A 57,671-nucleotide genomic window follows, 5' to 3' on the forward strand; every position below is an offset into this window, starting at 1 on the left:
TATCGGGGCGACCCTCCGCCTTGCGATCGCACGCACCAGACGCCGCCGGGCCTGCCCTTCGGGCAGACGACGCTACTTTCGAAACACGCCCTAGCGGCTTGCTTCCGGCCGGGTGGCGGACGCGGCGGCAACGGCCGTGGCCAGTGGATCGCGGGCCGGGCGGCCGAGAAGATCCGTGAGGTCGGAGGCTGTGCCGTCCAGGAAGCCGTGCCGGACGGCCGTGGCGATCGAAGCGAGCATGGGCGGCTGGAACGGCAGGAGCCCCGGCGTCTCCTCGAGGAGCCTGCGCCGGTACTCGCCTAGCCCGATGGCGCGGTGCGGGACCCCGAGCCGGTCGGCCACCTGCCCCGCCGTGATCGGCGTACCGACAAGGTCGTGGACCCGCCCACCGTGTCGGGCCGGATCCGCCGCGACGGCCGCCGCGGCATCGGCGAGGTCCCCCCGCGCGACCGCCGACAGGGCACCGTCCCCGAAAGCGGATTCCACACCGTCGTCGGTCCACATCAGCAAGCCGCCGAAGAGTTCGGCGTACAGGCCGTTGCGCAGGATCGTCCACGGCAGTCCGCTCGCCCGCACCAGGCGCTCGGTGGCACGGTGCGCGAGCGCGAAGCCGAGATGGTCGCCGGCGGTGGTCAGGCTCGTGTAGACGACGTGGCCGACGCCGTCGCGCACGGCGGCCTCCAGAACCGCCGCGTGCCGCCCGACGACCCGGTCGTCCTCCGCGTAACCGGCGGAGACCAGCACCAGGGTCGACACCCCGGTGAGGACGAGGCTCGCGTGGTCGTCGAAGTCGAGGTGCCGCATCCCCTCGCCCGGCGTGCGGCTGCCACCCGTCGCGGCGGCGCCGCCGGCTCGCAGCGCCGCGAGGGTGGCCGAGCCGAGGTGCCCGTTCGCTCCCGTCACCAGGATCATGTCGATCGCAGCCTTCCGTCGTGGTTCTCATCGGTAACTACGCTTGATCCTTGATCGCGCCCCCGTCGGCTTCAAGAAGGCAGTTCGATGTCACTCACGCACACCGGGGTAACCACCCCCGCCGACCTCGCCCCCTGCGGCCGCGAAGACCACCCCGACTGCGGCATCCGCGACGTCCTGGACCGCATCGGCGACAAGTGGTCGGTACTCGTGATCGTCGAGCTCGCGGGCGGACCACGCCGGTTCCGCGAACTGCAGCGCGCCGTCGACGGCATTTCCCAGCGCATGCTCACCCTCACCGTCCGCAGGCTCGAACGCGACGGCCTCGTGCTGCGCACCGTGTACCCGACCGTCCCGGCCCAGGTCGACTACCGCCTGACCGAGACCGGAGCCGGCCTGACCCACCTGGTCAAGGCACTCGCCGACTGGTCACTCGCCCACCGTGCCGTCATCGCGGAAGCACGGCACGCCTACGACCGGACCCACCCGGGCCACGACATCCGCTGACGGGGAACGCCGTCACCGCACACCGGGCGTCCGGGGCCTACGGGCCGGCCCGGTCCTCGTCCCCCGTCGGCGGGCGGTGGCAGGCGCAGCCGCAGCGGCGCACCAGCAGCAGGCCTCCGCCGTGCGGGAGCGGGACATCCCGCAGGCGGCCGCACGCGCCGTGCACGTCCTCGTATCCGGGCCTGCGCGCCAGGGCGCACTCGGGCGACAGCTCGCGCTGGTCCGCCGCCGGGCCGGGCGGCGCGGTCACCGCCGGTCCCCGGTCCGACCGGGCGGCCGCGGGACGGTGAGGACGTCCGGCTGCGGCGGGTAGTGCGCGGCGCACGCCCGGCACGCGTACACGACGAAGCCCGGCCCCGAGTTCTGGTGCACCACGGCGACCACCACCGGCGTTTCCGTGGTCACCTCGCAGCACACGCACATCCGCACCGGCGGGCGGGGCCTCCTGCCTTCCGTCCCCATCAGGCCGCCCTCTCCGCCGCGAGCACGTACGGGCGGATCGGGGCGGTGCGGGCGCCGTCGAGCAGCACGGGCAGCCCGTACGGGGAGCGGGCCATGGGGAGCGGTACGACCACGGGGCCGGGCCGGCTCTCCGGGACGCGGGCCGGGGCCGTCGCGGCGGGGCACGCGCCCGCCCGTCGCCTGCCGGTGCCGGGCCCGAACACGGCCAGGGTCCAGCGCAGCAGCGCATGGATAATGCTCACTGTCATCAGCTCCTTGAAAGCTGGTGGTCATGCCCCGGGGCCGTTCGCGCGGTCGCCGGGGTCTCGTCTGCTCACGATCCTACTAAGCCATGTAGAGCTATGTATAGCTCTCTATAGATTCGTGCAGCTCAGTGCCGACCTATGTTGCCCTTGTGAGTGACCGCAGTGAGGTGCCCGACTTCAACCCGCAGGGATCCCAGCTCATCTACGTCGCCGTCGCCAACCACGTCGAGGCAAGGATTCGAAGCGGGGAACTCCAGCCCGGCGCCCGCCTGCCCTCGGAGCGCGATCTCGCTCAGGAGTACGGCGTCGCCTACCTCACCGTCCGACGGGCCGCCCAGGTTCTGCGCGAACGAGGGCTCGTCGAGACCGTTCACGGGCGTGGGACCTTCGTCGCCGACCCACTGCCCGAATCAGCCCCGAGCACGCCGGGTAAGAGCGAGGGGCCGGTCGGCTGAGCAGATCGGCCCGTCAGCCCGCCGTCCTCGGGAACGTGACCTCCACCCGGCGGTTCTTCTTGCGGCCTGCCTCCGAGGCGTTGTCGGCGATGGGGTACTGCTCGCCGTAACCGCGCACCTCGAAAGTGACGTTCGCGTCGTTCAGGTCGCCGGCGAGGGCGGCCTGGACCGCGTTCGCGCGCTGCTTCGACAGGACGTCGCCGTGGGCGGAGGAGCCGAGGTTGTCGGTGAAGCCGAAGACCCGGATCCGGGTGGCGTTCTGCTTCTCGATCTCCGCGGCGATCCCGGCGATGCGGGCCTTGGCGTCGGCGCTGAGCCTGGCGCTGTCCTTGCCGAAGAGGACTTCCGCCTGGAGGGCGAACTTCACGTCCGCGTTGGTGTCCTCCCGTCGCTCGTCCCCGGTCTCGTCCTCGACGACCTGCTTGATGTCGAGCACCTTGGGCTCCGCGAGGGTGGCACCCTCGGGCAGCTTGAGGTCGGGGTCGTTGGGGTCCACTTCCACGGGGGCGGTGGCGGTGGGCTCGGTGCCCGGCGGGACGCTGGGGTCGTCGGCGCGGGCGGGAGGTGTGGTGAGGAGGAGCAGGGTGGTGGCGAGCAGGGCCAGGGGCAGCTGACGGGGTGCGAGTCCGGTGGGGGTCATCGGGGCTCACCCGGAGATCTTGATGACCGCGCTGGGGAACAGCGGCAGCTGGAAGGAGACGTCGGCCGTGTCGGCGGGCGGCGACGGGAACTGGAGGAACACGTCGATGGTTTCCCCGGCCTTGAGCGCCGAGAAGCCCGTCGTCGTCAGGGGTCGGCCTTCCGTGTCGCGCAGGACGTAGTAGCGCTTCTTGCTCTTGGAGTCGACCAGGGTCGCGCCCCCCAACGACAGCCCGTTGTTGATGATCTCTGTCTCGTTGCCACTCAGTGCGGACGGGATGACGACTTTCGTTCCGCTGTCGTTCTTCAGTGCACCGCTCACGGTGACGAAGCCTCCCGCGTCGCGTACCGCGGACGTGATCTGGAGAAGGAGGCCGCTCGGACCCTTCACCTCCGCCAGCGGATCCGCCGACTGGCCTTCCTGCGCACTGGGCTGCGACCCGTCGCCCTGCGGGGCGGAGGTCGAATTCTGGGGCTTCTTGCCGTCGCCGTCCCCGCCGCTGCAAGCGGTCGCGCCGACGGCCAGCCCGGCCACGGCGGCCAGCGCGACCATCCCTCTGCCGGCTTTCGCCGTGAACCGCATCCTCATCACTCTGCTTCCTTCTCCACTCGTCGTTCGCTCGTCAGTCGGCCAGGTGGACGTCGAAGAGGTCTTCCGGCGCGGGCAGGTCGGTGAGGTTCTCCGGGTCCAGTTCCCAGTCCCTTCCGCCCTCACAGGTCAGCTTCGGAAGTGCATCGCCTTCGCTTTCCTCACCTGGGAGTTCGAATTCGCACAGCGGCTCGATCACGGCAGTGGCGGATGCGTGCGATCTTCTGTCCGCCGTACCCGGGACGACGGAGCTTCCGATGGGCTTGTTCGCCTGGACGGTCACGCTGTAGCCCAGAAGGCCGTCCGGGCCGCATTCGACGTTGCCCGCGTCGTTCATGGCCGCAAGCTCGAAAGCCCGCCAGCAGGTGTCGTCGGCCCCGTTACCGTTGAATATGTTCTGCCATTTCGCCGGGTCCCGGACATCCACGATCCAGAGGTCCGCAAGCTGGTCTCTGGTCTCTTGCGCCGCCGCTAACGCTGCCGCGTCGGCGGCGGTCTGGGCGCCGTTGCGGTTCACCGCGGCCTGGCCGACCGCGAAGTACGCGAACGCGAGAAAGAGCAGGCCCGCCACCACCGTCAGGTAGATGGGGAAGACCTGCCCTGCGTCGCCGTACGCGCGAGATCGAATCAGGGAGCCACCTTTTCGATCTGCGTCCTCAGCTTGTCCACGATCGTCTGGCCCAGATTCGTGTTCGCGATCAGCACCACGATCGCCACCACCACCGCGATGATGCCCAGGTACTCGACCGCGGTCTGCCCCCGGTCGCCGCGGCGACGGACGGCCTCGGCCGTCGTGTTCTTCCAGCCGCTCACCCGGACCTTGGCCGCGACGACGGTCTTCAGCATCAGGTCGCTCATGGCGTTCCCCTCCGTTTGAGGCGTTACCGGCATGAGGAACGTAGGGCGGAACGGGAGTCCCGGCGGAGGGTCCCAGGGCCCAATCGCGGGCCCAATCGGGGGTGCGGCGGCTCGTCACGGGGTCACCGCCGTTCCCAGCCACTTGGCCGCCGCTTCGGAACGGCTGGTGCTGTGGAGCTTGGCGAAGATGCGGTTGATGTGGTTCTTGACCGTCTTCTCGCTGATGAAGCAGGCGGCGGCGATCTGCCGGTTGGTCAGGCCCGCCGCGATCAGGTCCATGATCTCCACCTCCCTCGCGCTGAGTTGGTGCGCCCCGACCGACTGTCCCACAAGTGGTTGCACATGCGAAAGCCGTTCTCGGTAAGTCTGTGGGAATGAGACTCCTGAAGATCCGTCATCATGTGCAGTCGCATCGGAGGAGCGGAGGTGGGCGAGCACCGCCGTCGCCGCCGTGGGGGTGAAGTGGGCCCGTCCCGCCACGATGTCCCGGATCGCGGAGAGCAGCTCCGTCACGGTGAACTCGCCGTGCACCAGGTAGCCGCCCGCCCCGCGGCGCAGGGCCTCCTGGACGACCTCCGACTCGCTGCTGTAGGTGAGCATCACGACGGGGGCGATCCGCACCAGGTGGGGCAGCGCGGAGAGGCCGTCCACGTCGGGCATGCGGACGTCCAGCAGGACGAGGTCGGGGCGGTGGTGGAGGGCCGCCTCGTAGGCCTGGCGGCCGTCGGCGGCCTCCGCGACCACCGTGATGTCCTCCACGCCGGAGAGGAGGGCGGTCAGGCCGGCGCGGACCACCGGATTGTCGTCGGCCACCACCACCCGCACCGGCATGGACGGGGGCGGCGGTGCGAAGGCGTCACCCAGGGGGGTGACGGGCGGCTGGTCCGGCATCGGGCGGCCTCCTCTCGTGGGGCGGGGGTTCCGGTCGTACGGCGTGCGGGTCATGGTGCCGAAGTCGTGAGTGCCGCGAGGGGAAGTTGCAGGAACACCCCGGTGCCGCGGGAGTGAAGACCCTCGCCGAAGCGGATGCGGGCGCCCACGGTCTCGGCCCGCTCCCCCATGCCGACGAGTCCGAAGTGCCCGGTGCGACGCAGTTGTTCGAGGTCGGTGCCGGGCGGCAGGCCGGGTCCGTCGTCGAGGACGCCGACGTCGAGGAGTCCGTCGCGCACGCCTGCCCGTACCTCGACGCGGGTGGGGCCGGCGTGCCGGTGGGCGTTCTCCAGGGCCTCCGCGGCGATGGTCAGGAGGTGTCGGGCCACGGCGGGCGGGACGGGGAGCGTGGTGCGGTCGCCCGTGGGGCGGTAGACGGCCGGCAGGCCGGTCCGGTCGGCGAAGGCGCGGGTGTGGACGGCCAGTTCGTGCAGGAGGTCGACGCCCTGGTCCGGGTCCGTTTCGCGGCGCAGGTCGGTGAGGAGTTCGCGGGACTCGGCGGCGGCGCGGCGGGCGGCGCGGGCGACCAGTTCGGCCTGTTGCCGGACGCGGTCCGGGTCCATGGTCGCCGACCCGGCCGAACGGGCCAGGCCGTCCGCCGCGAGGGCCACGCCGTGCAGGGTCTTGGCGACGGAGTCGTGCATGTCGCGGGCCAGCCGGGCCCGTTCGGCCGCGACCGCCTGGGTCACGGCCAGCCGGGCCTTGACCGTGGTCAGCGCCAGGGTCGCGGTGCCGAAGCGGAGCATGAGGCCGCGCAGGGTGGAGCCCACGGCCCCGGTGATGACGCAGAAGCCGGGGAGCAGCAGCCTCTCCGCGAGGCTCGCACCGGACTCCCGTTCCAGGGTGGCGTGGACCAGCAGCAGGATCAGCGACTGGAGCGAGGCGAAACCCGCGGCGCCCCGCCAGCCGTAGACGATGCCGGCGAGGAGGGGGGTGCAGACGCTGACGTAGGCGAGCGTGGTGTCGGGGCCCGCGGAGATCAGCAACAGGGTGCCGAAGAGGGTGTCCACGGCGAGCAGGGTGGGGTGGCGCAGCAGGAGGGGGCCGAAGCGTTCCCAGTCCCGGAAGAGGACGTAGGAGCCCATGAAGGTGATGACCACGGCCGCGCCGACCAGGCGGGTCCCCAGGCCCGGTGAGGCGTTGAGGAGGGCGGCCGGGGCGGCCAGGGCGATCATGGCGAGCCGGAAGCCGAAGACCTGGCGGCACATCGCCTGGAGCGCGTTGACCTGGAGCGGTAGGGGCGGCTCGGCCTCCCGCCGCGCGGCCGGGGGCTCGGCCGCGGGTGCGCCGTCGAGGACGGCGGCGGAAACGGGGGCGGCCGCGAGGTCCGGACCCGCGGCAGGAACGCCGGCCGCCGCAGCGGCTTCCTCCGCCCGTGTACGGCGGCGGCGCAGCAGGCCGCCGCGTCGCCCCGGAGTGGCCGTCATGGCCGTCATCGCGCTCACCTACTCGCCCGTGATCGAGCTGAAGTCCGTGCCGGAGCCCAGCAGCATGCCCGCGCCGAGGAGGAGCATCGTGGCCGGGACCATGAACGTCGTGATCATCAGCGTGGCCTTGGGGACCGCGCGGGCGGCCTTGCGGCGGGCGTTCTGGGCGTCCGTACGGCGCATGTCCTTGGCGATCGCGACCAGCGTGTCGACGATCGGCGCGCCCAGTTCCTCGCCCTGCTGGAGTGCGGTGACGAACATGGCGACCTGCTCGGAGTCGTTGCGGCGGCGGAGTTCGGCGAAGGCGTCGCGGCGGCTCACGCCGAGGTCCATCTGGCGGAGCGTGATCCGGATCTCGTCGGCCCACGGGCCCTCGTACCGGGACGCCACCCGGTCGAGGGCCTGGCGGAAGCCGAGGCCCGCGCTCACGACGACGGCGAGGACGTCCAGGAAGTCCGGGAGGGTGCGTTCGATCGCGTCCCTGCGGACCCGGATCGCCGACCAGATGCCGACCTCGGACCAGAACAGGCCGAACGCGGTCATGAGGAGGGCGAGGAAGAAGCTGCCCTGGAGCAGGGCGGCCAGTGCACCGAGCGCGCCGATCGCCCCGTAGACCGCCCGGCGGGCCGCGTAGCGGTCGATCGTCAGGCCGCCGGGGTTGCCGGCGAGGTCGATCCTGCGGCGGTATCTGGCTACCTGCCGGGGTCCCATGAGCCGCAGGACGGCGGGGGCGTACCGCATGCCGAGGCGGTCGACGAGGGAGCCGACGGCACCGGTGCGGGTGGCGCCGACCTCCAGCGCCAGGGCGAGGTCGCTGGGCAGCTTCACCTCCGCGCGGTACATGCGCAGGCCGGCGAAGACGCCCCAGACGCCGAGGCCCATGACGAGTGCGAGCAGAAGTTCCATGGCGGTCGATTCCTCCCTCGGTCCCGAAGTCCTCGGTCCCGAAGTCCTCGGTCCTCAGACGTCGATGCGGGACATGCGGCGGATGAGGACGAAGCCGACGGCGTAGAGGGCGAAGGCGATGATCACGCTGGCCTGGCCGGCGGCCGATCCCGTCATGCGGTCGAGGGTGCCGTCCGCGACGCTGTCCATGAGGAACAGGGCGCCCACCCCCAGCGCCGGCACCGCGTAGGAGGTCATGTTCACCTGGGACAGCTGGGTACGGACCTCGCGGCGGGTCTCCTTGCGCTCCTCCAGCGTCTCCGTGAGGTTGCGCAGGGCGCCCACCACCTGGCCGCCGGCCCGGTTGGACAGGACGAGGGTGGTGACCAGGACGACGAGTTCGCGGGAGGGGAGGCGGTCGGCGAGTTCGCCGAGGGCGTCGTCCAGGGAGTGGCCGACGGCCAGTTGGTTGGCGACCTTGGCCAGTTCCTCGCCGGCGGGGGCCTCCAGCTCCTCCGCGGCCATGCCGATCGCGGTGCGCAGGGCGAGGCCCGCGTTGGTGGCGTTGGCCAGGATGCGGGCCAGTTCGGGGAGTTGGTTGATGAAGCGTTCGATGCGTTTCTGGCGCTGCCAGTTGAGGAACTGCCAGGCGGCCCAGATGCCGAGCAGTCCGGCCAGGGGGCCGAAGAAGGGCGCCAGGGTGGCCTGGCCGATCAGCCACAGGGCCGCGACCGCCGCCAGCATGTAGGCGAGGAACTCGCCCGGCGTCACGTCCAGGCCGGTGGCCGTCAGCCGCAGTTCCAGGGTGCGGCCGAGGTCGGTGCGGCGCAGGCGGCGGTCCAGGGTGCGGAAGCGGCGCCGGCGGCCGGTCGGGGGGACCTGGCCGGTGGCGGTGAGGCGGTCGACGAGGGCGGCCCGCTGGGCGCGGCCCCGTGCGTAGGTGTGCACGCCCACGACGGCCAGGCAGCAGGTCAGCAGGCTCACGCCGGTGGTGAGGGTGATCAGGTTCTGGAGGGTCATGTGGGGTCCTGCCTGTCCTGTCCTGTTCCGTTTCCGTCCGGGCCGCGCTGTCGCGAAGGTCTGCTGTCGGGCTGTCGGGCTCTCGGGCTCTCTGGTCACCGGGCCGGCGGGCTGTCGGGCTATCGGGCTTCTCTGGTGGTCAACTCGTCGAGCGTGCGGGCCACTCCGAAGGCCTGCGGGATCGGCTGGCTCGCCATGTAGAGGCGGTCGGCGGTGCGGCGCGGCAGCGGGTGGTACGCGAAGACGCCGTGGATACGGCCGTCCGCGCCCATCGGCCGGGCGTTGAAGCGGGCGATGGTCGCCAGCCGGTAGGGCTCCCCGCCGTGGCTGTCGAGCAGTGCGATCTCCGTCACCCGCCGGGTCCCGTCCGCGAAGCGGGTGAGCTGGACGATGACGTCCACCGCGCTGTTGATCTGGTCGTGCAGGGCGACGAAGGGGATCTCGACGTCCGACATGGACGCCAGCGTCTGGAGCCGCATCAGCGCGTCCTCGGCGCTGTTGGCGTGGACGGTGGCCAGGGAGCCGTCGTGACCGGTCGACATCGCCTGGAGCATGTCCAGGGACTCGCCGCCTCGGACCTCGCCCACCACGATCCGGTCGGGACGCATGCGCAGCGAGTTGCGGACCAGGTCGCGGATGGTGATGCGACCCTTGCCCTCGACGTTCGGGGGCCGGGACTCCAGGCGGATGACGTGGGACTGCTGGAGCTGGAGTTCGGCCGAGTCCTCGATGGTGATGATGCGTTCGTGCTCCGGGATGAGCCCGGAGAGGGCGTTCAGGAGGGTCGTCTTCCCGGTGCCGGTCGCGCCGGAGACGATGATGTTGAACTTCGCCTGCACCAGTGCCGCCAGCAGGTACAGCATCGGCTCGTCCAGCGAGCCGAAGCCGATGAGTTCGTGCAGGGTGAAGGAGCGCGGGAAGCGGCGGATGGTGAGGGTGGGGCCGGTGAGGGACAGCGGGGGGATGATCACGTTGACGCGTTCGCCCGACGGGAGGCGGGCGTCGACCATCGGGTTGGTCTCGTCGACGCGGCGGTTGACCGTGGAGACGATGCGTTCGATCGTCTGCATGAGCTGGTCGTCGGAGGCGAAGCGCAGCGGCAGCTGTTCGACCCGGCCGGCCCGTTCGACGAAGATCGCGTCCGGGCCGTTCACCATGATCTCGGTGATGGAGGCGTCCTCCAGGAGCGGTTCGAGGATGCCGAGGCCCAGCGCCTCGTCGACCACCCTGCGGATGAGCTGTGCGCGCTCCGTCGTGGACAGCACCGGGCCCTCGCGGCTGATGATGTGCCCCAGCACCCGTTCCAGACGGGCCCGGCGCTCGGCCGCCGCCAGTGCGCTCATCTCGGCGAGGTCGATCTCCTCCAGGAGTTTGACCCGGTAGGAGGCGACCAGGTGGCCGTCCTCGCCCCGGCCGCCGTGCTCCTCGGGCGAGGTGATGCGGGCCCGCAGGCTCATCTCCGGTTCCTCCTCGGTGCGTTCGGTCGTGGACTCGGTGGTGGGGCCGGACTCAGTGGTCGACGGGCATCGTGGCCGTGCGGTGGGCCTCGCCGAAGTCCCCGATGCCGGGGATGACGGACGGGATGGTGACGGTGGAGATGACCCGGACCTCCTCGCCCAGGTCCTCGGGGGCACAGCTGGTGCCGTCGGCGAGCCAGGAACTGACCGCGCCCCGGCAGGCTCCCCCCGCGCCCTCGCCGAGCGACGCGCTGCGGGCCCCGGCCCTGGCCGCCGTACCCGCCTGCTGCGCCGCGTACGCGATCAGACCCAGTTGTACGGCGGCCAGCGCGACGAACAGCAGGATCGGCAGGAAGCCGAGGTACTCCAGGGCGACCTGTCCCCGGTCACTTCTCCGACGTCCGCCGCCCATGTCAGTCGTCCTCCTCCTCCACGGCACCGGCGTGGCCCTTCACCTCGAACGGGAAGTCGATCGCGCCCGGGAACAGGACCGGGACCCGGAGGGTGACGGTCGCCGTCACGTATCCGCCCGACGTCGGGCAGCTGACCGTGGCGCCGGAGCGCCACGCGTCCGACAGCTTGTCCAGTCCCGCCTGTTCGCACACGGCCTGCCGCTCCCCCCGATGCGCCGCCGTCCCCGCCCGCACCGCCTCGTCGGCAGCATTCCCCGCGAGCGTGAACGTGTATCCCAGGAGCACGAACTGCCACACCACCACCAAGGTCACGATGATGAGCGGGGTCATGCCGAGAAGCTCGACGGTGACCTGGCCCCGGTCGCCTCCGTGCCGCCCTGGCCCCGGTCTCCGTGATGTCGGCAAGGCCGGTCGTCGTGGTGTCGGTCGCCGTGGTCTCACGTCACTCCCTCCTGCGGCGGAATCCCGCCGCCCCCCGGTCGCCGCCGCGCCCCGCCCGGCCGGACCTGCGGTGCTGCGAGCCCTCCGGGGCCGCGACGAGGCCGAGTTCGCCCGCGAGGGCCCACATGGCCTGGCGGACGGTGCCCTTGCCGTCGAGGGCGTGGACGCGGCCGGCGTCCACGGCGGACTGGAGTTCCTTGAAGTTGGCGGGGACCGTGGTCGCCGCGACGGGCGTACCGGTGATCTTCTGGACGAGCGCGGGCTGGATCTCCGTGGCGCGGCTGTGCCGGTTGACCACGACCGTCGTCTCCTCGGCCTTGCGGATCTGGAGGCGGTCCCACATGCGGACGGTGCGTTTGGCGCCGCGGACGGCCACCACGTCGGGGGTGGTGACGAGCAGGGCGCGGTCGGCCATCTCGACCGCGGTGGCGCCGGCTCCGCCGAGCTGGGCGCCGCAGTCGACGACGACGACCTCGTAGCGGGAGCGCAGGGCGCCGATGATCTGGCGGGCGGCGCGGTCGGTGACCTCCTCGCCGCGTTCGCCCTCGCCGGGGGCGAGCAGCAGGGCCACGCCGGTGTCGTGGCGGAAGACGGCCTCGGCGAGGATGCGGGGCGAGAGGTCGGTGATCGCGGCGAGGTCGACGACCGAGCGGCGGAACTGGACGTCGAGGTAGGAGGCGACGTCGCCGGCCTGGAGGTCCAGGTCGACGAGGGCGGTGGGGCGGCCGGAGGCCTGCGCGGCGAGGGCCAGCTGGACGGCGAGCAGGGTCGCGCCGACGCCTCCCTTGGCGCCGCTGACCGTGACGACGGTGCCACCGGCGCCGGTGAACACGTCGCCGCCGTGGCCGAGATGGCGTCGTACGCCGACCGACCACTGGGCGACGGCCTGGACGCGGTGGGCGAGGTCCTCGTAGCCGAGGGGCAGGGTGACCAGGCCGCGGGCGCCGGCGTCCATGGCGGCGGAGAAGAGGCCGGGGCCGGCGTCGGTGGTGACGAGGATGACGCCGACCGCGGGGAAGCGCAGGGCGACGTCGCGGACCAGTTCCAGGGCGGGGACGGGACCGATGCGCTCGTGGACGATGACGACCTCGGGCAGTTCGTCCACCGACTCGGCGGCGAGGCGGGCGAGGGTGTCGACGAGCTGGGTGGAGTCGGCGACCGGGGTGACGGGTTCGGCGTCGGGGAGCTGGCCGAGCAGGCTGGTGAGGGAGCGGACCGCGTCCGCGTCGCCGACGGCCGGGAGGATCCTCGTGGGCATGGCGGCGGCCCTCACTTGTCCGTGACGAGTTCGTACGTGCGGTCCTTGTCGGGGACCGTGGTGGGAGTGCCGGGCGCCACCAGGGCGAGCCGGACGCGCTTGGCGAACGACTCGGCGTACGTGATGCGCTGGGCGTCGAGGGTGGACAGCGCGAAGGTGATGGGGACCGCCTCGGTGAGCTGCTGTCCGCGGTCGTCCTTGTCGGGGTTCAGGGCGCGCAGGTCGCCGACGTCGAGGACGCGGGCGTTGGTGACGATGATCTTCGACTGGTCGGGGTCGCTCTCGCGGGCGCCCTCGAAGGTGGCGTAGACGTTGACGGCGGAACCCGGGGTGATCTTCCCGGCGACGCCGGTCGCCGCGTCGATCATGATGGCGACCTCCTGCTGACCGGCCTGGAGGGCGGGCTGGTCGACGATCATGTCGCTCTGGAGCAGGGAGCCCTTCTTCAGGGTCGTCACGGCGATCTTGCCGCGGATGCCCGCGAGGTCGGTCACCGCGTTCCCGGAGAGCCAGCGCTCGGGCATCTCGATCTTCTCGAACTGGTCCGCGGTGAGGGGTGCGTAGGGCGCCACGTCGGTCCTGACCCGGTAGGCGGTGACCTCGGGGCCGACCTTGGACTGCACGTCGTCGATGACGGAGAGGACGCCGGCGAAGGCGCCGAGGGCGCACAGAACCGACAGGAGCAGGAGGATCACGCCGCGGCGCTGACGGGAGTTCATGAACCGGTGCAACCTCGTTGGGGGTCGGATCGAGCGGACGGTGGCGGGCGGGGGGACGTGGTGGGCGGCGACGGGGCGGGCGGGGGACGTGGTGGGCGGTGGCGGAGGGGCGTCGGCGGTTTCGCGTTCGGGCCGTCCGGGACGGACCGGGGCGGATCTCGCGGTCGGTGGGCCTCGTCCGGCTCAGCCGCCCGTGGTGAGCGCGCGGTGCGGGGGGCCGCCGCCGGTGAGCGCACGGGCGGGGCGGGGCTCGGAGGCGGGCGGCGGGGTGGCGGAGCAGAAGACGCAGAGGTCGCCGATGACGTCGATGCCGCACCAGTGGCACACGGTCTGGCGGACCGAGGTGACCAGTTGGTAGAGGACCGACAGGTCGGGCAGGTAGGCGCAGAACTCGATCAGCTTGTCGGTGCCCCACCAGGCGGCGGACTCGGCGGGCGCCTCCGTCTCGCGCAGGCCCCGGGTCCGCCAGGCGGGGGCGAGGGTGCCGGTGACCCAGTCGGACTGGAGCCGGCCGCGGGCGACCAGCATCCAGGTGTCGAACTCGGGTCCGGGCAGGACCGTTTCCGGCCCGGCCTTCACCAGCTGGGGCTGGGGGTGTGCCAGTACGGCGAACTGGCTGCCGGGCATCCACGACCGGGCGTGCGAGGTCAGGCCGACGGGGACGCGGTCGAGGCGGGCCACGGAGGCGAGGAGCGCGCCGGCATGGATGTAGTGGGTGAGCAGCCGGCCGGCCGAGGCGAGCACGCCGGGGCTGAGGTCGCAGGAGGCGAGTTGGCGCAACTGGCGCGTCAGGACGGCGAGTCCGAGGGGCGGCAGGTCCGGTCGGAACAAGGCGATGCGGTCGCTCTCCAGGAGCGAGCGGACGGTGTGCAGCCGCTGCTCGACGGCGGCGGGGACCGCCCGCGAGTACACGACGACGAGGTGCCCGTGCTGGTCGAGGAGGGTCTGGACGTCGGCGACGGCCTGGTCGAGGGGCCGGCGGTCCAGGCCGTCGAGCACGGCGGCGGGCACGGTGCGTTCGTCCTGCGGCGGCAGGGCCAGGTCGGCGCCGGTCACGGCAATGGCAGTTGGCACGCGCAGCTCCCCGATTCCCGCGGTCCGGTCCACCGGGAGTTACTCCGGCGCACCGAGGTGACTTCATTGCGTGACTACCTCAGCACTGTATCCACGCCTCTGTGGCCGGAGAACAGCTTTCCGTGACCCCCTGCGGACGGATCTTCACGCAAGTCACTGCAAAACGGGGCAGGTTGCCCGAGCGGGCCGACCGTCGGCGGGCCTCTTGACAACAGAATTGGTCTGGACCAACTTATTGTCATGTCCCCACTTAAAAGATCGGCCCGGCTCTGGTCGGGAGCCGTCACCGCCGCGCTCGCCCTCACCCTCGCGGGCACGGGCCAGGCGTCCGCCGCGGACGTCAACAACGCCAGGAACGGCGGCTTCGAGTCCGGCCTCGGCAACTGGACGTGTTCCGCGGGCAGCGGGACCACCGTCGCCTCCCCCGTGCACGGCGGCACTGCCGCGCTGAAGGCGACCCCGGCGGGACAGGACAACGCCCGCTGCAGCCAGACGGTCGCCGTGAGGCCCAACTCCACCTACACGCTGAGCGCCTGGGTCCAGGGCGGCTACGCCTACCTCGGCGCGACCGGCACCGGCACCACCGACGTCTCGACCTGGACCCCGGACTCCACCGCCTGGAAGCAGCTGTCGACGACGTTCTCCACCGGCGCGTCGACCACCTCGGTCACCGTCCACCTGCACGGCTGGTACGGCCAGGCGGCCTACCTCGCCGACGACGTCTCGGTGTACGGCCCCGACGGCGGCGGGGGCACCGACCCGGCCCCCACGGTCCCGTCCGCCCCGGCCGGCCTCACGGTCTCCGCCACGACGTCCTCGTCCGTCTCCCTGGCCTGGAACGCGGTCTCCGGCGCGACCGGGTACGGCGTCTACCGCGACGGTACGAAGGTGACGGCGGTGACCGGCACCTCGGCCACCGTGACCGGGCTCGCGGCGGCCACGTCGTACTCCTTCCAGGTCACCGCGACGAACGCGGCCGGCGAGTCGGTGAAGTCGTCGGCGGTGACCGGGCGGACGGCCGCGACCGGACCGGGCGGCGGGGGCCCGGTGCCCAAGCACGCCGTGACCGGCTACTGGCAGAACTTCGACAACGGCGCGACGGTCCAGCGGATCTCCGACGTCCCCGCCCAGTACGACATCATCGCGGTCGCCTTCGCCGACGCGACGACGACTCCGGGCGCGGTCGGTTTCACCCTCGACTCGGCCGGCCTGAAGGGCTACACCGTCGACCAGTTCAAGGCCGACATCAAGGCCAAGCAGACGGCCGGCAAGAAGGTCGTCATCTCGGTCGGCGGCGAACGCGGCACGGTGACCGTCAACGACCCCACCTCCGCGGCCAACTTCGCGAACTCCCTCCACACCCTGATGCAGACGTACGGCTTCGACGGCGTCGACATCGACCTGGAGAACGGCCTCGACGCGACCTACATGACGCAGGCGCTGCGCTCGCTGTCGGCGAAGGCGGGGCCGTCCCTCGTCCTCACGATGGCCCCGCAGACCATCGACATGCAGTCGACGTCCAACTCCTACTTCCGGACGGCCCTCAACGTGAAGGACATCCTCACGGTCGTCAACATGCAGTACTACAACAGCGGTTCGATGCTGGGCTGCGACGGCAAGGTCTACAGCCAGGGCACCGTGGACTTCCTCACCGCCCTGGCCTGCATCCAGCTCGAAGGCGGCCTCGCCCCCTCCCAGGTGGGCCTCGGCCTCCCCGCCTCCACCCGCGGAGCGGGCAGCGGCTACGTCTCCCCCACGGTCGTCAACAACGCCCTGGACTGCCTGACCAAGGGCACCTCCTGCGGCACCTTCACACCGTCCCGCACCTACCCCGACCTCCGCGGCGCGATGACCTGGTCCACGAACTGGGACGCGACGGCGGGCAACGCGTGGTCGAGCACGGTGGGGGCGCACGTGCACGGGCTGCCGTAACCACGAGGACCGAACGAGTGGCGGGAGCCCGGAGGGAAACTCGCCCTGAAGGGCCTCAGAGGCCCACCGGCCCCCGAAGAAGCCGACCGCAGCGTCGAACCGCCTTCCGGTGGAGCGGCGTTGCGGTCGGCGATCTTCGACCGGACCTCGGCCATGCCCACTCGATCGGTTGCCCGGCGACAACGAGACCGGACTCGTCGAGGCGGCAAAGCGTGGCCGGGTCAGGACAGGCGAGGGTGGCACCAGGCACGTTGGACCCCTCGGACTCGGCACGCCTCGACGGGCTTCCCCCGAGCCGCCCCGGCCGCCTCGTCCGAGGTCCTTCCCATGCCGGAGACAGACGGATCCGGGCCCCGCCTGCACCCTCGATCGCGATGGGTCGACGAGCTCGTGCACGGCAAGCGGCGCCACTTCGCTCTGCGGCCGAAGCAGGTCCGGAAGTGGATGACGAACGCCGGGCCCCGGAGGGGGCCGGAAAACCCTCCCGCAGGCGGCAAGACGGAAGCCGCTCACCGTGCGGGGCTGCAGAGGGCACCTCAGCCACGCCCCTCGGTGGGAGTCCGGACGGAGGGGCGCCGTTGCTCACCACCGTCCACGGGGCGAGTCCGCAGGGCCCACACGGCGACCGGGACGGCGGCCGCCACCAGCACGGCGGCGATGCACAGCCCGGTCTGGTACCCGGCGAGGAAGGCGGCTGCGGGGGACGCCTCCGCGGAGGCCGAGGAATGCTGCACGAAAGTCACCACCGTGCCTACGAAGGCGATGCCGAACACCCCTGACAACTCGCGGGTGGCGGAGAAGAGGCCCGCTGCGAAGCCGGACAAGTGACTGGGCGACGCCTCCAAGGCCCGAGTTGTCAGCGGCAGGGCCAGGGCCGAGCCCACACCGACGGCCGACAGCCCGGGCAGCAGGTGAACCAGGACGCCGTTCACGCTTCCCAGCGCGACCAGCAGCAATCCGGTGGCCACCAAGGTCAGACCCACCGCCGAGACACGGTGGTCGCCCCAGCGCCTGGCCAGAGGCGCCACGAACGGGGCGGTCAGCAGGAGTGCCGACGCCACGGGGGTGAAGGCCAGGCCGGCGGTCGTCGGATCGAGTCGCATTCCGTTCTGCAGGAACAAGGAGGTGTAGAAGTAGACGCCGCTCACTCCCAGACCCCACAGCAGTTGGGTGATGAGTCCGCCGGTGAAAGCTTTCTTCCGGAACAACAGCTTGAGAGCCGCGTTGCGGTGATTCGCAGTCGTGCGGCAAGTGGCTGCCGACCCGATCACGGCGATGCATCCGGCGATGATGAGCGGAGGTCTCGTAAATCCATATGCCGGGCCCTCGATGAGGCAGTAGACGGCGGCCGCGCACGAGACGCACGCCAACGCGATCATGCGCAACGAGACGGCGGCAAGAGTTTGCGAGTCAGTTCGGTCAGGGCCTCGGCGTGGAACTGCCACAGAACCGACGGCAAGGCCGGCAAGGCCGATGGGGATGTTCATGAGGAAGAGCCACCGCCACCCCGAATACTGTGTCACCACGCCCGAGATCACCGGACCGAGGGCCAGCGAAGAAGCAAGAATGGCCATGGTGGCGCCGAAGGCCGCCGTGCGTGCCCGGAGTGGAAGGTCGTGGGACAGAATCGCCAGTGAGGCGGGCAGGATGAGAGCGGCGCCGATGCCCTGCACGCCTCGAAAAGAGGTCAGCATCGTCCCTGTGGCGGACAGGGCGCAGCACGTCGACGAAGCCGTGAAGACCGCCAGCCCTGTCACCAGGGTCCAACGCCGGCCCCTGGTGTCCGTCAGGTGCCCGCCCAGCAGCAGGAAGCTGGCGAGAGCCAGCGGGTAAACAGCCGCCACCCACTTCAGCTCTGTTTCGTTCAGGGAAAGTTCCCTGCCCATTTTCGGAAGGGCGACGTTCACGACGGTGCTGTCGAGAGCTGTCAGGAATGACGAGAGAAGGACGGCTCCGGTGATGCCGACGATGCGGATCCTATTCACGACTTCCGCCTCGGGCGACCGGCCCGGGCCGTTCGGTGGCAGGTTTCCGGTGGCCTGACGATGGCGGCACTCTCCCGTCATGTACAGCAGGAATCACGGCATGCGCGTCTACGCAACTTACTGGTTGCGCGGCGAATTCCACAGGACTCGTCGCACGGCGTGTCAGTGGAGACATATGTCGGCTTCATGCTTCGCTATTCCCCTGCTGCAGCATCCGGGAGCTTGATGAACCGCGGCAATACGCACGGCGCCGCCTGCCCATGGTTGCCGCAAGGCTCGTCAGAGGCTCATTGCGGTGTACCGCTTCAGTCCATCAAAGCGAAGGTCTGGTGACCCAAGTGCCATCCTCATTGACAAACACGCTCAGCCACCACCTCGCCCGGGCTGCCGCTTCCACACCCGACAGCACTGCTTTCACCTTTGTCGACTACAGCCAGGACATCGAGGGAGTCGTCTCCACACTGACCTGGGGAGCTCTGGCGGACCGGGTGCGCACCGCCGCCGTCGGGCTGCGACAGTCCGGTGCCGTGGGTGAGCGAGTGGCTGTCGTCGCTCCGCAGGGCCTGGACTACGTCGTCGGTTTCCTCGCGTCCGCATGCGCCGGCGCCATCGCCGTGCCTCTGTTTCCCCCCTCTCTGCCCGGGCACGAGCACAAGCTCGCGGCCGTGCTGCAGGACGCCGCGCCCTTGTTCGCGTTCACCACGGACGAGCAGCGCGAGTCCTTCACGGACTTCTGCGCCGCTCGCGGAATTCTCTCCGGTTGCCGGGTCGTCACCGAGCGGGAGCTGGAGGAGGCCGCTGCGGAGTCCCCCCTGACGGAACCACCCCTCCCGCAGCCGGAGGACCTTGCGTACCTGCAGTACACGTCGGGTTCCACCCGCATCCCGTCGGGTGTGGAGATCACGCACGCCAACGTGTGCGCCAACGCCCGCCAGGCGCTGGAGGCCTACGACCTGCGCACGGGCCGCAACTGTACGGTGGGATGGTTGCCTCTGTACCACGACATGGGGCTGGTGCTGGCGGTTGCGCTGCCCGTGGTCGGCCATGTTCCTTCCGTCCTCATGGACCCGCTGGCCTTCGTCCAGCAGCCGGTGCGCTGGCTGCGGCTGCTGAGCCGGCATCCCGGCGCCCTGACCGCCGCACCGAACTTCGCCTACGACTACTGCGTCCGCCGCGTTCGCGGCGAGGAGCGGGGGCAGCTGTCCCTGGGCTCCGTCACCGCGATGGTCAATGGCAGCGAGCCCGTCAAACCAGGCACGCTCGAGCGATTCCAGGAAGCCTTTGCTTCTGCAGGCATGATGCGGACCACCATGCGTCCCTCGTACGGACTGGCCGAGGCCACCGTGTTCGTCTGCGCTTCTCCTACTGGGGAGGAACCAGCGGTCACCTGCTTCGACCGCGACGAGCTCGGGCGCGGGACCGCCCGCGTGGTGGAGAAGACGGAGGAGCGCAACGTTGCGGAACTCGTGGCATGCGGCCGCCCGATCGACCAGGAGATCGTCATCGTCGACCCTGCGACCTGCCTGCCCCGGCCGGACGGTCACGTAGGTGAGATCTGGCTTCGCGGCCCCAACGTGGGACGCGGCTACTGGGGCCGTCAGGAGCAGAGCGACGCCGTCTTCCGAGCGGCCCTGCGGGGGGGCGACCCTTCTGCGGGATGGCTGCGCACCGGGGATCTGGGCATGTATCACGACAAACAGCTCTACATCACCGGACGCCACAAGGACCTGGTGATCATCGACGGGACCAACCACTACCCGCATGACGTCGAGGAGACGGTTCAGGACGCGCACCCTGTCATCCGTCCCCACCGCGTCGCGGCGTTCGCCGTGACCAACGGCGACCAGGAGGGCCTGGTGGTCGTGGCAGAGCGCCGCCGTGACATCGACGCTCCCCGGGGGCTCCTCGACGAGGTGACACGCGCGGTGCGCGCGGCGGTCAGCACGGGGCACGGAGTGTCCGTCCACGACTTCGTGCTGGCACCTCCCGACACCATCCCCCACACCACCAGCGGCAAGGTGGCGCGCAGCGCATGCCGCCAGCGATACCTGGCAGGCGCCTGGGCGGCGGACGCACTGCTTCAGGAGAGGACTCGCGACGCATGACGGGGCACGCAGGACGACACGGTGAACCGGACGAGGCGGCAGGCACGGGGCCGGGGCGGGAACCGGCCGCGGCGGCCGACCTGGCGGCGATGGTGCGCCGGCTCGTCATCGAGACCTGCGGCATCCCCGCCGGGGAGCTCGACGATGCCCGGCCCCTGGCGGAGTACGGCCTGACGTCCCGTGACGCGGTTGCCTTGACCGGGCACCTGGAACAGGTTCTGGGCAGGCCGCTGTCGGCCACCCTGCTGTGGGAGCACCCGACCGTCGATCGGCTCGCGCACGCCCTGGCCGCCGACGAGCCGTCCGAGCCGGAGGCCGACGGAGGGGCGTCCGAGGCGAACGGGCGTGTGTCACCCGACCCGGCGCAGGGTGCCGGTGAGGTGTCCCCCGACACCCGGCTCATCGCCGTCATCGGCCTCGGATGCCGTCTTCCCGGCGGCATCGACGGACCCGACAGCTTCTGGAAGCACCTCCTCGAGGGAAGCGACCTCGTCGGTCAGGTCCCGGACAGGCGCTGGCGGGATTTCACCGCCGGCCCCACCGCGTCACTGGTGGAACACACCACACGCCGAGGAGCCTTCCTCGACGACATCGAGGCCTTCGACGCGGACCACTTCGGGATCACGCCGCGCGAGGCCGAGGTGATGGACCCCCAGCAGCGTCTCCTGCTGGAGGTCGGCTGCGAGGCACTCGACAACGCCGGGGTGCCCGCCCACACCCTTCAGGGCAGCAACACCGGTGTCTTCGTCGGTCTCAGTTCCCTCGAGTACGGGCACCTCACCACGTCGGATCCGGCGCGTCTGACTCCGTGGACCAGCACCGGTGCCGCGGGAAGCATCGCCGCGAACCGCCTGTCCTACCTGTTCGACCTGCACGGCCCCAGCCTGACCGTCGACACGGCCTGCTCCTCGTCCTTGGTGGCCGTGCACCAGGCCTGCCGGAGCCTGCGCGACGGCGAATGCGACGTGGCGCTCGCGGCCGGCGTGAACGTCCTGCTCTCCCCCACCGTCACCGCTTCCTTCGAGCAGGCCGGGGCACTGGCGGCGGACGGACGCTGCAAGCCCTTCGACGCGGCGGCCGACGGCATCACCCGGGGCGAGGGGTGCGGGGTCGTCGTCCTGAAGCGCCTTGCCGATGCCCGGCGCGACGGCGACCGGATCCTGGCCGTCGTCAAAGGCAGCGCGGTCAACTCCGACGGCCGCTCGGCCGGACTGATGGCTCCCAACCCCGCCGCCCAGCAGGCTCTGTTGCGCAGCGCCCTCACCGACGCTTGCGTCGAGGGCACCGGGATCGACTACGTCGAGACACACGGCACCGGCACCCTTCTGGGCGATCCGATGGAAGCGCAGTCCCTGGGCGCCGTGGTGGGCAGCGGCAAGCCGGCCGACCAGCCGCTGCTGATCGGTTCCGTCAAGAGCAACCTCGGTCACCTGGAGGGTGCCGCGGGCATCGTCGGCCTCATCAAGACGGTGCTCGCCCTGCACCACGGCCGGATTCCGGCGAGTCTGCACTTCCACGATCCGAACCCCCACATCGACTTCTCCAGCCTGCGGCTGCGCGTCGTCACGGCGCCCACTGCCTGGCCGGCCCCGCAGGACCGGCCCGCGCGGGCCGGTGTGTCGGCCTTCGGCTTCGGGGGCACCAACGCGCACGTCGTCGTCGAGCAGGCGCCCCGCATCCCGGCCGAGAACCGGGGCGATGCGGCCGGCCCGCCGCACGTGCTCGTGGTGTCCGCCCGGTCCGCAGAGCGGATCGGTGACGTGGCCACCGGCCTCGCCCGCTGGATCGCGGCCGACGACGCACCGGCGCTGACCGACGTCGCACACACCCTCGCCCGGTACCGCAGGGGTCCCTGCTGTGCCGCGGTCGTCGCCCGGACCCGTCCGGAGGCGGCGGCCCGGCTCGCCGGCCTGGCTCGCGGTGAGGAGGTCGCCGGCCTCGTCCCGGCAGTCGCCGGACGCGCAGCAGCGCTCTCCCCCGGTCCGCGCGGTCCGGTTTTCGTCTTCTCCGGATACGGTTCCCAGTGGCAGGGCATGGGACGCCGTCTGCTCGAGGACGATCCGGTGTTCGCTGCGGCGGTCCGCGAACTGGACCCGGTCTACGTTGCCCAGACGGGCACCTCCCTGGGGGAGATGCTCACCCGGCCCGAATCCGGCACCGGCGTTCACCACACCCAGCCACTGCTCTTCGGCATGCAGGTCGCCCTGGCCGGAGCCCTGTGCGGCTACGGACTGCGTCCCGCCGCCGTCATCGGCCACTCGATGGGAGAGGTCGGCGCCGCCGTGGTCGCAGGAGCCCTCGACCCGGCCGACGGCCTGCGCGTCATGGTGCGCCGCTCGGCGGAGCTCTCCGCCATCGACGCCGAGCGGGCCGGTGCGATGGCCGCCGTCGAACTACCTGATCAGGAACGTGCGGAGGTCCTCGGGCGTTTTCCCGGCGTCGAGGTCGCCGTTCACTCCTCTCCCCGTCGATGCACCGTGGCCGGACCGGCCGAAGCCGTGCGCGGCCTCGTCGACGACCTGGTGGGGCAAGGCATGTTCGCCAGGCTGCTCGACGTCGGCGGAGCCGGGCATTCATCAGCGGTCGACCCCGTCCTGCCCACGTTGCGGGAGGCATTGGCCGACGTTCGGCCACGGCCCGTGCAGACCCGCTGGTACAGCACCGTCCTCGACGACCCCCGCGCCGACGTACACGCAGACGCCGAGTACTGGTGTGCGAACGCGCGCCGTTCCGTGCGCTTCCAGCAGGCAGTGGCCGCCGCCTCGGCGGACGGACACGACACGTTCCTGGAGGTCTCACCCCACCCGATCGCCGGCGTTCCGCTGACGGAGATCCTGGAGGAAGAGGGGGCGGCACAGGCGGTGGTCGTCCCCGTCATGCACAAGAACGGCGACCAGGCGGTCGACCTGCGGGCCGCCGTTGTCCGCTCGCACCTGGCGGGTTTCCCCGTCGACGAGGACCTGCTGTGGCCGAAGGGCGCGCGGACCGCGCTGCCCAGTCCCCCGTGGCGTCATGAACGCCACTGGTTCGACCGCCGCGGCCCGGCCGCCGCGACCGGCTCGCACCCCCTGCTGGGGGCGCGCAGTGACGACCCGCGCACCGGGGCGGTGCTGTGGCAGACGGACCTCGGCACGGACGGGGCGCTGCCTCACCGGCGGTTCCCGCACGACCGGCCGGTCCTCGACCTTCCCGCGGCCACGGCACTCATGCTCGCCGCGGCTCGGGAGGCACGCGAGGGCGATCACACCCGCGAGGTGCGCATGGAGGAAGTGCGCATGCACCGCTGGCTGCCGCTCTCCCGCCGCACCCCCGTCACCGTGGTGTGGGAACCTTCCGGCACGGACGCGACCGTCACGATCAGCTCCCGTGCCGTCGAAGGCAGATGGCACTGCCATGCCTCAGCGAGGATGGTCGCGTGCCCCGGGCCCGCCGACGACGGGACGCCCGACGTACCACCGGCCGGCATCAGCCGGTGGCGTCCCGCTGCCGCGGAGGAGCCCGCACGACAGCCAGCGTACGAGGAGCTTCTCGCCGCGGTGCTCCAGGCGCCGGTCGCCGTCGCGGCGACCGGGACGGCAACCGCCTCGGGCGAGTTCGTGCCCGTCACCGTGGATTCCCTCCACCTGAGGGGTTTCACGGTGGGGGATGCCGAATACGACATCGAGTGCTTCGCCGGCCGTGGGACGCCCGAGGGCGGGGACCGTACCCGGCAGTGGGACGTCGTGGCGAGCGGTGAGCTGGTGCGGATCACTGCGCGCGGCGTGGGACTGCAGGCCACCGAGCGCCACGAGGTGCCCCAGCCTCTCGACGCGTTGACCTACGACATCCAGTGGCAGAAGTCCCCCGTCCCGCTGCCGCGCCCACTGGACCGGGTACTGCTGCTGACCCACGCACCCGCGACCGGTGGGAACGACGTGAACACCGTCCTGAGCGCGGCCTTCGCGGCGAAGGACGTCCGGGTGAGCACCGGATCCTGTCGATCGGCGGACCTCGGTCACGAGCTGGAGGACTGGCTCGACGACACGGCGGCGGAGGAGGCCGGTGCCGTCGTCCTGCTGCTGGACGGGCCGGCCGAGTCCCCCGAAGACACCGCAACGCTGAAGACGGTCGCACGCACCGCACGGCTGCTGGCCTCCCGCCGGACCGAAGGACGCATGCCACGGCTGTGGATGGTCACCACGGGAGCCCGGGCCACCTCACCGGGGGAGCCCGGTGAGCCGCACCTGGCCTGCCTGCGCGGTCTCGTGAGGGTGCTCGCCCTGGAGCAGCCCGCCCTGCGTGCTTGTCTGGTCGACATCGACGACCAGCCCGACGCCGTCGGTTTCCTCCTCCAGGAGGTGCTCGGTGACGGTGCCGACGACGAGGTCGCCTGGAGGGCCGGCAGCCGTCTCGTGGCTCGTCTCAGCCGCGCCGACCTGACTGCCCGGCAGTACGAGACACCGTTCGCCCGTCCGGACGGTGCCTACCTCGTCACCGGCGGTCTCACCGGCCTCGGTCTGGCGACGGCCTGCCGTCTCGCCGCGCAGGGTGCCGGGCACCTGGTGCTCAACGGCCGCCGGCCCCCGGGGGACGAGGCGCAAGCGGTGCTGGATCGGCTGCGCGCCGGCGGCACCCTCGTCACCGTGGTGCAAGGAGACATCGCCGACCCCGACGTGGCACCCCGCATGGTGCGGGCCGCATGCGCCGAGGGCCACCTGCTGCGCGGTGCCGCGCACTGCGCCGGTGTCCTGCACGACCGCCTGATCACCGACCTCGAGGACGCAGACGTCGACGTCGTGGTGCGGCCCAAGGTGATCGGCGCCCTGCACCTGGAGACCGCCGTCGCCGGCCACGACATCGACTGGTGGGCGACGTACAGTTCCGCCGCCGCGCTTCTCGGCTCGCCCGGGCAGGCCGTCTACGCGGCCGCCAACGCCTGGCTGGACGCCATCGCGCACCGTCGCCGTGCGCAGGGCCTGCCCGCCGTCTCCCTCGCGTGGGGCCCGTGGGGTGAGGTCGGTGCCGCACCGGCCGGCAACCCGTCCCTCGTCCTGGAGCCCCTCACCACGGACGAGGGACTGGACGCCCTGCAGACGCTGGTCACGCATCAGCGGGTTCACGTCGGCGTAATGCACTTCGACGCCCGGCGCGTCGTGGAGGCCTTCCCGGGCGTGTCGGACCTCCCCTACTTCACGGACGGCCTGCGGGACGTCACCGGTCTCACGGACGACTGGGCCGGTCCTGACGCGATCGGACTCCTGGAGGACGCAGCGGACAAGGTGTACGCGCGTCTGGTCGAACGCACTGCGGCCATCATGGGTTTCAGCACCGCCGCCCTGCGTGAAACGGTCCCGCTGACCGAGCTGGGCCTCGACTCGCTGATGACGGTGCGCATCCGCAACGCCGCTCGCCAGGACTTCGCCGTCGACGTCCCCGCGGACCTCATGCTGCGCGGCGCGACCCTGCGTGAGGTCGGCGACGCGGTCCTGGGCAGCCTGGGGCTGGCCTCGGGGGCCCCGAAGGTGGGCACCTCACAGGCGCGGCCCGGCACCGCAACGACACCGCTGAGGGACACCCGTCCTCCTCTGCCCCGGTCGGTCCAGCCCCGCGATGCCGCTGAACGTCTGGTGGCGGGGGTCTGGGCGCACGTGCTGGGACGTCCTCCCGCCGACGTGCGCGCCGATTTCGCGGCGGACGGCGGCGACCGTCCCGCGGCGCAGGCGCTCGTCGACGCGGTCCGCGACCGTCTGGACGGCGCGCCGGTGGATCTCACCGCGGAGGCCGTGCTTTCCCACCGTACGGTTGCCGCGATCGCCGAACTGATCCGGCCGGCCGTCAATCCCACCGGCAAGTCGGTCGTCAACGTCCTGCGCCCGCCCCGCCCGGGCTCTTCCCCGCGCCCGCTGTTCACCTTCCATCCCGCGGGCGGTCCCACGTCGGTCTACCTGCCGCTGGTCCAGCTGCTCCCTGCCGATCAGGCGGTGTACGGCCTGGAACGGCTGGACGCCGTGACGACGATGGAGGAGAAGGCCGCACACTACCTCCGCCTCATCCGTGATCTGCAGCCGGAGGGGCCCTACCGGCTCCTCGGCTGGTCCTTCGGCGGGTGCCTGGCGTACGAAACAGCTCACCGGCTCAAGGACTCCGGCCAGAGCGTCGGCTTCGTCGGACTCATCGACACCATCCTGCCCGCCGCCCTTCCGCGCCTCGACTCCCAGCAGCTGCTGCTCGAGCGTTTCGGCAGGTTCGCCGACTACGTCGAGCAGACCTACGGACGCAGCCTGGACCTGCCCTACGACGAACTCGCCGTCACCCCCGACGACCGGCAGATCGATGTGGTGATGCGTCTCGTGGCCGAGGCAGGTCTCGACATGAGCCCCGGCATCATGGAGCACCAGCGCACCTCCTACATCGACGCCCGCGTCGGTGAGCGCTACGAGCCCCGCCCCTACGACGGCCCCGTCGTGCTCTACCGGGCGCAACAGGCCCAGGCCCTGACGACGGCGCTGGACCCGCGCTACCTGCGGTCGGAAGCCGATCTGGGCTGGGCGCCCCTGTGCCCGCTGCTCGAGGTCGTCCCGGTCGAGGGAGATCACCTCTCCCTCATCGACCCGCCGCACGTCACCACGATCGCGTCGCACCTCACGCGGGCCCTGGGGGAGGCGAGCACGTGAGACCGCCGCCGTCGGCCGCATGCCGGGACGGCGCGGGCCGACCGGGCCCGCGGGGCGTCCCGTCGTCGGCGGCCCGCCGCCTCGGGCGGGTGGTCACCGCTCGTCCGAGGCGGCGCCGGGTCTCCCGCGACCGCGCGCTCGCCGCGTCCTGAAAACGTGCCCGTGCCCCACGCGGGCCCGTGCCGCCGGCCCTGCTGCCCGGTCGTGTGCGCGACCGCGTCATGAGCACAGGGCCCGCGACCGCTCCGGAGGGGTCGTCGCGACGAACTGCCGTGAATTCCGGGCTTTTCACTCCTCAAGGAGCCTGCAGAGCATGCCACTGATCGCCTGTTTCCCCGACGTCCGTCCGCGGCGTACGAGAAGATTCGTCCTCACCTTCCTGGTCCTCGTCATCGTTCTGCTCGACGCTCGAGCGGCCGCGCCTGCTCGCAGTGCGGGCAGCGTCCCGGGGGCGGATGACGGCCAGGCGCGCATCACCTCGGTCAAGAAGATCGACGAACGCACGAGAGACCTGACGATCCGTTCGCCTGCGGTGGGCAGGTCCGTCCCGGTGCGGGTCATCCTTCCCAGGCGGTGGAACACGGACAAGAAGGCCACCTTTCCCGTGCTTTACCTGCTGCACGGAGGAGACGACGACTACACGTCCTGGACCCGTGAGACAGACATCGAGGCCCTTTCCAGGAAATCAGATTTTCTGATCGTGATGCCCGACGGGGGAAGGGCCGGCTATTACAGCGACTGGCGCATCGGTACGCCCCGCTGGGAGACGTTCCACACCGGTGAACTCGTGCGGCTCATGGAGAGCAAGTACCGGGCCGGCAACTCCCGTGTGATCGCGGGCCTTTCCATGGGAGGCTTCGGCGCACTCAACTACGCGGCGCGCCACAAGGGGATGTTCAGGTACGTGGCCGCCATGAGCTCGTACGTCGACCTCGACGACCCCGCGGTGCGTCTCAGCCTGGCTCTCGGCTCCGACAGGGACGGCATCGACATCAAGGACGTCTGGGGGGACCCGGACAAGGACCGTGCCAACTGGCAGGCCCACAACCCGTCCGCGATGCCGCGGGCCTTCCGCGGCACGCGCGTCCACCTGTCGGTGGGAAGCGGGAATCCCGGGCCCAGCGACCTGGGCAGGCAACTCGACGTGGTGGTCGTCGGCGCGGTGGCGGAAGCCGCACTCCCGAACTCGGTCAAGGCGTTCGCCTCGTCCCTCCGGAGGGCGGGCGTCCACGTGACGACCCACCGCTACGACCCGGGAACGCATTCCTGGCCCTACTGGCAGCGCGAACTGCACAGCATCTGGCCCACCGTGACGAAGGTGCTCGGGCGACACGGCAGCCGGTGAGGAACCGCGAGGCTCCGGGCTGTTCCCGTGGCACAGGCAGACAAGCGATCGGGAGGATTCTCCGTGGGGACATGGTCATGGGCCGGACGGTACTGATCTTCGCCGCCGGATCTCGCGGCGACGTCCAGCCGTTTCTGTCCCTGGGCCGATCCCTGGCCCGCCGGGGCGACGCGGTGCGTCTGCTGGCCAGCACCCGCTACCGTCACATGGTCACGGCGGCCGGACTCGAGTTCCGGCCGCTGACGGCCGACCCGGCCGAAATCATCGCGTCGGCCGAGGGCCAGGAGCTGCTTGCCGGCCGGAACAACCCGGTTTCGTTCATCCGCGGCATCAGCCGCGTGCTACGGCCGCGGATGCGGGACGTACTGGACCAGACGCTCGCCGCTGCCGAAGGCGCCGACCTCGTCCTGGCTCCCTCCTTCGGTTTCCTCGGCGTCCACCTGAGCCAGTACCTGCGCATCCCCCATGCGGTCGTGCACTTCCAGCCGAGCCAGCCCACCGGGAGGTTTCCCCACCCGTTCGCACCCGCCGCACGGCTTCTGGGTCCCCTCGGCAACCGCCTCAGCTACGACATCGTCGACCTGGGAACGTGGTTCGCCTTCCGGGATGCCATCAACGCCTGGCGGTTGGACAGCCTCGGTCTTCCGGCGCTGTCACCCCGGGCCGCTCTCACCGAAGCTCGCCGGGCCACCGTCCTGTGCGCCTTCAGTCCCACGGTCGTCCCGCCCCCGGCCGACTGGGGGCCGGACGTCCACGTGACCGGTTTCTGGCACCACGAGCAGCCGCTGTGGAAACCTCCGCACCGGCTGCGTTCGTTCCTGGACGACGGCCCCGCGCCCGTGTACGTGGGGTTCGGCAGCATGAAGACCGGCAGCCCGGAGACGACCGACCGGATCGTCAGGACGGCCCTGCGGCGTGCGGGGCTGAGAGGGGTGCTCGCCGGAGATCCCGCCACGAGCGAGGACGACATGCTGGTGGTCGACGACACCCCGCACGACTGGCTGTTCCCAAGAATGGCGGCGGTCGTCCACCACGGAGGTGCGGGCACCACGGCGTCGGCCCTGCGTGCCGGGGTCCCCTCACTGCTGTGCCCGTTCTTCGGCGACCAGGTCTTCTGGGCGAGGCGCGTCCACCGCCTGGGTGCGGGTCCCGCCCCCCTGCCTGCCGCACGACTCACCGTCCCGGAACTCACGGCCCGCCTGACCGCCCTCACGGGCAGCTCCGGGTTCAGCGAGGCCGCACGCCGGCTCGGCAGCACGCTGCGTGCGGAGAACGGCGCCACCCGTGCCCGCCACATCCTCGCGACGGCCGCCGGATGACGTCCGACGGCAGATCACGACGTGCGGTCCTGCGGACCCCCGGGCGTCCTCGAAGGCCCGCCCCTGCGGCGGTTCCCGTCCCGTGGCCGGATCCCGGGCGGTGGTCACGGAACGGGGTGGTTCCCGGCCCCGGCCGATCGGTCCGTCAGGGCCCGGTCGGGGCCGGCGCCGTGTTCACTCGCGGAAGGCGGTCAGGCGCCGCTCACCGATGCGTTCGCGCACCCGTGGGTCGGTCACGCCCAGACCGGGGCGGGGGGCGAGGCACAGCACCCCCACCTTCCCGATGTGCTGGTTGGTCTGGACACTGCGAGCCGCCGCGCCCACCTCGTCGAGGGCGTACGTTCTCGACAAGGCGGGCACCAGGCGTCCCAGCGCGAAGAGCCGGTTGACCTCGCACTGCTCGTGCAGGTTGGCGCCGTGGCTTCCGACGATCCGCTTGAGCCGCATCCACAGGTAGCGGTTGTCGTAGACGTGCTCGTAGCCGGTGCTGGACCCGCAGGTGATGACTGTGCCACCCCGTCGTGCCAGGAAGACGGACGCGGCGAACGTCTCCCTGCCGACGTGCTCGAACACGATGTGCGGGTCCTCCCCCACCAGCGCACGGATCTCCTTGCCCATCTTCTTCCAGCCGTCCGGGCGCTCGAGGAGCGTGGGATCACCGTCCTGCAGCGTCTCCCGGTTGATGACGGCCTCACACCCGAGGGACCTGAGCACTTCGGCCTTGGCCTCGGAGTTGACCACGCCGACCGGGATCCCGCCGCCGTTCAGGACGAGCTGGACGGCGTACGATCCCAGGCCGCCCGTGGCCCCCCAGACGAGCACGACGTCGCCCTGCTTCATGCGTGCCCCGCGTTCGCCGACCAGCATGCGGTAAGCAGTGCTCGCGCACAGGGGATTGGCGGCCGCCTCCTCCCACGTCAGCGCCGCCGGTTTCGGCATCAGCTGACTTGCGCGCACCACCGCGTAGTGGGCCAGTCCGCCGAAGTTGGTCTCGAAGCCCCAGGCCTTCTGCCCCTCGCCGAGCATGCCGTCCCGGTGTGTGTCGGGGTCCTGTTCGTCGACGTAGGCGGGGGACACGACGATGTGGTCACCCACTTTCCACTTGCGCACCGACGATCCCGTCCGGACGATGACGCCGGAGGCATCCGAGCCGACGATGTGGTACGGCAAGTCGTGTCGGGCCTCCCAGCCGCCCCTCTTGGCCATCTGTTTCAGGAACTGAAACGTCGGGAGGGGCTCGAACATGGCGGTCCACACGGTGTTGTAGTTGATGGCGCTCGCCATCACCGCGATCAGGGCCTCGTCGGGAGCCAGCTCCGGCATCGGCACCTGCTCGACGAACAGGGACTTGCGCACGTCCTTGTCCGACATGTTCTGGAACATGCTCTGGTCGGCTTCCCGCACGACGGCCGCAGGGAAAGAGTCCGGCACGGGAAGAGCGGTCAATTCCTTGCCGTCGGCACCCGCGATCACCGCTTCGGACATGGGAGACTGCATCAAAACTCCTTCTTCTGTTGCGGAGCGCGGCTTCGGAATCCGGCTGCGCCCGGCACCGGCCTTCCGGCAAGACAGCCGGACGGCCGCAATCCGTGGTGACCGTCCGGCGGAGACGTGGTAATCACCCGCACTCCTTCCTGCGGTCAGGTCTGTCGTCGAGTCAAAGGGACTTTCGACGCGCTGACGACTCGGGAACCGACGTCCCACTGCCAATCGGGTGAAACCGGTACTCCACCGGGTCGAACCGCCGCTGCGGGCCGGAGCCGGGACACGCGGGGGCCTCACCGGCCCGGCGTGCACAGCCCTGTGCGGCAGCGGCCGGGCAGGCGTTCCGGCTGCCACCCACGCCGGGCGCTCCGGTCCGGTGCGGCGGCCGGCCGGATCGTCCACGCCGCCGGTGACCGGCTCACGGGAGCACCGAGCACCGGAGCACCGGGGCCGTGCTCCACCGCATCGAGCAGCCGGCGGCGGGCTCATGTTCCACGCGGCCGGCGACGCCCCGTCGGTGACGGCGTCCGCCCGGCCCCGACCCTTCACCCGGCTGCGAACGGCCCACGCGGTCGTGCCGTCGTGCCGGACAAGGAGAGTCGGCTGTCCGAAAGGGCGTCGATACAGCGGGAACCCTCAACGGAGGGCTCCCCGGCGGCCGACAGGCACACGCTGCGCGCACAAGAAGGCGGCTTTATAGGAGATAACAGCGGTCCGTCAAAACGTTATTCACCCTATTGAGTGATGTCGATCGACGGAGCCTTGTCTCTTCTGCGGTCACCGCCTTTCAATGATAGTGACCGGCAGGCAGCCCATCCAGCCCGGTAGTCCTGCATCTCGGATACCCGTAGGCCTGTTCAGGAGAGCCCCGTACGGCTCGTCTGGCGTTGCACCGCCCAAGCAGCAAGTACGGCAGGCCATGACATCGCCGACGTTCCGGCGCTCCACCCGGTCGCTGCGCCGCCCGTGCCCGCGGCATCACGGCTCCAGCCTTCCCTCGGACAACCTCAGGGGTTCATCGGGTTGCTCCGAACATCCAGGCACGAGCCGATCCGCTCCGGGGAGAGCACCCAGCCGGCAAGACGTCCGAGGCGCATCGCCAGTCTCACTACAGGGAGATCTCCATGTCCGTGAACCTTCTGCCCGGTCTGCTTCCCGTGCTGACGCAGCCGACCCTCCTGGCGGCGGTCCCCGGCTTCGGGCCCACCACGGGGGGAAACACCGTCCTGATCATCGGTGCCAACCTCGGCGGAGCCACCGGCGTCACCTTCGGGGGCGTGCCGGCGACCATCGTCTCGCAGGACCCGTTCGGGTTCCTGATCGCCGTCGTGGCCCCTCCGGGCAACGCCGGCAACGTTCCCGTGGTCGTCACGACCCCCGCCGGCGCCAGCACGCCCGCCAACTACACCTACATCGCAGCGCCGGTGGCCACACCGACGGCCATCAGCATCACCCCGCCGAGCGGACCGACCGCCGGGGGGACGCCGTTCACGGTGGTGGGAACCAATCTCACCGGTGCCTCGGTCACTTTCGGAGGGGTCCCCGCCGTCAACGTCAACGTGGTCGGCGGCATCCTGCTGACCGGTCTGACGCCTCCGGGGGCCGCGGGCAACGTGGCCGTCCAAGTGACCACGCCCAACGGCAGCGTGAACGTCCCCGGTGGATTCACCTACCTCGCGCCGCTCCCTCCGATCGCGGTGGCCATCACCCCGGCGACCGGATCCGTGGCCGGGGGAACGCCGTTCGTCATCACCGGCTCCAACCTGACCGGAGCGAGCGTCACCGTGGGCGGCACGCCGGCCACCAAGGTCGTGGTCGACCTCACGGGAACCGTACTGGTCGGGCTGACGCCGGCCGGCGCCGTCGGTAACGCGGAGGTCGTCGTGACCACTCCGGCCGGCAGGGCGAACGTGACGGGCGGATTCACCTACGTCTGAGTCTCGTCCCAGTGGCCCGGCAGCGCGCCGAGCCCCAGTGGCCCGGCAATGCGCCGGGCCACTGGCATGAGCACGCAGCACCCGCCAGTACGGGGCCGTGGCACGCGCCTTCCCTCCACCAACAGCTGGGGCTTCGCAGCCACGCCGTCGGCCCCACACCACAGTCCCGCGGCCCGCGTCAGCCGGACTGCCCTCCTGAAGCCCCGGTACGCGGCACGACGCACTGCGCGGCTTCTCCTCGAACCTCCTCCAACCCGGGCCGAGGCCAAGGCATTTCGGCAAACCCACGGCTGAGGTGTGGTGGGCGTCGGCGGCCTCGCCGAAGAGGACGCCCCTGCCCCGCCCGACGGTCGGGTGAAGCACCGGACCCACGACCGCGCCGCACAGACCCGCCCCGCCCCCGCCGGCGCCCTCGCGCATGAACAGCACAGACCGGCGAAGGAAAAGCCTTACGCCCTCAGAACGCCACCGGAGATCCCCTACTCGACAAAAGCTTTGATCAGATCGGAATGTATTCAGAATCGGCCCCCTTACCGATGCCGACGCTCCGTCGACGCAGAAGAAACGATTCATTCTCCGCTCCCGAGAATTCGCCATCCGCAGGGCGGTGGACATCCGAAAAGGAATCGCCTCTCCGCGCCCTCTGGCACCCCCGCCGCCCTACTCGATCGACTACCTTCGCGAAAAACAGAACGATTCCTTCCTCGGTCCCGACCGCATGCGCAAACGCGCGCCCGACCGGCGCGATTTCGGCGAGCAGACGTCTCGCGGCAGCACGCGGAGGCGGTCTGCGCGGGAGCGGGATGCGTCATGACGGGGTGAAGTAAATGCGCCCCATGCGCGCTCCCTCGAAGGGAGGGCTTCCCCCCGTGAACCTTGCGACATATGCCAGCTTCTGCGTTACTAGGCATATCCAACCGGTGGGCAGCCCGCCCCTCTCAAGGAGCGCGGCTTCATGCGGTGTCCGGATTTCCTGCGCGCAGGAAATCCAAAACCGCGTGAAGCCGCGATGGGCAACCTTGTAAGGGGTTGGATCCGTCAGCCGGTGCCACACGTGGCACCGGCTGATCGGTTGATGCAAGAGCCGCGGCCCTCGGTCCGGGCAAAGATCCGAGTACACAGGTGGCGTGGTGCACAACGGCCGGCCGTGCCGGGTCACCACAGGTGCCGACACCGTCGACCGACATGCGTCACCCTCGGCCTTGGACCGGATCAAGTTCACGGAAAATTCACCGGCTTCGTCAAGTCGCCTCACAGCGCCGCGTTTCACCCGCCAGAAGAAATTTCACCTCTTCGGACAGAGGCGTCGTCCTCTCCTCCCCGCCGTGCAACCGACGGCAATGGCGAGCGGATCGGGCAGGCGATATGCGGTTCCGGGGCCACTTCTGACTCGTCACGCCGGACCATCCGTCGGGAACCGGCCGGTCACATCAGAGATTCCGTACTCACGGGGCACGTGAAAGCATTCCGAACCGTTCCGACGGATCCGACCCGGCTTTCCGTTCTCGGAATCTCCCGTTTCCTCGGCGGTCCTCCTCCGGAGGATCCACCCGCTCCCGAGCAATGCGAGCTGTTCCACGTCCGTATCGACGGACGCGGTGACCCGGTCACGCTCGGGTTCGAGACCGGCCGGCTGTTCTCACGCCCTCCGCCCGGGCGGCCGAAGTCGTCCGAGTGATCCGGGAATTCCTACGACCGACCGAAGTTCCGTGTTCTCTTCCGCGGTGTGACCGCCGCAGCCGGGACGAGGGGGCCCGCCTCAGCGATTCCCGTCACGCGTCGCGGGCCTGATCCCCGACATCAAGGCGGGGAAGGCCGACCACCTGCTGTGAGTCGGCGTCAGCCCACCGGGCGGTAGTAGCCGAGGACCCAGGCCAGTTGGGCGAACCAGGTGTGCAGCATCTGCTGTGGCTTGGCGTTCACCATGGCCTCGTAGACGCGGCCGTCCAGGTGGACCACGGCGACCATCAGGGCCTTGCCGTCGGGGCGCGCCTTGTAGTGGACGCTGCGGATCTCGGTCCAGGAGAAGTCGACGACGGTGCCGTACATGTCGAAGGCCACGCCCGACGCGTCGACGAGGACCGAGCTGTGCTTGTCCATCGCCAGGAACTCCGGGGCGTCCGGAGGCGCCTGCGCGGGCGCGGGTACGGAGGGGGCGTACTGCGGCGGGGGCGGGCCGAAGCCGGTGGGGACGGGGGCCTGCGGCTGCTCTGTCACACCGGGAATCTACCCGCCGTGGAGCCTCCCGGGGGAGTGGGGCGGACGGCGAGGAGGGCGATGTCGTCGTCGTTGTCCGCCCCCAGGCCGATGAGGAGTTCGTCGCAGAACACGTCCAGGGGTTCGCGGGCCAGCGCGGCGGCGTGCCGGCGGAGGCGGTCCATGCCGTCACCGAGGCACTCGTCGCGCCGTTCGATCAGGCCGTCGGTGTAGAGGAGGACGGTCGAGCGCGCCGGGATCGCGTCGCGGGCCCGGGGGCGGGGCAGGTCGGGGTCCAGCCCGAGGAGGACTCCGGCGCCCTCCTCCAGGTAGCGGGTGCGGCCGTCCTCGCTGATCAGGAGGGGCGGCGGATGACCGGCGGAGGAGTGCACCAGCTCCCAGGGACCGTCCGCGGGGCCTTTGAGGAGTCCGTAGATGCAGGTGGCGGTGGCCTCCTGGTACAGGCTGTGGTTCGCCATGTCCAGGCGGCGCAGAACCGTCTCGGGGGGTTCCTGCCGGTCCACGGCGATGCCGCGCAGCATGCTGCGCAACTGGCTCATGGCGATGGCCGCGTCGAGGTTGTGGCCGGCCACGTCGCCGATCACCAGGGCGGTGTCCCCGCTGGGGAGGACGAAGCTGTCGTACCAGTCGCCGCCGACCTGGGCGGTGGTGGAGGAGGCCGCGTAGCGGGCGGAGATCCGGAGGTGGTCGATCTCCGGCAGCGCGGGCAGCAGGGAGCGCTGGAGACGTTCGGCGATGTTCCGCGTCTCCTGGTAGAAGCGGGCGTTGTCCACCCCCAGGCCGAGGGCGCGCGCCAGATCGTCGATCAGGGGCAGGTCCTCCTCGGTGAACGGCCGTTCCGCACCGCCGCGGGCCACGGTGAGCGCGCCGATGACCTGGCGGCGTGCCCGGAGCGGGGCGACGACGGCGCTGTGCGTGTCCATGCTCCGCAGCAGTTCCGCGTAGTGGGTGTCCAGCGGGCTGGTGGCCCGGCCCGGCGGTGGGGGCTCGGTGAGCAGCAGCGGGCCGGCGCCGCTCAGGGCGCGGGCCAGGGGACCGCGGGCGGCCTGTGACACGGGCGGAAGCCGGCCCTCGTACTCCTCCGGGTCCGCCGGCCCGGGGGCGCGGCGGACGACGCAGACGCGGTCCACCTGGGCGGCGCGCGCGGTGAACAGGTCCACCGCGCACCAGTCGGCCAGCCGTTCGGTGAGGACCCGGGCCACCTGCTGCACGCCCTCGCTCAGGCCGGTGGCGTTGCTCAGCGTGTTCCCGGTGTCGGCCAGCAGAGAGAGCCGCTCCAGCGCCGACATGCCCGCCCCGTCGCCCTCGTTCCGCGGGACGGCCGACGGGGCGGGTCCGCCGGGCTGCTGCGGCGCCGGGGGCCGGGCCCGGCCGGGCGGGCGTGTGGCGTCGTCCGGCGCGGCCGCCCTGGGGGTGAGCTGGGCCACGAACACGGTGCGGCCGTCGGGCATCTCCTGGGACTGGACGAACAGCCGGATGGGGACCAGCCGACCGTCGCGGTGCAGCGCGGGGAGCGGTACCGAGCGGCCCAGGATTCCGGGCTGCCCGCTGAGCATCAGGGAGGTGAACGCCGTGCGGTGGCGTTGGCGGAGGTGTTCCGGCATGAGCGTGGTGAGCCGCCGGCCGACGAGGTCGTCCGGGTGCCAGCCGAGCAGGTCCGCCGCCGGTCCGTTCACCACGACGATCGTGCCCCGCTCGTCGGCGGCGATCGTCGGAACCCTGCTGGCCCGCACCTGGTCGGCGTCCCAGGAGACCGGCTCCGACAGGCTGGACCCCGGCTCCCGGGGCACCACCGTCCACGCGGTGGGCGGCTCGCCGGCGAGCTGGCCGATGATCTGGTCGCACAGCCACTCGTGGAAGGCGCGACCGCGCGGCAGGGCCGGCAGGGTGAGGAACCGTCCGTCACGGGCCGCCTCCTCGGCCAGGTCGAGCACCGCGCGCAGCGCCTGCGCCGCGGGGCCCGCGTCCGCCGGCACGGACAGCGGCAGGGACCGGATCTCCGCTCCGCCGGCCTGGTGCCGCAGTGCGGCCGTCACACTCGTGCTGATCAGGTGGTTCATGTCCTGGGCGGCGGCGAGTTCTGCCGGTGCGACGCCCAGGACGTGTCCGGCGGCCAGGGCCAGGGCGACCTCGCGGAGCAGCGTGTGACGGTGCTGCTGGGAGGCAAAGTACAGCGCCCCGGGCACGTCGATGAGCGTCACGGTCGCGCCGGGACCCGCGTCCGTGCCGGACGCCGCGACCGCGCCGGACCCGGTGCCCACCGGCGGAGCCGGGGTCTCCCACCCGTCCGGCTGCGCCGCCGTCCCGTCGGGCGTCGCGCCGGGCCCCAGCTCGAACCACACCGTCTTGGTCTCTTCGCCGGTGTCGACGCCGTGCCGGGACGCCAGCCGCCCGACGAGGGCCAGGCCCTGCCCGGTGCCGGCGTACGCGGGGTAGGCGTACGGCACCGGCCCGCGGTCCGGCCGCCGGTCGCTCACCGCGACGCGCACCGTACCGCCGGCCGCCCGGACCACGACCTCGACCTCGACCTCGGTACGGGCGTGCAGCAGGGCGTTGGTCACGAGTTCGCCGACCAGCAGTGCGGCGGTGTCCACGGCGTCCGGCGACAGGACGTCCTCCAGCACGGACCGCACGAACCGACGGGCCTCCGCCACGCTCCGCGGCCCCTGACCGAACCGCCGCGACGGCGCGCCCGGAACATGGTGGTCGGCCATGTCCTCAGTCTGCCCCAGGGGGCCCGGCCCCGCGCCCGCGCACGGTTCGGGGGCGGCGGACGGGTGAAGACACCTCCGGTCACCGTGAAACATTTCCGCGGGTCCACCGCATCAGTGAGGTGAGAGCAGCACACGGGGACGCACCGGACTGGGGGAACAGGCATGAGACAGGTCCGCGCGGACGGGTACGCCGAGTTCGCGGCGGCACGGACCGGGCATCTGTACCGGTCCGCGTGTCTGCTCACCGCCGGGGACACGCACCTCGCCGAGGATCTCGTGCAGGAGACCCTCGGCAGGCTGTACGTCCGCTGGGGGCGGGTCTCCCGGGCCGACAACCCCGCCGGGTACGCGCAGACCGTCCTCACCCGCACCTTCCTCGCCCACCGGCGAAAGCGCAGCAGCGGTGAGCGGGCCGTGGACGTCCTTCCCGAGCGGGCCGGTGCGGGGGCCGACGTGCCCCTGCGGCTCACGCTGGTGCAGGCCCTCGGCCGGCTGCCCGCGAAGGACCGGGCCGTTCTCGTCCTGCGGTACTGGGAGGACCGGTCCGTGGAGGAGACGGCCCGTGCGATGAACGCCAGCTCCGCCGCCGTACGGACGCGGTGCGTGCGGGCCCTCGGCCGGCTGCGGGAGCTGCTGGGCGAGGACATCGGCGAGTACGCCCGTCCCTGAGCGTCCCCGCCGTACTCGTAGTCGTACGCGCACATCCCCGTACGTGTACACCCGTGTCCGTCCGTGTCCGGCACCGGGCGGCCCGACCACCCCCACGACGTCCTTCCGACCACTCCGACCCACGGAAACGGTGGTGCGCCATGCCCGTCGACCAGATCCACGACCCCTTCGAGGACCGGCTCTCCGCCGCCCTGCACCAGGCCGGCGGCACCTTCGACACCGATCGTGCCGCGCTCGCCGCGGCCGGCGAGGTGCGCGGGCGCCGGCTGCGCCTGCGGCGGCGGGCCGCCCTCGCGGGGGGTGCGGCAGGCCTCGCCCTCGTGGGGGTGGGCGGGGCACTGCTCGTACCCTCCGGCGGGGGCGACGGCCCGCGGAACGGCTCGGTCGCCGCGAACGTGTCCGGCAAGCCGACGGCCGCCGCCGTCTCCGCCGACGACATGGTCCGTACGCTCACGAAGCTGCTCCCCGAGGGGAAGGTGACCCGCGGGGCGGCGCGCGGGACGGACAGTCCGCTGGGGCTGCCGCCGCTCGCGCAGGTGGTGTTCGACGACGGCGAGGGCGCGGGATCGGTCTCGCTGGTGGTGGACCGGGTCCAGCGCGGAGCCGGGACCTTCGATCCGGCGAGCGTGGTGACGCCCTGCCCCGGGCTGGAGATGCCCGGCGCGGTACCGGACACCTGCGTGACGCAGAACCTGCCCGACGGGTCCGTGGTGACCCTGATCCGGGGGTACGAGTACCCGGACCGACGCGGGGACGCCAAGGCGTGGAGCGTCGACCTGGTCACTCCGGCCGGGCAGCGGGTGAGCGTGAGCGAGTGGAACGCCGCCGCCGAGAAGGGCGAGCCCGTCTCCCGGCCCGAACCCCCGCTGAGCATGGCGCAGTTGAAGTCGCTGGCCGCGGCGAAGGAGTGGCGCCGGGTCGCCGACGCCCTCCCGGAGCCGGCCGCGGCGCCCACGGCGTCGGGGACGGGCTCCGCCGCGGACACGACGGGTCTCGAAGGACGACGGATCCTCTCGATCCTCACCGATTCGCTGCCCGACGGCGTGCAGGTCGTCTCCAGCGGCCACGACGAGACCGAGTTCGCCTACGCCGTCGTGGACGACGGCAAGGGCAGGAGCTACCTCCAGGTCGACATGCAGCGCGACATGTCCGACGAGGCGGGCACGCTGTACGGCTCCGGTGCCGAGACCCTTGCCGACGGCACCCGTGTCGCGACGCGGCAGGGGCCGGGCGAGAAGGGCGGCGAGGGCGTCGTGATGTGGACCGTGGACACGATGCGTACGGACGGCAGGCGCGTGGTGGTCAGCGCCTTCAACTCCGGCAGCCAGACGACGGCCGCCACGCGCCCCGAACCGGCGCTCACCATGGACCGGTTGCGGGAGATCGCGCTCAGCCCGCAGTGGGAGGTGCTGGGCGGCTGAGCCCGGCCCCGGTGCCGGCCGCGGTCGACGCGGCCGGCACCGGGGTGAGCAGGCGCCGTCCGCCGGGGTCGGCTGCCGGTCGGGCACGGCTCAGAAGAACTCCGACCACGGCTGGTCCGCGACCTGCTTCACGCACAGCACCAGGAACAGCAGCCCGGCCGCCGCGAGCATCCCGTTGCTGAGCCGGCCGTTGCGCCACTCGGCCGGTGTGCGGGCCGAGTTGAGCAGCCAGATCAGGGCCAGGAAGGGCAGGAAGGCCGCGCCCAGCACGCCGTACAGGATGACCAGGCGGAAGGGCTGGCCCTGGAAGAGCAGGACCATCGGCGGGAAGGTCAGCCACAGCAGATACAGGCGGAACGGCCGGGAGCGTTCCCGGCGGCCGGAGGCTACCTCGGCGCCCGTGGCGCGCGCGCCGGCCCGGTGGCGGGCGACGAAGTCGGCGAACATCAGGCTCACGCCGTGCCAGACGCCGATCAGGGAGGTGAAGGAGGTGGCGAAGAAGCCGATGAGGAAGAACGTGGCGGTGGCCGAGCCGTACTCCGCCTCGAGGATGTCGCCGAGCTGCACGAGTCCCTTGTCGCCACCGGCGATGGCCACGTTCGCGGAGTGCAGCAGTTCGGCGCCGACGAACAGCATCGCGACCACGAAGACGCCGGTGGTGAGGTAGGCGACGCGGTTGTCGATCCGCATCACCTTCATCCAGCCGGTGTCGGTCCAGCCCTTGGCGTTGACCCAGTACCCGTAGGCCGCGAGGGTGATGGTGCCGCCGACGCCGCCGATCAGGCCGAGGGTGTTGAGGACGGAGTCCTTCTCGTCGGGCAGGACGGGCAGCAGGCCCGCCAGGGCGTCCGGGATGTTCGGCGTCACGCGGACCGCGAGGTAGACGGTCACCACGAACATGACGCCCACCAGGACCGTCATGACTTTCTCGAACACCGCGTACTGGTTGAACCAGACGAACACCAGGCCCACCAGCCCGCAGGCGATGGCCCACCACTCCAGGTCCATCACGCCGGGGAACAGGGCCTGGAGGGGCAGCGCGCTGGACGACATCGCGGCCGCGCCGTAGACGAAGCCCCAGACGACGACGTAGACGAGGAAGAACCACGTCGTCCAGCGGCCGAGGCTCGCCCAGCCGTCGAACAGGGTGCGGCCGGTGGAGAGGTGCCAGCGGCCGGCCGCCTCCGCGAGGGAGATCTTGACCAGGCAGCCGAGGACCGCCGCCCAGAGCAGGGTGTAGCCGAAGTTGCTGCCGGCGATGAGGGTGGCGACCAGGTCGCCGGCGCCGACACCGGTCGCGGCGACGACGATGCCGGGACCGATGTGACGCCAACTCGACTTACGGGGGGTGGGGTTGTCGCTGCCGGATGATGCCTCGGTGTCGGTGGGGTTTCCCGTGGTGTCCGCCATGCCCCTCAAGAAAGCCGAAGCGGGCGGACCCGGCAAGGGGCCGTACGCATCCGCACGCGCGACTCACACCCACGGGTGCACTTGCCGGGGCAGGTCACGCGTACGCCGCGGGGCCGCCGTCGGTGCGGCAACTCCCTTCCGGGCAGGGCCGTTCCGTACGATTCCGGCCATTCGACTCCTTGGCCACCCTTGACCTGACCATGTCATGCCCCGACGATGAGCGGCACCCCGCACCCGTGCACAGCGAGCACACAGCACCACAGACGCGCCGCACCGCGGAAGCACCGCACCGCAGGCGCACCGCACCTCGCACGCAGCTCCACACCGCTCCATCCCCCACGTGTCCGGCGATCCCGGACTTCTGGAGAACCGAGGAGACCCCATGCGACTCCGCACACGCGGCGCAGGCCTCGTCCGCGGCCGCGGCGGCAGACGAACCGCCGCGCTGGCCGCCCTGATGGCCCTCGCCCTCGCCGCGCCGATCTCGGCGACGGCCACGAACGCGGCGGCCGGCGGCGCCGTGCAGGCGGCACCCTCCGCCGACGACATCCGCCAGTACGAGATCCACGTCCACCACAGCACGCCCGAGATGCGCACCGCGATCGCCCGGGCCGGGGTGAGCGTGGACGAGGCCGACGAGGAGACCGTCGTCGTCTCCGGCCGCGCGGACCAGATCAGGAAGCTGCGCGCGCAGGGCTACGAGGTCGCCGCGCCGGGCGCCGCCCCGGACCGCACCGCCGAGGGCGAGACCCGGCTCCACGACTTCCCCTCCGCCGACTCGCGCTACCACAACTACGCCGAGATGACCGCGGAGATCGACCAGCGCATCGCGGCCTACCCGAACATCATCAGCAAGCGGGTGATCGGCACCTCCTACCAGGGCCGCAACATCGTCGCCGTCAAGATCAGCGACAACGTCGGCACCGACGAGGCCGAGCCCGAGGTGCTGTTCACCCACCACCAGCACGCCCGTGAGCACCTGACCGTGGAGATGGCCCTGTACCTGATCCGCGAGCTGGGCGCCGGCTACGGCACCGACTCCCGCATCACCAGCATGGTGAACAACCGCGAGATCTGGATCGTGCCCGACCTCAACCCGGACGGCGGCGAGTACGACGTCGCCACCGGCTCCTACCGGTCGTGGCGCAAGAACCGCCAGCCCAACTCCGGCTCCACGGCCGTCGGCACGGACCTCAACCGCAACTGGGCCTACCGGTGGGGCTGCTGCGGCGGCTCCTCGGGCTCGACGTCCTCCGAGACCTACCGGGGTGCGGCGGCCGAGTCGGCGCCCGAGGTGAAGGTCGTCGCCGACTTCGTGCGCAGCCGGGTCGTGGGCGGCGTCCAGCAGATCAAGTCGGGCATCGACTTCCACACCTACAGCGAACTGGTGCTGTGGCCCTTCGGGTACACCACCGCCGACACCGCCACCGGGATGACCGCGGACGACCGCAACGCCTTCGCCACGGTCGGCCGGTCGATGGCCGCCAGCAACGGGTACACCCCGGAGCAGTCGAGCGACCTGTACATCACGGACGGGTCGATCGACGACTACCTCTGGGGCACGCACAAGATCTTCTCGTACACCTTCGAGATGTACCCGGGCTCGTCGGGCGGCGGCGGGTTCTACCCGCCCGACGAGGTCATCGAGCGGGAGACCGCGCGCAACAAGGACGCGGTGCTGCAACTGCTGGAGAACTCGGACTGCATGTACCGATCGATCGGCAAGCAGGCCCAGTACTGCGGCTGACGGCGCCCGCTAGTCGGCGTCGGACTCCGCGTCCGGCCTGGCGTCGGACGCGGAGTCGGACGCGGAGTCCTCGCGGTCGGCCGCTTCCTCGAAGTAGGCGTCGAGGACCGCGTCCAGCTGCTCGTCCCACTCCTTGAAGCGGCCCCTGGCCGTCGCCTCGATCTCGATCGGGTACCAGCGGCGGTCAGGGGTGTGCACCGTGATGGTGAACCGCTTCCCGAACCGCGGGGTCTCCGTCTCGATCGCGCCGATCTCCTCCCAGCGGAACTCGCACTCCTCCTCGTCGAGGCGGAGGCGGACGCCCCGGGCGTCGGCGACGATGCGCGCCCGGCGGTCGGCGGCCTCGAAGACGGGGCCGTCCGGCGTCGCCTCCGGCTCCGGCTCCTCCGACTCCCCGGCCGAGGCGGTCACTTCGGCCGGTGCGCCGTCGGAGACGTCCGGGGCGGCGACCGCCCCGTCCTCCTCCGCGTCGCCCTTCGGCCTGGCGTCCTTCGGCTCCGCGGTCACGGGCGACGTGAGCCCGGGGATGAATGCCGGATCGAATCCGGCGCCCTCCAGGGGCTGGCTGCTCGAACCTATGCGCTGCTCCACAGCGGGCAGTATGGTCGAAGATCCTGTGCCGGACACAGCCAGCCCCCAACTTCGTTATGAGACGCCTACACGCGAGCAAGCGGCCGCGGCTAGACGAACAGGCTCAATACGGCCGCCACGGCGAAGCCGACGACGGACAGCACCGTCTCCAGCACGGTCCACGTCCGCAGGGTGTCCCGCTCGCTGATGCCGAAGTACTTGGCGACCATCCAGAAGCCGCCGTCGTTGACGTGCGAGGCGAAGATCGAGCCGGCGGAGATCGCCATGATGACGAGGGCGACGAAGGCCTGCGAGTGGTCGCCCCCGGTGAGCAGCGGCGCCACGATGCCCGCCGTCGTCACGATCGCCACCGTCGCCGAGCCCTGGGCCACCCGCAGCACCACCGAGATCAGGTACGACAGCACCAGCACCGGCAGGCCGGCGTCGTCGAAGGTGTCCGAGAGGGCCTGCGCCACGCCGCTCGCCTTGAGGACGGCGCCGAAGACCCCGCCCGCGCCGACGACCAGCAGGATGTTGCCGACCGGCTTCAGCGAGGCCGTGGAGACGGTCTCCAGGGACTTGCGGGACCAGCCGCGCCGGATGCCGAGCAGGTGGTAGGCCAGGAACAGGGCGATCGTGAGGGCGACGAAGGGGCTGCCGAAGAACTCGATCACCGAGCGCGTGGTGGAGGGGTCCAGGGTGATCGAGGAGAAGGTGGCCGCGAGGATCAGCACCAGCGGCGTGCCGATGATGCCGAGGACCGTGCCCAGCGGCACCGGGTCCTCGCGCGGGACGACGCCCTGCGCCCGCTGCTCCTCGACGACGGCCGACCGGGCCTCCGCCGCCGCCTCGACCATGTCCTGGGGTACGGCGACGAAGAGGCGGCGTCCGATCCACGCGGAGTACGCCCAGGCGGCCAGGACCGCGGGGATGCCGCAGACGACGCCCATGAGGATGACCCAGCCGAGGTCGACGTGGAGGAGCCCGGCGGCCGCCACCGGGCCCGGGTGCGGGGGCAGGAAGGCGTGGGTCATCGACAGGCCGGCGAGCAGCGGCAGGCAGTACAGCAGGATCGACCTGCCGCTGCGCTTGGCGGCGGCGTAGACGATCGGCGCGAGGACGAAGATGCCGACGTCGAAGAAGACGGGGATGCCGAAGACGAGGCCGGTCACGCCCATCGCGAGGGGCGCCCGCTTCTCGCCGAAGAGGCCGAGGAGCCGGGAGGCCAGTACCTCGGCGCCGCCGCTGACCTCGAGGACCGCGCCGAGCATGGTGCCGAGGCCGATGATGACGGCGACGTGGCCGAGGATGCCGCCCATGCCCGACTCGATGGTGGAGACGGCTTCCGAACGCTGGACGGTGCCGAAGAGTTCGGTGACGGACAGCCCGGCCGACAGGCCGACGGCTATGGAGACGGCGAGCAGGGCGACGAACGGCTGGAGCCTGACCTTGATGATCAGGACGAGCAGCAGGGCGATGCCGAGGGCGGCGACCGTGAGCAGTCCGGCCGTGCCGTCGATGAGCAGGAGCAGTCCGCCGGTGTGGGGTGGGGCTTCGGCGGCGGCCGCCAGGGGGTGGGGCATTCGGGGGTCCTCTGCGTGGGTGCATGGAGCTTTCGGGCAGGGCGGATCGCGGCACGGCGCGCCCCCGGGTCGGGGGCCGCCGTGCCGTCGTGCGGGGTGCGGGGTGCGCGAAGTGGGTTGCGGCGTGCGGGGTGCGCGAAGTGGGCTGCGGGGGGCGGGAGTTCGCGGGTCGTCGGGGAGCCGGGATCGGCCGGGGGTTCGGTCGAGGGCTCAGCCGAGGACGGCGAGCGCGTCGATCTCGATGAGGAGGCCCGCGGGGAGACCGACGTAGACGGTCGTGCGCGCGGCGGGCGGGGCGGTGAGCGCCTGCTCCTCGAAGTAGGCGTTGTAGAGGTCGTTCATCTCGGCGAAGTGGTCGACGTCGGTCAGGTAGACGCGGATCATCATCACGTCGTCCCAGCTCGCGCCGCCCTCCTCCAGGATCGCCTTGACGTTGGCGAGGGTCTGGAGGGTCTGCTCGCGCAGGGTGGGGCCGGCCGGTGTGGGGGGCCTGCCCTCCTCGGCGGGCAGGAAGCCGACCTGCCCGGCGACCTGGAGGATGTTGCCCTTCCGCACGCCGTGCGAGAACTTCGCGGGCGGAGCGGTGTGGGTCTTCGGCGTGAGCGCGGTCTTGTCGGTCATGGTCGTACGGTGTCCTTCGCTTCAGGTCCTGCCGGAGTACTCGCCGCTGATGTCGTCCGCGGTGCGGCGCACCTGCGGGAGCAGGGTGAGGAGTTCGTCGGCGGTGACGACGACGTTCGGCGCGGAGACCGACATCGCGGCGACCACCCGGCCGTCGGCGCCGCGGATCGGTGCGGCGACGCAGTTGATGGACTCCTCGTGGCCGCCGAGGTCGGTGGCCCAGCCCTGTTCGCGCACCTTCGCCAGCTCCCGCAGGAAAGCGGGCGCGTCGGGGGTGGAACGGGCCGTGTAGAGGGGGTAGTCGAGCCGTTCGGCGACCGTGCGCCGCTCGGGCTCGGGCAGGTCGGCCAGGAGCAGCTTGGCGACCGCGGCGACGGTGATGGCGACCGGCTTGCCGATCCGCGAGTACATCCGCACCGGGTAGCGGCTCTCCACCTTGTCGATGTAGAGGACCTCGCCCTCCTCGTACACGGCGAGGTGCACGGTGTGTCCGCACCGTTCGTTGAGCCGTGCCAGGTGGGGGTGGGCGATCTCGCGGATGTCGAGGTTCTCCATCGCCTCCTGGGCGAGGGCGAAGAGGCGGGCGCCGAGCCGGTAGCGCTGGTCGGACTGCCGGTAGACGAGCCCGTGCTCGTGCAGGGTCCGCAGCAGCCGCAGGGCCGTGGACTTGTGGACGCCGAGACGGTCGGCGACCTGTCCGAGGTCGGCGGGGCCCTCGGCGAGCAGGGGCAGGATGCTCAGGGCGCGGTCGACGGTCTGGCTCATGGGGTGCGTACCTCCTCGGTGGCCGCCGCGGCTTGCGTCCAGCCGGGGCCGAGTCGAAGTCTCCCCCACGCTTCGTCGTCGAGGGCGGCGAGGCGGTCGGCGTGGTCGCGGGCCGGGGGCACGGCGAGGTCGCCGGGGACGGTCAGGGCGGCGGCGGCCCAGAGGTGTCCGTGGCGCAGGCGGTCCTTCACCGGCAGGCCGCGCAGGGTGGCGGAGAGGAACCCGGCGGCGAAGGCGTCCCCGGCGCCGACGGCGGCGACGACGTCGACGCGGGGGGCGGGGACGAAGGCGACGCGGCCGGTGCCGAGGACGGTGGCCCCGTGTCCGCCCTGCTTGACGACGAGCGTGGCGGGGCCGGGCAGGGCGCGGCGGACGGCCTCGGCCCCGTGCAGGCCCCACGCCTCCTGCGCCTCGTCCTCCCCGACGAACACGAGGTCCGCGCCGCGGGCCGGCTCCAGCAGGACGCGCGGATCGTCGCCGTCCCGCCAGAGTCCGGGGCGGTGGTTGACGTCGAAGGAGACCAGGGGCCGGCCGGGGCGGGGCGCCGTCAGCTCGCGGAGCAGTGCGCGGCACTCCCCGGAGAGGGCGGCGGTGATGCCGGTGAGGTGCAGGACGCGGCCGGCCCGCGCGGCCGTGAGGTCCACGTTGCCCGTCGTCATCGCGGAGGCCGCCGAACCGGCCCGGTAGTACGCCACCTCGTGGGCGTCGGTCGCCCGGTCCCCGGCGGTGCGGAAGTACACGCCGGTCGGCCGCGCCGGGTCCCGCCGGACGGCGGTGACGTCGACGCCGTACGCCCCGATCGTCTCGACCAGGTGGTCGCCGAACCCGTCGGCGCCGACGCGGCTGACCCAGCGCGCCGAGTGACCGGCGGCGGCCAGCACGCAGGCCACGTTGGACTCGGCGCCGCCGATGGCCCGGTCGAAGGAGGGGACGTCGGCGAGGCGGCCGGGCCGGGAGGGCAGGAAGGTGACCATGGACTCGCCGAGCGCGACGACGTCCACGACGTCGGGGGCGTTGCGGGGTCCGTCGGCGGTCACGATCGTCGTAGCTCCCTGGTCGGTGCGGGTCGGCTCCGTTGACCCCGCGTTGGCCGAGATGTTAGACAGCGGTAAGCGGCATACGCAATGAGCGTTGCACATAGTGCAACACACCACTTCTGGAGGCTCGTATGGCCCTCGATCCCGGGACCGAAGCGCTCGCGCGGCTCGCGCAGGAGCGCGTCGACCACCGCTTCAAGGGCCTGCCGCCGGACGCCGACGGTCTGACGGTCGGCGAACTGGCCGCCCAGCGCCGCAACCTCTTCACCGGCGGTTTCACCACCCCCGTCCTCGCGCTGTCCGCCGAGCGCCTGGAGCACAACCTGCGGCTGATGGAGACGTACGCGACCCGGCACGGGCTCGCGTTCGCCCCGCACGGCAAGACCTCCATGGCGCCCCGGCTGTTCCGGCGGCAGATCGAGCACGGCGCCTGGGGCATCACCCTCGCCGCCCCCCACCAGGTCCGCGTGGCGCGGGCGTTCGGCGTCCGGCGGATCTTCCTCGCCAACGAACTGGTGGACCCGGCGGCCCTGCGCGGCATCGCGGCGGACCTCGCCGCCGACCCCGGGTACTCCTTCGTCTGCTACGTCGACTCCGTGCGCGGGGTGGAGCTGATGGACGCGGCACTGCGCGGGGCGGCCCGCCCGCTCGACGTGGTCGTGGAACTGGCCGCGGGCGAGGACGCCCGCACGGGGGTCCGCACGGAGGCCGGCTGCGCGGCGGTCGCGGACGCGGTGGCCGCCGCGCCGACCCTGCGGCTGGTGGGCGTCGCCGGCTACGAGGGCGAGGTGCCGCGGGCCGACCCGGAGCGCGTGCACGCCTGGCTGCGCCGGCTGGTGGCGCTGGCCGCGGACCTCGACAGGGCGGGGCGGTTCGCCGGCGCGGAGGAGATCGTCGTCAGCGCGGGCGGCAGCGCCTGGTTCGACGCGGTCGCGGACGTCTTCGCCACGATCCCCGAACTCTCGCTGCCGGTCCTGAAGTTGCTGCGTTCCGGCGCCTACGTCTCGCACGACGACGGCCACTACGGGAGGATCACGCCCTTCAACCGCGTCCCCGAGGAGGGCGCCCTGGAGCCGGCGTTCCGGCTCTGGGCGCAGGTGGTGTCCCGGCCGTCCGCCGAGCAGGCCTTCGTGAACGCGGGCAAGCGGGACGCCGCCCACGACCTCGACCTGCCCGTCGCTCAGGTCGTGCGGCGGGACGGCGGCGAACGCCCGGCGGCCGGCATCGACGTCACCGCCCTGTCCGACCAGCACGCCTGGCTGCGGACGGCACCGGACGCCGACCTGGAGGTGGGCGACTGGGTGGGCCTCGGCCTGTCCCACCCGTGCACGTCCTTCGACAAGTGGCAGCTGATCCCGCTCGCCGAGGCGGACGGCACGGTCGTCGACTACATCCGTACGTTCTTCTAGGAGGCCGGTCGTGGAAGCTCTGGTCATCCGGGACGCGGACGTCGTCGACGGCACGGGCGCGGACTCCTACCGCGCCGACGTGGTGGTCGACGGCGGCCGGATCGTCTCGATCGTCAAGGAGGCCGCGGCCGCGGGCTGCCAGCGCCCGAAGGCGGTCCGCGAACTGGACGCCGAGGGGCTGGTCCTGTCCCCCGGCTTCATCGACATGCACGCCCACAGCGACCTCGCCCTGCTGCGCGACCCCGACCACGGCGCGAAGGCCGCGCAGGGCGTCACCCTGGAGGTGCTGGGCCAGGACGGCCTGTCGTACGCGCCCGTCGACGACCGCACGCTCGACGGGGTGCGCCGGTCCATCGCCGGCTGGAACGGCCCCGGCGACGACGTCGACTTCGACTGGCGGTCGGTGGGCGAGTACCTCGACCGGCTGGACCGCGGCATCGCCGTCAACGCCGCCTATCTGATCCCCCAGGGCACGGTCCGCGCGCTCGTCGTCGGCTGGGACGACCGCGAGGCGACCCCCCGCGAACTGGACCGGATGCGGCAACTGGTCGCCGAGGGCCTGGAGCAGGGCGCGGTCGGCCTGTCCTCCGGGCTGACCTACACGCCCGGCATGTACGCCGGGAACGCCGAACTGACCGAGCTGTGCCGGGTGGTGGCCTCGTACGGCGGCTACTACTGCCCGCACCACCGCTCCTACGGCGCCGGGGCCCTGGAGGCGTACGCGGAGATGGTCGAGCTGGCCCGGCGGGCGGGCTGCGCGCTCCACCTCGCCCACGCCACCATGAACTTCGGGGTGAACGAGGGCCGGGCGCCCGAGCTGCTGGCCCTGCTGGACGAGGCGCTGGCCGCCGGGGCCGACATCACCCTCGACACCTATCCCTACACCGCCGGCTGCACCACCCTGGCGGCGCTGCTGCCGAGCTGGGCGAGCGAGGGCGGCCCGCGGGAGATCCTGCGCCGGCTGACGGACGAGGTGACCGCCGAGCGGATCCGGCACGACCTGGAGACGGTGGGCTCGGACGGCTGCCACGGCGTGCCGGTCGACTGGGACACCGTCGAGATCTCGGGTGTCGGCAGCGCCGCCCTGGACGCGTACGTCGGCCGTACGGTCCGGGAGTCGGCGGCGCTGCGCGGCGAGACGCCCTGGACGACCGCCCGCCGGCTGCTGGTCGAGGACCGGCTCGCCACGGCGATCCTCCAGCACGTCGGCCACGAGGAGAACGTCCGCGCGATCATGCGCCACCGGGTGCACACCGGCGGCTCGGACGGCATCCTCCAGGGCACCAAGCCCCACCCGCGCGCGTACGGCACCTTCCCGCAGTACCTCGGTCGGTACGTGCGGGAGTCGGGGGTGCTGTCGCTGGAGAGTTGCGTCGCCCACCTCACCGGCCGCCCGGCGGCCCGGCTGCGGCTGCCGGACCGGGGCCTGGTCCGCGAGGGGTACCGGGCGGACCTGGTCCTGTTCGACCCGCGGACGGTGGCGGCGGGCTCGTCCTACGACGCGCCGCGCACGCCGCCCACCGGCATCCCGTACGTCCTTGTCGACGGCCGGTTCGTCATCGAGGACGGCCGGCGCACGGACGTACTGGCGGGACGGGCGGTCCGCCGCACTCCCGTGTCCGGGTGACGGACCGCCCCCGCGCGTCGCCCTACGGCTTGCCTTACGGATCGCCCTACGGTTTGGGCAGGGCGCACCCGGCGGCGCTCAGGTTCAGCTGGTTGCCGGTCGTGAAGCAGGCGGGGAACTGGTAGGTCTCCTGGGCGTAGTTGATGCCCTGGCGGACGGTGACGTTGCCGCTCGCGTCGACCTCGCAGGGGTTGTTCACCGTGCAGGACCCGCCGTCCTCGTTGCCGGTGTTGTTGACGGCCACGACCTTGCCGGTGGCCTGGTCGACCACCGGCGAGCCGGAGGTGCCGCCGATGGTCTGGCAGGCGGGGGTGTAGCGGACCGAGTCCTTCCAGGTCCAGTCGCCCTCCTTGACGCGGTACACGAACCCGTCGATGTTGCAGCTGTAGAGCCGCTTCCAGTAGCCGGAGGCGACGGTGATCGCGGTGCCGGCGGTGGGGTGCGTGTCCTGCACGGTGAGCGCGCTGATGCCGTAGGAGCTGCGGATCGTCGCGTACGTGCTGGTGAGCTGGTAGACCGCCGCGTCCGTGTCGGTCATCGTCCCGTAGGCGAGCTTGCCGGCGCGCAGGGTCGCGACCCGGGTGCCGGCGGAGTTGAGCAGCCCGAAGGTGCGGCTGGAGGTCCGGTTCACGAGGACCTGGCCCGGCGTCGGGAATCCCGTCTCCAGGCAGTGGCCGTTGGTGAGGACCAGTGCCGGGGCGGTGTCCAGGGAGTTCGGGAAGCGGATCAGGGAGCCGGAACAGTTGCTCAGCGCCACGGTCCCGGCCAGGGTGACGGCCTGCAGGGACGGTGACGCGGCCGCCTTCGTGTCCGCCGCGTCCGCGACGGCCGGCGCCGTGTTCACGACCGCCGACGCCTCGCCGGCGGGCGCCTCGCTCACGGGCGCCGCGACCGCGGGCGCCGCGCCGGCCCCGGCGATGGCCAGGGCGATGAGCGCGGCGACGAGAGGCTTTCTCATGTGGGGGGTCCCCTCTGACGACAGGACGACCGGAGATCTTCCGGCCGCCGGTGCTGTGTCACGCGCGACGGATCAAGCGCGCTTTTTGTCATGCGCATTGTTAGCGCAGGGAGGGGGGAGGACAAGGATCACTTTTCAGCCGCGGGAAGACGCCGGAAGCAGGCGGGAGCCGCCTCGAAGCCCTCACGGAGTCGCCCGGCGCCGGCGGGACCGGCCGGCCGCCGGCGGGCATCCGCCACGGGGCCGGCCGGGAGGCGCCGTCGACCGACAGGGGCTCGCGGGGCCGGCGCGAGCCGGTGCACGCCGGCGAGGGACGCGGTCCGGGACCGCCGGGCAGGCAAGGCCCACGAGCAGGCGGGCGGGGTCGCCGGCGGCGGCCGGTACGCCGGACGGTTCAGGGCGGGCCGGCGCTCTCCCGGCCCCCTCTACCTCTGCCCTTTGCCACGCCCTTTGGCATTCCCCCTGCCGGAGTCGGCCGTCGGGGTGGTACCGGCCTCGGCGGGTGCGGAGCTCGTCGCGGGGGCCGCCGAAGGGGACGCCGCCGCCGTCGGCCCGGAGACCTCGGTGTCCGACGAGGCAGTGGGCCGGGCCGCGGTGGGGGACGTCCCGGCCGTCGGCCCGGCGTCCGTCCCCCGGGTGGGGGACGGGGACTCCTCGACCCCCGCTCCGGCCGTCTCCACCGGAGCCGACCGGGTGTCCGCCGGCCGCCCCTGCTCCGCGTCGTCCGGCGATCCGGAGAACGCGAAGCCCGCGACCAGCGCGGCCACGGAGACGGCACCGACCGCGCCGACGGCGGCGAGCGCGCGCCGGGGCCGCCGGGCGGCCCGCCGACGGTCCGCGCGGCCGCCGGACGACTGCGGGTCGGAGACCTGCGGATCGAAGACCTGCGGGTCGCGTCCCTGCGGGCCGGGCACCTCCGCGACGCGCGGCAGCTCGCTCGTCTCGTCGTAGGCGTTCTCCCACCCGTGCGCCGCGGCCGGATCCCGGTACGCCTCGTAGGGCGGCGGGTCGGTCTCGGCGTACGGGAGGTACACGTTCGGCTGAACCGGGGGGTTCGCGCTCTCACCTGGCCTGGACATGGCCGGGGATTGTAGAGAGGCGGGGGCGCTCCGGGACAGCGGGCGGCGATATCGCCGCAAACCCGACGTCTCACGTGGCGGAAAACACGCCCCGAGGAGCGTTACCGAGCCGTAAGCTCCCAGACATGCAGGTGATCCAGTCGACCAAGCTCAGCAATGTCTGTTACGAGATCCGGGGCCCGGTTCTCGAAGAGGCGATGCGTCTGGAGGCGGCGGGGCACCGCATCCTCAAGCTGAACACGGGCAATCCGGCCGCGTTCGGCTTCGACTGCCCACCGGAGATCCTGGAGGACATCCTCCGCAACGTCTCCTCGGCGCACGGCTACGGCGACGCCAAGGGCCTGCTGGCCGCGCGCCGCGCCGTGGTCATGCACAACCAGACGCTGGGCATCGAGACGGACGTCGAGCACGTCTTCATCGGCAACGGCGTCTCCGAGCTGATCGTGATGGCGATGCAGGGCCTGCTGGACGACGGCGACGAGGTCCTCGTCCCGGCGCCCGACTACCCCCTGTGGACCGCCGCCGTGGCGCTCTCCGGCGGCACCGCCGTGCACTACCGCTGCGACGAGCAGGCCGACTGGATGCCGGACCTCGCGGACATCGAGCGCAAGGTCACCGACCGCACCAAGGCGATCGTCATCATCAACCCGAACAACCCGACGGGCGCGGTGTACGACGAGGCGATGGTCCGGGGCCTGACCGACATCGCCCGCCGGCACAACCTGCTGGTCTGCTCGGACGAGATCTACGACAAGATCCTCTACGACGGCACCACGCACACCCCGACCGCCAAGGTCGCGCCGGACCTGCTCACCCTCACCTTCAACGGCATGTCGAAGGCGTACCGGGTGGCCGGGTACCGGGTGGGCTGGATGTCGATCTCGGGGCCGCGCGCCCACGCCGACTCCTACATCGAGGGCCTGACGATACTGGCGAACATGCGCCTGTGCGCGAACATGCCGGGTCAGCACGGGGTGGTGGCCGCGCTCAGCGGGCGGCAGACGATCAACGAGCTGGTACTGCCGGGCGGGCGGCTCAAGGAGCAGATGGACACGGCGTACGAGCTGCTGACGCAGATCCCGGGGGTGACGTGCGTGCGGCCGAAGGGGGCGCTGTACCTCTTCCCGCGCCTGGACCCGTCGGTCTTCAAGATCAAGGACGACCGGCGGATGGTCCTCGACCTGCTGCGCCAGGAGAAGATCATGGTGGTGCAGGGCACCGGCTTCAACTGGCCGGAACCCGACCACTTCCGGGTGGTCACGCTGCCCACGGTGACGGATCTGCGGGACGCGGTCGGACGGATCGGGCGCTTCCTGGAAGGTTACGGCCAGCCCTGAGGGACGTCCCCGACGGCCGGGCCCGGTCACGCCCGGTGAGCGGCCGCATCCGCTCCCGAGATCAACTCAACTTTAGACGAATTCCAAGCTAGGATGGTTTCCTGTCAGCACACGGGAGGCCATCTCATGTACGAACCGATCCGCACCAAGTCGGTGCACAGCACGATGGCCGGCACCTCCGACTTCCCCCACCGGACGCGCGAGGAGGAGCTGGACATCCAGCTCGCGGGCCATCTCGCGGCACTGCTCGCCGTCACCGACGAACTGCGCGCCCGGACCCCGTCCTGCGACCTGGACACCGCGGCCGAACGGCTCGCGCAGCAGGTCGCCCGGCTGCGGGGAGGCAGGCCGCCGGTCCGCACCACGACCGCCGGCACCACCCGGTCCGCGGCCCTGCACCGCCGGGCCCACACCCTCGCCGGACGCGCTCTGGTCGTCGCCGCGTCCCGCGCCGACACGGCCGCGGCGATCCTCGCGGCCGAGCGCATGGACGCCCACACCGCGGCCCTGGCGGCCGACACCCTGACCGCCACCGCCTGACCCCACCGGGTCCCCCCGAACGGCCCCGGTCCGCGTGCACCCGCAGCGACGCGCGGACCGGGCGCCACAGTCTCCGTACTCTGAGTGCATGGGCATGGAGTACGCGAAGATGCGCGCGATCGCCGAGGAACTCGGGGCCTACGCCGAGCGCCTCGAAGGGGCCTGGAGCGTCGAGATCGGCCCGTCCGGCCCGATACTGGCCACGATGTGCCCGTCGAAGCGCCATGAGGGCACGATCCGCCGCATCTGCAAGCAACTGGACGTACAACTTCTCAGTACCCACCCGGGGTACATCTGTGCGAACGGCCCCGAGATCGAGCACCCCGGTATCGGCCGCATGCGTCTCCCCGACGCCGCCGTCATCCCCGAGGATGCCCTTGACGAAGAGGGTCTCGCCGTCGACGCCGTGCAGGTGCTCGCGGTCGTCGAGATCATCTCGCCGTCCAACCCGAACAACGCCTACATCGAAAAGCTCGCCGACTACCCTGCCATGGGCATCGAGCACTACCTGATCGTGGACCCGCGCACCGGCACCGTCGAGGTGCACTCCGAGCCCTGCAAGGGCCGGTACACGCGCAAGGACCCGTACATCTACGGCGACAGAGTCCCCTTCGGCCCCTGGACGGTCGACACCGCCGACTTCCGCCGCTACGGCAAGGCCGGGAACAGCGCGAACTGAGCCAGGCCCCGACGGCCGCAGGTCCACAACAGGAAGGGCCGGTTCCTGTTGCATTCCGGGTCCGGTCCTTCACCCTCCGTTCATCCCGGTCACCCGGGAATGTGCGATTCCGGGAGCACGCTCCCGGCGTGAGACGTATCGCAGGAATCGTCCTCGCGGTGCTGCTGATCGGTGGCGTGGTGGCCGCCGTCGTCGCAGGCCGGGACAACGAGGAGACAGGCACGGCAACGAAGACCGTGCGGATGGTCATCGGATCGGAGAAGGCCGAGTTCTTCGCGGATCCGGACGTGGTGAAGGCCCTCGCCGCCAAGGGCTACACCGTGCGGGCCGAGACCTCCGGGTCCTGGGCCATGGAGGGACTGGACCTGGCGGGATTCGACCTCGCCTTCCCGTCCAGCCAGGCGCCCGCCGCCGAACTCGCCGCCAAGTACAAGGTCACGGGGACCCTCCCCCGCCCGTTCTACTCGCCGCTCGTCGTCGTGGCCCACCGCGGGGCCGCCGAGGTGCTCGCCGGGAACGGGCTGGCCACGCTCGACGGAAAGAGCCGCGGCACGCTGGACATGGCCGCCTTCCTCGACGCGGCCGGACACGACCGCACCTGGCAGCAGCTCGAGGGCGCCGCGGCGTACGGGGAGCTGACCGGCACCCTCTACATCTCCAGCACCGACCCGGAGAGCTCCAACTCCGGTGCCCTCTACCTGGCCGCCGCCTCCTACGTCGCCAACGGCGGCAAGGTGGTCGCGAGCGACGGCGAGATCGCGGGGACCGCGCCGCTGCTGCGCAAGCTGGTCAGCGTGCAGGGTGCCCAGCAGTCCAGCACCGACGCGGCCTTCCGGGACTTCGTCAGCGGCGCCGGCAATCCCCTCGTCCTCGTCTACGAGTCCCAGGTGGCCGCTCTCCTCGACGGGCAGCCCGACCCCGAGGACCTGGTCCTCCTCTACCCGGACACCACGGTCAACAGCGACCACACCGTCGTACCGCTCACCGAGCGGGGCAAGGACGTCGCCGAACTCCTCGGCAGCGAACCGCGATTGCGCAAGCTGGCCGTGCGGCACGGCTTCCGTCCGCAGGGCGACCTCGCCGAGTTCGCGGCGGCCACCGCGCAGCGCACCGCCTATCTCAAGCAGCAGCTGACCGGCGTCCGCCAGGCGCCCGTGCCCACCTCCGCGGTGCTGCACGAACTGGCGCGACGGGCGCGCGGACAAGGGGGACACGCCAAGTGAGCACCGCAGAAAGCGACTTCACCCTCACCCCGCCGGAGGTCGTGACGGCCGTGCCGCGGGAGAGGGCCGGCGGACTCGTGCCGGTCGACGACCGGGTCCGCACCGACATGGCCGCCAAGGCCGCCGCGTACGTCGACGGCCTGGCCGCCCTGGACGCCCGCTCGCCCGAGTTCGCCGGCAAGGTCGGCGAGATCACCGCGCTGGGCGCCGGCGAGATGCGCACCGCGACCACGCAGTCCAACCGGATGCTGGAGCGCACCGTGCGCAGCCTGCCCGACAAGGGCGGGGACGCCTCGTCGAAGGTGGCCGGCTCGCTCGTCGAACTGCGGCGCGTGGTCGAGGACCTGGACCCGCGGGACCTGCCCGCGAGCAAGGGCCGCAGGTTCCTGTCCCGGCTTCCCGGCGGCAACCGGCTGCGCGACCACGTCGCCAAGTACGCTTCCGCGCAAGGCACGTTGAACAACATCGTCGGCTCGCTGCGGGGCGGCCAGGACGAACTGCGCCGCGACAACGCCGCACTGCAGACCGAGCGGGTCCGCCTGTGGGAGACCATGGGCAAGCTCCAGGAGTACGTCGTCCTGACCGAGGCCCTGGACGACGCCGTCGAGCGGCACGTCGCCGGCGTCGGGGCCACCGACCCCGCGCAGGCCGACACCCTGCGCGCCGACGTCCTCTTCCCGGTCCGGCAGAAGCACCAGGATCTGCTCACCCAGCTCGCGGTGTGCGCACAGGGATACCTCGCCATGGACGTCGTACGCCGCAACAACGACGAGCTGATCAAGGGGGTCGACCGGGCGGCCACGACGACCGTGTCGGCGCTGCGGATCTCCGTGATGCTGGCCTCGGCGCTGGACAACCAGAAGAAGGTCGCCGAGCAGGTCGACGCCCTGCGCGGGACCACCGAGGACCTGATCCGGGGCAACGCGGAGATGCTGGCGACGCAGAGCGGGGAGATCCAGCGCATCGCGGCCGACCCGGCGGTGGGGGCCGAGACCCTGCGGACCGCCTTCCAG

At 71.7% G+C, this 57,671-nt stretch carries 48 protein-coding genes (1 of these 48 running past the window's edge); 18 read left to right on the plus strand and 30 right to left on the minus strand.

The features are described 5' to 3' along the window. Positions 1-90: 90 nt before the first annotated feature. Complete coding sequence (locus AB0N31_RS28220) at positions 91-912, minus strand: NAD(P)H-binding protein (protein WP_366061251.1); 822 nt, start codon at positions 910-912, stop codon at positions 91-93. Between the two features lie 87 nt (positions 913-999). Between AB0N31_RS28220 and AB0N31_RS28225 the strand changes: the two genes are divergently transcribed. Continuing rightward, on the plus strand, positions 1,000-1,419 hold the full coding sequence (locus AB0N31_RS28225; RefSeq protein ID WP_366061252.1) for a helix-turn-helix domain-containing protein: 420 nt from the start codon (positions 1,000-1,002) through the stop codon (positions 1,417-1,419). A gap of 37 nt (positions 1,420-1,456) precedes the next feature. Here the strand turns inward: AB0N31_RS28225 and AB0N31_RS28230 are convergent, their stop codons facing one another. From AB0N31_RS28230 to AB0N31_RS28240, 3 genes are read right to left on the minus strand one after another with little or no spacing between them, the layout of a single operon-like run. Further along, positions 1,457-1,669: a hypothetical protein gene (locus AB0N31_RS28230; protein ID WP_366061253.1), complete on the minus strand. Its 213-nt coding sequence runs from the start codon at positions 1,667-1,669 to the stop codon at positions 1,457-1,459. Further along, on the minus strand, positions 1,666-1,824 hold the full coding sequence (locus AB0N31_RS28235; protein ID WP_366061254.1) for a hypothetical protein: 159 nt from the start codon (positions 1,822-1,824) through the stop codon (positions 1,666-1,668). The genes AB0N31_RS28230 and AB0N31_RS28235 overlap by 4 nt, the downstream gene beginning before the upstream one ends. 56 nt (positions 1,825-1,880) lie before the next feature. Further along, positions 1,881-2,129, minus strand: a complete 249-nt coding sequence (locus AB0N31_RS28240; RefSeq protein WP_366061255.1) for a hypothetical protein — start codon at positions 2,127-2,129, stop codon at positions 1,881-1,883. 146 nt (positions 2,130-2,275) lie between these two features. Here AB0N31_RS28240 and AB0N31_RS28245 point away from each other — a divergent pair, with 146 nt between their 5' ends. Then, positions 2,276-2,581, plus strand: coding sequence for a winged helix-turn-helix domain-containing protein (locus AB0N31_RS28245; protein WP_366061256.1), 306 nt, complete (start codon positions 2,276-2,278; stop codon positions 2,579-2,581). Between the two features lie 13 nt (positions 2,582-2,594). On the opposite strand, the gene AB0N31_RS28250 is transcribed toward AB0N31_RS28245, so the two are convergent. From AB0N31_RS28250 to AB0N31_RS28315, 14 genes are all read right to left on the minus strand, one after another. After that, positions 2,595-3,221, minus strand: a complete 627-nt coding sequence (locus AB0N31_RS28250) for an OmpA family protein (protein ID WP_366061257.1) — start codon at positions 3,219-3,221, stop codon at positions 2,595-2,597. A 6-nt stretch (positions 3,222-3,227) separates the two neighbouring features. Beyond that, positions 3,228-3,809, minus strand: a complete 582-nt coding sequence (locus AB0N31_RS28255; protein ID WP_366061258.1) for a hypothetical protein — start codon at positions 3,807-3,809, stop codon at positions 3,228-3,230. 34 nt (positions 3,810-3,843) lie between these two features. Beyond that, positions 3,844-4,440, minus strand: a complete 597-nt coding sequence (locus AB0N31_RS28260) for a pilus assembly protein TadG-related protein (RefSeq protein WP_366061303.1) — start codon at positions 4,438-4,440, stop codon at positions 3,844-3,846. Continuing rightward, positions 4,437-4,667, minus strand: coding sequence for a hypothetical protein (locus AB0N31_RS28265; RefSeq protein ID WP_366061259.1), 231 nt, complete (start codon positions 4,665-4,667; stop codon positions 4,437-4,439). Before AB0N31_RS28265 ends, AB0N31_RS28260 begins: the two co-directional genes overlap by 4 nt. 114 nt (positions 4,668-4,781) lie before the next feature. After that, positions 4,782-5,558 (minus strand): response regulator transcription factor, encoded by a 777-nt coding sequence (locus AB0N31_RS28270; protein ID WP_366061260.1) that lies wholly within the window; start codon positions 5,556-5,558, stop codon positions 4,782-4,784. A gap of 50 nt (positions 5,559-5,608) precedes the next feature. Then, on the minus strand, positions 5,609-7,033 hold the full coding sequence (locus AB0N31_RS28275) for a histidine kinase (protein ID WP_366061261.1): 1,425 nt from the start codon (positions 7,031-7,033) through the stop codon (positions 5,609-5,611). 9 nt (positions 7,034-7,042) lie between these two features. Continuing rightward, positions 7,043-7,930 carry a DUF5936 domain-containing protein gene (locus AB0N31_RS28280; RefSeq protein WP_366061262.1) on the minus strand — a complete coding sequence of 296 codons (888 nt, stop codon included), beginning with the start codon at positions 7,928-7,930 and terminating at the stop codon, positions 7,043-7,045. 54 nt (positions 7,931-7,984) lie between these two features. Then, positions 7,985-8,929, minus strand: coding sequence for a type II secretion system F family protein (locus AB0N31_RS28285; RefSeq protein ID WP_366061263.1), 945 nt, complete (start codon positions 8,927-8,929; stop codon positions 7,985-7,987). Positions 8,930-9,048: 119 nt separating this feature from the next. Beyond that, on the minus strand, positions 9,049-10,386 hold the full coding sequence (locus tag AB0N31_RS28290) for a CpaF family protein (protein WP_366061264.1): 1,338 nt from the start codon (positions 10,384-10,386) through the stop codon (positions 9,049-9,051). 52 nt (positions 10,387-10,438) lie between these two features. After that, entirely contained in the window at positions 10,439-10,798 is a 360-nt protein-coding gene (locus tag AB0N31_RS28295; RefSeq protein WP_366061265.1) for a TadE/TadG family type IV pilus assembly protein, read from the minus strand. A gap of 1 nt (position 10,799) precedes the next feature. Then, positions 10,800-11,129, minus strand: a complete 330-nt coding sequence (locus AB0N31_RS28300) for a pilus assembly protein (protein ID WP_366061266.1) — start codon at positions 11,127-11,129, stop codon at positions 10,800-10,802. Between the two features lie 112 nt (positions 11,130-11,241). After that, a complete protein-coding gene (locus AB0N31_RS28305; RefSeq protein ID WP_366061267.1) occupies positions 11,242-12,498 on the minus strand; it encodes an AAA family ATPase in 1,257 nt (418 codons plus the stop codon). 11 nt (positions 12,499-12,509) lie between these two features. Continuing rightward, positions 12,510-13,217: a Flp pilus assembly protein CpaB gene (cpaB, locus tag AB0N31_RS28310; RefSeq protein WP_366061268.1), complete on the minus strand. Its 708-nt coding sequence runs from the start codon at positions 13,215-13,217 to the stop codon at positions 12,510-12,512. A 183-nt stretch (positions 13,218-13,400) separates the two neighbouring features. Beyond that, positions 13,401-14,291, minus strand: a complete 891-nt coding sequence (locus AB0N31_RS28315; RefSeq protein ID WP_366061269.1) for a hypothetical protein — start codon at positions 14,289-14,291, stop codon at positions 13,401-13,403. Positions 14,292-14,531: 240 nt separating this feature from the next. Between AB0N31_RS28315 and AB0N31_RS28320 the strand changes: the two genes are divergently transcribed. Then, complete coding sequence (locus tag AB0N31_RS28320) at positions 14,532-16,223, plus strand: glycoside hydrolase family 18 protein (RefSeq protein ID WP_366061270.1); 1,692 nt, start codon at positions 14,532-14,534, stop codon at positions 16,221-16,223. 536 nt (positions 16,224-16,759) lie between these two features. Here AB0N31_RS28320 and AB0N31_RS28325 read toward each other — a convergent pair. Beyond that, positions 16,760-18,289, minus strand: a complete 1,530-nt coding sequence (locus tag AB0N31_RS28325) for an MFS transporter (RefSeq protein WP_366061271.1) — start codon at positions 18,287-18,289, stop codon at positions 16,760-16,762. A gap of 248 nt (positions 18,290-18,537) precedes the next feature. On the opposite strand from AB0N31_RS28325, the gene AB0N31_RS28330 reads away from it, so the two are divergent. From AB0N31_RS28330 to AB0N31_RS28345, 4 genes are all read left to right on the plus strand, one after another. Next, complete coding sequence (locus AB0N31_RS28330; RefSeq protein ID WP_366061272.1) at positions 18,538-20,313, plus strand: fatty acyl-AMP ligase; 1,776 nt, start codon at positions 18,538-18,540, stop codon at positions 20,311-20,313. Next, complete coding sequence (locus AB0N31_RS28335) at positions 20,310-26,966, plus strand: SDR family NAD(P)-dependent oxidoreductase (RefSeq protein WP_366061273.1); 6,657 nt, start codon at positions 20,310-20,312, stop codon at positions 26,964-26,966. Before AB0N31_RS28330 ends, AB0N31_RS28335 begins: the two co-directional genes overlap by 4 nt. 313 nt (positions 26,967-27,279) lie before the next feature. Then, complete coding sequence (locus tag AB0N31_RS28340; protein WP_366061274.1) at positions 27,280-28,311, plus strand: alpha/beta hydrolase family protein; 1,032 nt, start codon at positions 27,280-27,282, stop codon at positions 28,309-28,311. Positions 28,312-28,388: 77 nt separating this feature from the next. After that, complete coding sequence (locus tag AB0N31_RS28345) at positions 28,389-29,630, plus strand: glycosyltransferase (protein WP_366061275.1); 1,242 nt, start codon at positions 28,389-28,391, stop codon at positions 29,628-29,630. Positions 29,631-29,804: 174 nt separating this feature from the next. Here the strand turns inward: AB0N31_RS28345 and ccrA are convergent, their stop codons facing one another. Then, complete coding sequence (ccrA, locus tag AB0N31_RS28350) at positions 29,805-31,127, minus strand: crotonyl-CoA carboxylase/reductase (RefSeq protein ID WP_366061276.1); 1,323 nt, start codon at positions 31,125-31,127, stop codon at positions 29,805-29,807. Between the two features lie 1,112 nt (positions 31,128-32,239). Between ccrA and AB0N31_RS28355 the strand changes: the two genes are divergently transcribed. After that, on the plus strand, positions 32,240-33,052 hold the full coding sequence (locus AB0N31_RS28355) for an IPT/TIG domain-containing protein (protein ID WP_366061277.1): 813 nt from the start codon (positions 32,240-32,242) through the stop codon (positions 33,050-33,052). 1,839 nt (positions 33,053-34,891) lie between these two features. Here AB0N31_RS28355 and AB0N31_RS28360 read toward each other — a convergent pair. Both AB0N31_RS28360 and AB0N31_RS28365 read right to left on the minus strand, forming a co-directional pair. Next, a complete protein-coding gene (locus AB0N31_RS28360) occupies positions 34,892-35,269 on the minus strand; it encodes a hypothetical protein (RefSeq protein WP_366061278.1) in 378 nt (125 codons plus the stop codon). Further along, complete coding sequence (locus AB0N31_RS28365; RefSeq protein WP_366061279.1) at positions 35,266-37,983, minus strand: SpoIIE family protein phosphatase; 2,718 nt, start codon at positions 37,981-37,983, stop codon at positions 35,266-35,268. The genes AB0N31_RS28360 and AB0N31_RS28365 overlap by 4 nt, the downstream gene beginning before the upstream one ends. Before the next feature lie 162 nt (positions 37,984-38,145). Here AB0N31_RS28365 and AB0N31_RS28370 point away from each other — a divergent pair, with 162 nt between their 5' ends. Both AB0N31_RS28370 and AB0N31_RS28375 read left to right on the plus strand, forming a co-directional pair. Beyond that, a complete protein-coding gene (locus AB0N31_RS28370; RefSeq protein ID WP_366061280.1) occupies positions 38,146-38,652 on the plus strand; it encodes a SigE family RNA polymerase sigma factor in 507 nt (168 codons plus the stop codon). 140 nt (positions 38,653-38,792) lie between these two features. Next, positions 38,793-40,073 carry a hypothetical protein gene (locus tag AB0N31_RS28375; RefSeq protein WP_366061281.1) on the plus strand — a complete coding sequence of 427 codons (1,281 nt, stop codon included), beginning with the start codon at positions 38,793-38,795 and terminating at the stop codon, positions 40,071-40,073. A gap of 90 nt (positions 40,074-40,163) precedes the next feature. Here the strand turns inward: AB0N31_RS28375 and AB0N31_RS28380 are convergent, their stop codons facing one another. Further along, positions 40,164-41,483, minus strand: a complete 1,320-nt coding sequence (locus tag AB0N31_RS28380; protein ID WP_366061282.1) for an Nramp family divalent metal transporter — start codon at positions 41,481-41,483, stop codon at positions 40,164-40,166. A 382-nt stretch (positions 41,484-41,865) separates the two neighbouring features. On the opposite strand from AB0N31_RS28380, the gene AB0N31_RS28385 reads away from it, so the two are divergent. Then, on the plus strand, positions 41,866-43,230 hold the full coding sequence (locus AB0N31_RS28385) for a M14 family metallopeptidase (protein ID WP_366061283.1): 1,365 nt from the start codon (positions 41,866-41,868) through the stop codon (positions 43,228-43,230). A gap of 9 nt (positions 43,231-43,239) precedes the next feature. On the opposite strand, the gene AB0N31_RS28390 is transcribed toward AB0N31_RS28385, so the two are convergent. The 5 genes from AB0N31_RS28390 to AB0N31_RS28410 form a co-directional block, all read right to left on the minus strand. Further along, a complete protein-coding gene (locus tag AB0N31_RS28390) occupies positions 43,240-43,821 on the minus strand; it encodes a hypothetical protein (protein WP_366061284.1) in 582 nt (193 codons plus the stop codon). 89 nt (positions 43,822-43,910) lie between these two features. Then, a complete protein-coding gene (locus AB0N31_RS28395) occupies positions 43,911-45,383 on the minus strand; it encodes a gluconate:H+ symporter (RefSeq protein ID WP_366061285.1) in 1,473 nt (490 codons plus the stop codon). Between the two features lie 210 nt (positions 45,384-45,593). After that, entirely contained in the window at positions 45,594-46,004 is a 411-nt protein-coding gene (locus tag AB0N31_RS28400) for a RidA family protein (protein WP_366061286.1), read from the minus strand. A 21-nt stretch (positions 46,005-46,025) separates the two neighbouring features. Then, positions 46,026-46,769 carry an IclR family transcriptional regulator gene (locus AB0N31_RS28405; protein WP_366061287.1) on the minus strand — a complete coding sequence of 248 codons (744 nt, stop codon included), beginning with the start codon at positions 46,767-46,769 and terminating at the stop codon, positions 46,026-46,028. Continuing rightward, positions 46,766-47,806, minus strand: coding sequence for a sugar kinase (locus tag AB0N31_RS28410; protein ID WP_366061288.1), 1,041 nt, complete (start codon positions 47,804-47,806; stop codon positions 46,766-46,768). Before AB0N31_RS28410 ends, AB0N31_RS28405 begins: the two co-directional genes overlap by 4 nt. 131 nt (positions 47,807-47,937) lie before the next feature. On the opposite strand from AB0N31_RS28410, the gene AB0N31_RS28415 reads away from it, so the two are divergent. Beyond that, positions 47,938-49,215, plus strand: a complete 1,278-nt coding sequence (locus AB0N31_RS28415; RefSeq protein ID WP_366061289.1) for an amino acid deaminase — start codon at positions 47,938-47,940, stop codon at positions 49,213-49,215. Between the two features lie 10 nt (positions 49,216-49,225). Beyond that, a complete protein-coding gene (locus AB0N31_RS28420) occupies positions 49,226-50,842 on the plus strand; it encodes a D-aminoacylase (RefSeq protein ID WP_366061290.1) in 1,617 nt (538 codons plus the stop codon). A 46-nt stretch (positions 50,843-50,888) separates the two neighbouring features. Here AB0N31_RS28420 and AB0N31_RS28425 read toward each other — a convergent pair whose 3' ends face one another. Next, entirely contained in the window at positions 50,889-51,800 is a 912-nt protein-coding gene (locus tag AB0N31_RS28425; RefSeq protein WP_366061291.1) for a serine protease, read from the minus strand. 425 nt (positions 51,801-52,225) lie between these two features. Beyond that, positions 52,226-52,879: a hypothetical protein gene (locus AB0N31_RS28430; RefSeq protein WP_366061292.1), complete on the minus strand. Its 654-nt coding sequence runs from the start codon at positions 52,877-52,879 to the stop codon at positions 52,226-52,228. 125 nt (positions 52,880-53,004) lie between these two features. Here AB0N31_RS28430 and AB0N31_RS28435 point away from each other — a divergent pair, with 125 nt between their 5' ends. The 5 genes from AB0N31_RS28435 to AB0N31_RS28455 all read left to right on the plus strand — a co-directional run. Beyond that, positions 53,005-54,216, plus strand: coding sequence for a pyridoxal phosphate-dependent aminotransferase (locus AB0N31_RS28435; protein WP_366061293.1), 1,212 nt, complete (start codon positions 53,005-53,007; stop codon positions 54,214-54,216). 126 nt (positions 54,217-54,342) lie between these two features. Then, on the plus strand, positions 54,343-54,756 hold the full coding sequence (locus tag AB0N31_RS28440) for a hypothetical protein (RefSeq protein WP_366061294.1): 414 nt from the start codon (positions 54,343-54,345) through the stop codon (positions 54,754-54,756). A gap of 94 nt (positions 54,757-54,850) precedes the next feature. Continuing rightward, a complete protein-coding gene (locus AB0N31_RS28445) occupies positions 54,851-55,435 on the plus strand; it encodes a Uma2 family endonuclease (protein WP_366061304.1) in 585 nt (194 codons plus the stop codon). Between the two features lie 128 nt (positions 55,436-55,563). Beyond that, positions 55,564-56,658 carry a substrate-binding domain-containing protein gene (locus tag AB0N31_RS28450; RefSeq protein ID WP_366061295.1) on the plus strand — a complete coding sequence of 365 codons (1,095 nt, stop codon included), beginning with the start codon at positions 55,564-55,566 and terminating at the stop codon, positions 56,656-56,658. Continuing rightward, positions 56,655-57,671 carry the 5' portion of a toxic anion resistance protein gene (locus tag AB0N31_RS28455; protein WP_366061296.1) on the plus strand. The gene runs 159 nt beyond the window's last position, so only the first 1,017 of its 1,176 coding nucleotides appear in the window; it begins with the start codon at positions 56,655-56,657; its stop codon lies off the right edge, out of view. Before AB0N31_RS28450 ends, AB0N31_RS28455 begins: the two co-directional genes overlap by 4 nt.

This window comes from Streptomyces sp. NPDC051051, assembly GCF_040682975.1.
GTDB lineage: Bacteria > Actinomycetota > Actinomycetes > Streptomycetales > Streptomycetaceae > Streptomyces.

What these genes read in the sequence shown, in the direction of transcription:
- AB0N31_RS28220 (WP_366061251.1), bottom strand. Translation starts at nt 912, where the DNA reads ATGATCCTGGTGACGGGAGCGAACGGGCACCTCGGCTCGGCCACCCTC.
- AB0N31_RS28250 (WP_366061257.1), bottom strand. Translation starts at nt 3,221, where the DNA reads ATGACCCCCACCGGACTCGCACCCCGTCAGCTGCCCCTGGCCCTGCTC.
- AB0N31_RS28320 (WP_366061270.1), top strand. Translation starts at nt 14,532, where the DNA reads ATGTCCCCACTTAAAAGATCGGCCCGGCTCTGGTCGGGAGCCGTCACC.
- AB0N31_RS28275 (WP_366061261.1), bottom strand. Translation starts at nt 7,033, where the DNA reads ATGACGGCCATGACGGCCACTCCGGGGCGACGCGGCGGCCTGCTGCGC.
- AB0N31_RS28440 (WP_366061294.1), top strand. Translation starts at nt 54,343, where the DNA reads ATGTACGAACCGATCCGCACCAAGTCGGTGCACAGCACGATGGCCGGC.
- AB0N31_RS28400 (WP_366061286.1), bottom strand. Translation starts at nt 46,004, where the DNA reads ATGACCGACAAGACCGCGCTCACGCCGAAGACCCACACCGCTCCGCCC.
- AB0N31_RS28375 (WP_366061281.1), top strand. Translation starts at nt 38,793, where the DNA reads ATGCCCGTCGACCAGATCCACGACCCCTTCGAGGACCGGCTCTCCGCC.
- AB0N31_RS28340 (WP_366061274.1), top strand. Translation starts at nt 27,280, where the DNA reads ATGCCACTGATCGCCTGTTTCCCCGACGTCCGTCCGCGGCGTACGAGA.
- AB0N31_RS28430 (WP_366061292.1), bottom strand. Translation starts at nt 52,879, where the DNA reads ATGTCCAGGCCAGGTGAGAGCGCGAACCCCCCGGTTCAGCCGAACGTG.
- AB0N31_RS28290 (WP_366061264.1), bottom strand. Translation starts at nt 10,386, where the DNA reads ATGAGCCTGCGGGCCCGCATCACCTCGCCCGAGGAGCACGGCGGCCGG.
- AB0N31_RS28265 (WP_366061259.1), bottom strand. Translation starts at nt 4,667, where the DNA reads ATGAGCGACCTGATGCTGAAGACCGTCGTCGCGGCCAAGGTCCGGGTG.
- AB0N31_RS28380 (WP_366061282.1), bottom strand. Translation starts at nt 41,483, where the DNA reads ATGGCGGACACCACGGGAAACCCCACCGACACCGAGGCATCATCCGGC.
- AB0N31_RS28280 (WP_366061262.1), bottom strand. Translation starts at nt 7,930, where the DNA reads ATGGAACTTCTGCTCGCACTCGTCATGGGCCTCGGCGTCTGGGGCGTC.
- AB0N31_RS28240 (WP_366061255.1), bottom strand. Translation starts at nt 2,129, where the DNA reads ATGACAGTGAGCATTATCCATGCGCTGCTGCGCTGGACCCTGGCCGTG.
- AB0N31_RS28365 (WP_366061279.1), bottom strand. Translation starts at nt 37,983, where the DNA reads ATGGCCGACCACCATGTTCCGGGCGCGCCGTCGCGGCGGTTCGGTCAG.
- AB0N31_RS28355 (WP_366061277.1), top strand. Translation starts at nt 32,240, where the DNA reads ATGTCCGTGAACCTTCTGCCCGGTCTGCTTCCCGTGCTGACGCAGCCG.
- AB0N31_RS28255 (WP_366061258.1), bottom strand. Translation starts at nt 3,809, where the DNA reads ATGAGGATGCGGTTCACGGCGAAAGCCGGCAGAGGGATGGTCGCGCTG.
- ccrA (WP_366061276.1), bottom strand. Translation starts at nt 31,127, where the DNA reads ATGCAGTCTCCCATGTCCGAAGCGGTGATCGCGGGTGCCGACGGCAAG.
- AB0N31_RS28295 (WP_366061265.1), bottom strand. Translation starts at nt 10,798, where the DNA reads ATGGGCGGCGGACGTCGGAGAAGTGACCGGGGACAGGTCGCCCTGGAG.
- cpaB (WP_366061268.1), bottom strand. Translation starts at nt 13,217, where the DNA reads ATGAACTCCCGTCAGCGCCGCGGCGTGATCCTCCTGCTCCTGTCGGTT.
- AB0N31_RS28425 (WP_366061291.1), bottom strand. Translation starts at nt 51,800, where the DNA reads ATGAGAAAGCCTCTCGTCGCCGCGCTCATCGCCCTGGCCATCGCCGGG.
- AB0N31_RS28345 (WP_366061275.1), top strand. Translation starts at nt 28,389, where the DNA reads ATGGGCCGGACGGTACTGATCTTCGCCGCCGGATCTCGCGGCGACGTC.
- AB0N31_RS28300 (WP_366061266.1), bottom strand. Translation starts at nt 11,129, where the DNA reads ATGACCCCGCTCATCATCGTGACCTTGGTGGTGGTGTGGCAGTTCGTG.
- AB0N31_RS28305 (WP_366061267.1), bottom strand. Translation starts at nt 12,498, where the DNA reads ATGCCCACGAGGATCCTCCCGGCCGTCGGCGACGCGGACGCGGTCCGC.
- AB0N31_RS28325 (WP_366061271.1), bottom strand. Translation starts at nt 18,289, where the DNA reads ATGACGGGAGAGTGCCGCCATCGTCAGGCCACCGGAAACCTGCCACCG.
- AB0N31_RS28270 (WP_366061260.1), bottom strand. Translation starts at nt 5,558, where the DNA reads ATGCCGGACCAGCCGCCCGTCACCCCCCTGGGTGACGCCTTCGCACCG.
- AB0N31_RS28435 (WP_366061293.1), top strand. Translation starts at nt 53,005, where the DNA reads ATGCAGGTGATCCAGTCGACCAAGCTCAGCAATGTCTGTTACGAGATC.
- AB0N31_RS28335 (WP_366061273.1), top strand. Translation starts at nt 20,310, where the DNA reads ATGACGGGGCACGCAGGACGACACGGTGAACCGGACGAGGCGGCAGGC.
- AB0N31_RS28415 (WP_366061289.1), top strand. Translation starts at nt 47,938, where the DNA reads ATGGCCCTCGATCCCGGGACCGAAGCGCTCGCGCGGCTCGCGCAGGAG.
- AB0N31_RS28370 (WP_366061280.1), top strand. Translation starts at nt 38,146, where the DNA reads ATGAGACAGGTCCGCGCGGACGGGTACGCCGAGTTCGCGGCGGCACGG.
- AB0N31_RS28285 (WP_366061263.1), bottom strand. Translation starts at nt 8,929, where the DNA reads ATGACCCTCCAGAACCTGATCACCCTCACCACCGGCGTGAGCCTGCTG.
- AB0N31_RS28405 (WP_366061287.1), bottom strand. Translation starts at nt 46,769, where the DNA reads ATGAGCCAGACCGTCGACCGCGCCCTGAGCATCCTGCCCCTGCTCGCC.
- AB0N31_RS28395 (WP_366061285.1), bottom strand. Translation starts at nt 45,383, where the DNA reads ATGCCCCACCCCCTGGCGGCCGCCGCCGAAGCCCCACCCCACACCGGC.
- AB0N31_RS28445 (WP_366061304.1), top strand. Translation starts at nt 54,851, where the DNA reads ATGGAGTACGCGAAGATGCGCGCGATCGCCGAGGAACTCGGGGCCTAC.
- AB0N31_RS28225 (WP_366061252.1), top strand. Translation starts at nt 1,000, where the DNA reads ATGTCACTCACGCACACCGGGGTAACCACCCCCGCCGACCTCGCCCCC.
- AB0N31_RS28385 (WP_366061283.1), top strand. Translation starts at nt 41,866, where the DNA reads ATGCGACTCCGCACACGCGGCGCAGGCCTCGTCCGCGGCCGCGGCGGC.